General features: G+C 73.1%; 51 protein-coding genes, 1 tRNA gene, 1 pseudogene and 1 riboswitch (1 of these 54 only partly in view). Of the genes and pseudogenes, 31 read left to right on the top strand and 22 right to left on the bottom strand.

Annotation, left to right across the window (positions count from 1 at the left end; all coding sequences use genetic code 11):
• The 6 genes from AC069T_RS21505 to AC069T_RS21480 form a co-directional block, all read left to right on the top strand.
• Positions 1 to 435, top strand: partial view of a CarD family transcriptional regulator gene (locus AC069T_RS21505; RefSeq protein WP_003953493.1) — the 3' portion only. 48 nt of this gene lie to the left of the window's left edge; the window shows 435 of its 483 coding nt (coding positions 49-483); its start codon lies beyond the left edge, outside the window; the stop codon is at positions 433 to 435.
• Positions 436 to 877: 442 nt separating this feature from the next.
• Complete coding sequence (gene ispD / locus AC069T_RS21500) at positions 878 to 1627, top strand: 2-C-methyl-D-erythritol 4-phosphate cytidylyltransferase (RefSeq protein WP_478784275.1); 750 nt, start codon at positions 878 to 880, stop codon at positions 1625 to 1627.
• Positions 1617 to 2135: a 2-C-methyl-D-erythritol 2,4-cyclodiphosphate synthase gene (gene ispF / locus AC069T_RS21495; RefSeq protein ID WP_478784274.1), complete on the top strand. Its 519-nt coding sequence runs from the start codon at positions 1617 to 1619 to the stop codon at positions 2133 to 2135. Before ispD ends, ispF begins: the two co-directional genes overlap by 11 nt.
• 209 nt (positions 2136 to 2344) lie before the next feature.
• A complete protein-coding gene (gene cysS / locus AC069T_RS21490; protein WP_478784273.1) occupies positions 2345 to 3745 on the top strand; it encodes a cysteine--tRNA ligase in 1401 nt (466 codons plus the stop codon).
• A gap of 96 nt (positions 3746 to 3841) precedes the next feature.
• Complete coding sequence (gene rlmB / locus AC069T_RS21485; protein ID WP_478784272.1) at positions 3842 to 4783, top strand: 23S rRNA (guanosine(2251)-2'-O)-methyltransferase RlmB; 942 nt, start codon at positions 3842 to 3844, stop codon at positions 4781 to 4783.
• Between the two features lie 117 nt (positions 4784 to 4900).
• Positions 4901 to 6574 (top strand): DoxX family membrane protein, encoded by a 1674-nt coding sequence (locus AC069T_RS21480; protein WP_478784271.1) that lies wholly within the window; start codon positions 4901 to 4903, stop codon positions 6572 to 6574.
• A gap of 91 nt (positions 6575 to 6665) precedes the next feature.
• Here the strand turns inward: AC069T_RS21480 and AC069T_RS21475 are convergent, their stop codons facing one another.
• The 3 genes from AC069T_RS21475 to AC069T_RS21465 all read right to left on the bottom strand — a co-directional run bounded on the left by AC069T_RS21475 (position 6666) and on the right by AC069T_RS21465 (position 9298).
• A complete protein-coding gene (locus AC069T_RS21475; RefSeq protein ID WP_476754402.1) occupies positions 6666 to 7397 on the bottom strand; it encodes a nucleotidyltransferase family protein in 732 nt (243 codons plus the stop codon).
• A gap of 87 nt (positions 7398 to 7484) precedes the next feature.
• On the bottom strand, positions 7485 to 7940 hold the full coding sequence (locus tag AC069T_RS21470) for a hypothetical protein (protein ID WP_358855539.1): 456 nt from the start codon (positions 7938 to 7940) through the stop codon (positions 7485 to 7487).
• Positions 7941 to 8158: 218 nt separating this feature from the next.
• On the bottom strand, positions 8159 to 9298 hold the full coding sequence (locus tag AC069T_RS21465) for an ABC transporter ATP-binding protein (protein ID WP_478784270.1): 1140 nt from the start codon (positions 9296 to 9298) through the stop codon (positions 8159 to 8161).
• A 250-nt stretch (positions 9299 to 9548) separates the two neighbouring features.
• Here AC069T_RS21465 and AC069T_RS21460 point away from each other — a divergent pair.
• Together AC069T_RS21460 and AC069T_RS21455 are read left to right on the top strand one after the other, a co-directional pair.
• Positions 9549 to 9622, top strand: a tRNA-Thr gene (locus tag AC069T_RS21460).
• 97 nt (positions 9623 to 9719) lie between these two features.
• Positions 9720 to 10244: a DUF2867 domain-containing protein gene (locus tag AC069T_RS21455; protein ID WP_478784269.1), complete on the top strand. Its 525-nt coding sequence runs from the start codon at positions 9720 to 9722 to the stop codon at positions 10242 to 10244.
• A 68-nt stretch (positions 10245 to 10312) separates the two neighbouring features.
• On the opposite strand, the gene AC069T_RS21450 is transcribed toward AC069T_RS21455, so the two are convergent.
• The gene (locus AC069T_RS21450) at positions 10313 to 11737 is read right to left on the bottom strand and encodes an NAD(P)/FAD-dependent oxidoreductase (protein WP_478784268.1); all 1425 of its coding nucleotides are present in this window, start codon (positions 11735 to 11737) and stop codon (positions 10313 to 10315) included.
• Positions 11738 to 11870: 133 nt separating this feature from the next.
• Between AC069T_RS21450 and AC069T_RS21445 the strand changes: the two genes are divergently transcribed.
• Complete coding sequence (locus tag AC069T_RS21445) at positions 11871 to 12344, top strand: N-acetyltransferase family protein (protein ID WP_478784267.1); 474 nt, start codon at positions 11871 to 11873, stop codon at positions 12342 to 12344.
• A 32-nt stretch (positions 12345 to 12376) separates the two neighbouring features.
• Here the strand turns inward: AC069T_RS21445 and AC069T_RS21440 are convergent.
• A pseudogene (locus AC069T_RS21440) lies at positions 12377 to 12883 on the bottom strand (zinc-binding dehydrogenase); the annotation flags it as partial.
• A gap of 59 nt (positions 12884 to 12942) precedes the next feature.
• Between AC069T_RS21440 and AC069T_RS21435 the strand changes: the two are divergent.
• The gene (locus AC069T_RS21435; protein ID WP_478784266.1) at positions 12943 to 13647 is read left to right on the top strand and encodes a pentapeptide repeat-containing protein; all 705 of its coding nucleotides are present in this window, start codon (positions 12943 to 12945) and stop codon (positions 13645 to 13647) included.
• A 109-nt stretch (positions 13648 to 13756) separates the two neighbouring features.
• Here AC069T_RS21435 and AC069T_RS21430 read toward each other — a convergent pair whose 3' ends face one another.
• Complete coding sequence (locus AC069T_RS21430; RefSeq protein ID WP_476754744.1) at positions 13757 to 14257, bottom strand: hypothetical protein; 501 nt, start codon at positions 14255 to 14257, stop codon at positions 13757 to 13759.
• 7 nt (positions 14258 to 14264) lie between these two features.
• Between AC069T_RS21430 and AC069T_RS21425 the strand changes: the two genes are divergently transcribed.
• Positions 14265 to 15698 (top strand): M1 family metallopeptidase, encoded by a 1434-nt coding sequence (locus AC069T_RS21425; protein ID WP_478784265.1) that lies wholly within the window; start codon positions 14265 to 14267, stop codon positions 15696 to 15698.
• 54 nt (positions 15699 to 15752) lie between these two features.
• Here the strand turns inward: AC069T_RS21425 and AC069T_RS21420 are convergent, their stop codons facing one another.
• Complete coding sequence (locus AC069T_RS21420) at positions 15753 to 16304, bottom strand: GNAT family N-acetyltransferase (protein ID WP_478784264.1); 552 nt, start codon at positions 16302 to 16304, stop codon at positions 15753 to 15755.
• Between the two features lie 111 nt (positions 16305 to 16415).
• Positions 16416 to 16991: a TerD family protein gene (locus AC069T_RS21415; RefSeq protein ID WP_358855230.1), complete on the bottom strand. Its 576-nt coding sequence runs from the start codon at positions 16989 to 16991 to the stop codon at positions 16416 to 16418.
• Between the two features lie 193 nt (positions 16992 to 17184).
• Between AC069T_RS21415 and arfB the strand changes: the two genes are divergently transcribed.
• The 3 genes from arfB (at position 17185) to AC069T_RS21400 (ending at position 19131) form a co-directional block, all read left to right on the top strand.
• Positions 17185 to 17622 carry an alternative ribosome rescue aminoacyl-tRNA hydrolase ArfB gene (gene arfB / locus AC069T_RS21410; protein WP_358855231.1) on the top strand — a complete coding sequence of 146 codons (438 nt, stop codon included), beginning with the start codon at positions 17185 to 17187 and terminating at the stop codon, positions 17620 to 17622.
• The gene (locus tag AC069T_RS21405) at positions 17622 to 18536 is read left to right on the top strand and encodes a sigma-70 family RNA polymerase sigma factor (RefSeq protein WP_478784263.1); all 915 of its coding nucleotides are present in this window, start codon (positions 17622 to 17624) and stop codon (positions 18534 to 18536) included. Before arfB ends, AC069T_RS21405 begins: the two co-directional genes overlap by 1 nt.
• 319 nt (positions 18537 to 18855) lie before the next feature.
• On the top strand, positions 18856 to 19131 hold the full coding sequence (locus tag AC069T_RS21400; RefSeq protein WP_476754661.1) for a DUF1876 domain-containing protein: 276 nt from the start codon (positions 18856 to 18858) through the stop codon (positions 19129 to 19131).
• 385 nt (positions 19132 to 19516) lie between these two features.
• Here AC069T_RS21400 and AC069T_RS21395 read toward each other — a convergent pair whose 3' ends face one another.
• Positions 19517 to 20104: a flavin reductase family protein gene (locus tag AC069T_RS21395; protein ID WP_478784262.1), complete on the bottom strand. Its 588-nt coding sequence runs from the start codon at positions 20102 to 20104 to the stop codon at positions 19517 to 19519.
• A gap of 401 nt (positions 20105 to 20505) precedes the next feature.
• On the opposite strand from AC069T_RS21395, the gene cdgB reads away from it, so the two are divergent.
• On the top strand, positions 20506 to 22188 hold the full coding sequence (gene cdgB, locus AC069T_RS21390; RefSeq protein WP_478784261.1) for a diguanylate cyclase CdgB: 1683 nt from the start codon (positions 20506 to 20508) through the stop codon (positions 22186 to 22188).
• 106 nt (positions 22189 to 22294) lie between these two features.
• Positions 22295 to 23269, top strand: coding sequence for a carbohydrate-binding protein (locus AC069T_RS21385; RefSeq protein WP_478784260.1), 975 nt, complete (start codon positions 22295 to 22297; stop codon positions 23267 to 23269).
• A 249-nt stretch (positions 23270 to 23518) separates the two neighbouring features.
• On the opposite strand, the gene nagA is transcribed toward AC069T_RS21385, so the two are convergent.
• Together nagA and AC069T_RS21375 are read right to left on the bottom strand one after the other, a co-directional pair.
• Positions 23519 to 24691 carry an N-acetylglucosamine-6-phosphate deacetylase gene (gene nagA, locus AC069T_RS21380; protein WP_478784259.1) on the bottom strand — a complete coding sequence of 391 codons (1173 nt, stop codon included), beginning with the start codon at positions 24689 to 24691 and terminating at the stop codon, positions 23519 to 23521.
• Complete coding sequence (locus AC069T_RS21375; RefSeq protein WP_478784258.1) at positions 24691 to 25641, bottom strand: ROK family protein; 951 nt, start codon at positions 25639 to 25641, stop codon at positions 24691 to 24693. Before AC069T_RS21375 ends, nagA begins: the two co-directional genes overlap by 1 nt.
• Positions 25642 to 25753: 112 nt before the next feature.
• Between AC069T_RS21375 and AC069T_RS21370 the strand changes: the two genes are divergently transcribed.
• The 3 genes from AC069T_RS21370 to otsB all read left to right on the top strand — a co-directional run bounded on the left by AC069T_RS21370 (position 25754) and on the right by otsB (position 28224).
• Positions 25754 to 27019, top strand: a complete 1266-nt coding sequence (locus tag AC069T_RS21370) for an extracellular solute-binding protein (protein WP_478784257.1) — start codon at positions 25754 to 25756, stop codon at positions 27017 to 27019.
• A gap of 55 nt (positions 27020 to 27074) precedes the next feature.
• Positions 27075 to 27302: a DUF3263 domain-containing protein gene (locus AC069T_RS21365; protein ID WP_121404660.1), complete on the top strand. Its 228-nt coding sequence runs from the start codon at positions 27075 to 27077 to the stop codon at positions 27300 to 27302.
• Between the two features lie 67 nt (positions 27303 to 27369).
• Positions 27370 to 28224: a trehalose-phosphatase gene (otsB, locus tag AC069T_RS21360; protein WP_478784256.1), complete on the top strand. Its 855-nt coding sequence runs from the start codon at positions 27370 to 27372 to the stop codon at positions 28222 to 28224.
• 214 nt (positions 28225 to 28438) lie between these two features.
• Here otsB and AC069T_RS21355 read toward each other — a convergent pair whose 3' ends face one another.
• Positions 28439 to 29842, bottom strand: coding sequence for an alpha,alpha-trehalose-phosphate synthase (UDP-forming) (locus tag AC069T_RS21355; protein ID WP_478784255.1), 1404 nt, complete (start codon positions 29840 to 29842; stop codon positions 28439 to 28441).
• Between the two features lie 124 nt (positions 29843 to 29966).
• Complete coding sequence (locus AC069T_RS21350; RefSeq protein ID WP_478784254.1) at positions 29967 to 30938, bottom strand: glucosyl-3-phosphoglycerate synthase; 972 nt, start codon at positions 30936 to 30938, stop codon at positions 29967 to 29969.
• Positions 30939 to 31105: 167 nt separating this feature from the next.
• A riboswitch (SAM riboswitch) is annotated at positions 31106 to 31263 on the top strand.
• 17 nt (positions 31264 to 31280) lie between these two features.
• Between AC069T_RS21350 and thrC the strand changes: the two genes are divergently transcribed.
• The 5 genes from thrC (at position 31281) to AC069T_RS21325 (ending at position 36880) form a co-directional block, all read left to right on the top strand.
• Positions 31281 to 32585, top strand: a complete 1305-nt coding sequence (gene thrC / locus AC069T_RS21345) for a threonine synthase (protein WP_478784253.1) — start codon at positions 31281 to 31283, stop codon at positions 32583 to 32585.
• Entirely contained in the window at positions 32582 to 32860 is a 279-nt protein-coding gene (locus AC069T_RS21340; RefSeq protein WP_478784252.1) for a MoaD/ThiS family protein, read from the top strand. Before thrC ends, AC069T_RS21340 begins: the two co-directional genes overlap by 4 nt.
• Before the next feature lie 423 nt (positions 32861 to 33283).
• A complete protein-coding gene (locus AC069T_RS21335; protein WP_005315736.1) occupies positions 33284 to 33487 on the top strand; it encodes a cold-shock protein in 204 nt (67 codons plus the stop codon).
• Between the two features lie 414 nt (positions 33488 to 33901).
• Entirely contained in the window at positions 33902 to 35527 is a 1626-nt protein-coding gene (gene groL / locus AC069T_RS21330) for a chaperonin GroEL (RefSeq protein ID WP_355783845.1), read from the top strand.
• A gap of 231 nt (positions 35528 to 35758) precedes the next feature.
• Complete coding sequence (locus AC069T_RS21325) at positions 35759 to 36880, top strand: NADH:flavin oxidoreductase (protein ID WP_478784251.1); 1122 nt, start codon at positions 35759 to 35761, stop codon at positions 36878 to 36880.
• A 290-nt stretch (positions 36881 to 37170) separates the two neighbouring features.
• On the opposite strand, the gene AC069T_RS21320 is transcribed toward AC069T_RS21325, so the two are convergent.
• From AC069T_RS21320 to AC069T_RS21305, 4 genes are all read right to left on the bottom strand, one after another.
• Positions 37171 to 37758 (bottom strand): hypothetical protein, encoded by a 588-nt coding sequence (locus AC069T_RS21320; RefSeq protein WP_476754674.1) that lies wholly within the window; start codon positions 37756 to 37758, stop codon positions 37171 to 37173.
• 83 nt (positions 37759 to 37841) lie between these two features.
• Entirely contained in the window at positions 37842 to 39266 is a 1425-nt protein-coding gene (locus AC069T_RS21315) for a PTS transporter subunit EIIC (protein ID WP_478784250.1), read from the bottom strand.
• A 215-nt stretch (positions 39267 to 39481) separates the two neighbouring features.
• A complete protein-coding gene (gene murQ, locus AC069T_RS21310) occupies positions 39482 to 40477 on the bottom strand; it encodes an N-acetylmuramic acid 6-phosphate etherase (protein WP_478784249.1) in 996 nt (331 codons plus the stop codon).
• A 118-nt stretch (positions 40478 to 40595) separates the two neighbouring features.
• Complete coding sequence (locus AC069T_RS21305; protein WP_478784248.1) at positions 40596 to 41519, bottom strand: MurR/RpiR family transcriptional regulator; 924 nt, start codon at positions 41517 to 41519, stop codon at positions 40596 to 40598.
• 55 nt (positions 41520 to 41574) lie between these two features.
• On the opposite strand from AC069T_RS21305, the gene AC069T_RS21300 reads away from it, so the two are divergent.
• Together AC069T_RS21300 and AC069T_RS21295 are read left to right on the top strand one after the other, a co-directional pair.
• A complete protein-coding gene (locus tag AC069T_RS21300; RefSeq protein ID WP_478784247.1) occupies positions 41575 to 41958 on the top strand; it encodes a hypothetical protein in 384 nt (127 codons plus the stop codon).
• The gene (locus AC069T_RS21295; protein WP_478784246.1) at positions 41955 to 42227 is read left to right on the top strand and encodes a DUF4031 domain-containing protein; all 273 of its coding nucleotides are present in this window, start codon (positions 41955 to 41957) and stop codon (positions 42225 to 42227) included. Before AC069T_RS21300 ends, AC069T_RS21295 begins: the two co-directional genes overlap by 4 nt.
• A gap of 14 nt (positions 42228 to 42241) precedes the next feature.
• Here AC069T_RS21295 and AC069T_RS21290 read toward each other — a convergent pair whose 3' ends face one another.
• Both AC069T_RS21290 and AC069T_RS21285 read right to left on the bottom strand, forming a co-directional pair.
• The gene (locus AC069T_RS21290) at positions 42242 to 43450 is read right to left on the bottom strand and encodes a Cmx/CmrA family chloramphenicol efflux MFS transporter (protein ID WP_478784245.1); all 1209 of its coding nucleotides are present in this window, start codon (positions 43448 to 43450) and stop codon (positions 42242 to 42244) included.
• Positions 43451 to 43741: 291 nt separating this feature from the next.
• Positions 43742 to 44473, bottom strand: a complete 732-nt coding sequence (locus AC069T_RS21285) for an HD domain-containing protein (RefSeq protein ID WP_478784244.1) — start codon at positions 44471 to 44473, stop codon at positions 43742 to 43744.
• Between the two features lie 47 nt (positions 44474 to 44520).
• Between AC069T_RS21285 and AC069T_RS21280 the strand changes: the two genes are divergently transcribed.
• Entirely contained in the window at positions 44521 to 45213 is a 693-nt protein-coding gene (locus tag AC069T_RS21280; protein WP_478784243.1) for a maleylpyruvate isomerase family mycothiol-dependent enzyme, read from the top strand.
• Positions 45214 to 45343: 130 nt separating this feature from the next.
• Positions 45344 to 46042 (top strand): copper homeostasis protein CutC, encoded by a 699-nt coding sequence (locus AC069T_RS21275; RefSeq protein ID WP_478784242.1) that lies wholly within the window; start codon positions 45344 to 45346, stop codon positions 46040 to 46042.
• Positions 46043 to 46255: 213 nt separating this feature from the next.
• Here the strand turns inward: AC069T_RS21275 and AC069T_RS21270 are convergent, their stop codons facing one another.
• Positions 46256 to 48295 carry a HelD family protein gene (locus AC069T_RS21270; protein ID WP_478784241.1) on the bottom strand — a complete coding sequence of 680 codons (2040 nt, stop codon included), beginning with the start codon at positions 48293 to 48295 and terminating at the stop codon, positions 46256 to 46258.
• A 483-nt stretch (positions 48296 to 48778) separates the two neighbouring features.
• On the opposite strand from AC069T_RS21270, the gene AC069T_RS21265 reads away from it, so the two are divergent.
• The 3 genes from AC069T_RS21265 (at position 48779) to AC069T_RS21255 (ending at position 50929) form a co-directional block, all read left to right on the top strand.
• On the top strand, positions 48779 to 48961 hold the full coding sequence (locus AC069T_RS21265; protein WP_478784240.1) for a hypothetical protein: 183 nt from the start codon (positions 48779 to 48781) through the stop codon (positions 48959 to 48961).
• A gap of 389 nt (positions 48962 to 49350) precedes the next feature.
• A complete protein-coding gene (locus tag AC069T_RS21260) occupies positions 49351 to 50601 on the top strand; it encodes a glycosyltransferase 87 family protein (protein WP_478784352.1) in 1251 nt (416 codons plus the stop codon).
• Entirely contained in the window at positions 50534 to 50929 is a 396-nt protein-coding gene (locus AC069T_RS21255; protein WP_478784239.1) for a hypothetical protein, read from the top strand. The genes AC069T_RS21260 and AC069T_RS21255 overlap by 68 nt, the downstream gene beginning before the upstream one ends.
• A gap of 6 nt (positions 50930 to 50935) precedes the next feature.
• Here the strand turns inward: AC069T_RS21255 and AC069T_RS21250 are convergent, their stop codons facing one another.
• Both AC069T_RS21250 and AC069T_RS21245 read right to left on the bottom strand, forming a co-directional pair.
• Entirely contained in the window at positions 50936 to 52579 is a 1644-nt protein-coding gene (locus tag AC069T_RS21250; protein ID WP_358854293.1) for a DNA repair helicase XPB, read from the bottom strand.
• Positions 52580 to 52671: 92 nt separating this feature from the next.
• Positions 52672 to 55548, bottom strand: a complete 2877-nt coding sequence (locus tag AC069T_RS21245; protein WP_478784238.1) for a helicase-associated domain-containing protein — start codon at positions 55546 to 55548, stop codon at positions 52672 to 52674.
• Positions 55549 to 55788: the final 240 nt, after the last annotated feature.

Below are 55788 nucleotides of genomic sequence, written 5' to 3'. Positions count from 1 at the left end.
GCGCTGATCGAGGCTATCGAAACTCGCCAGATCAAAGGCGTGGACAAGACCTACTTGGTGCTGAAGGTCGCCCAGGGCGACCTGACGGTACGTGTGCCAGCGGACAATGCGGAGTTCGTCGGCGTGCGTGATGTGGTCGGTCAGGACGGGCTGGACCGGGTCTTCGAGGTGCTGCGCGCGCCGTACGCCGAGGAGCCCACGAACTGGTCGCGTCGGTACAAGGCAAATCTGGAGAAGCTCGCCTCGGGCGATGTCATCAAGGTCGCGGAAGTCGTGCGTGACCTGTGGCGTCGTGAGCGTGAGCGCGGACTCTCCGCAGGTGAGAAGCGCATGCTCGCCAAGGCCCGGCAGATCCTGGTGAGCGAGCTGGCCCTCGCGGAGAACACGAACGAGGACAAGGCGGAGGCCCTGCTCGACGAGGTCCTCGCGTCCTGACGACGGCGGTCGTCGAGCGACGGTCGTCCCGACGGCAGTGCCCGTCGAGACGACGGCCGGATTGACGCAGGCGCAAGCCTGTTCAGTGCAACGAAATGCCGCGGTGCCCGATGACGCAAGTGCTGTCGCCGGGCGCTGCGGCATGTTCGTACCCCGGGTGCCGCCGCGGTGCACGGCTCGCTGCCGCGCCTCGGCTCTTCCCGGTCACCGGCTGTTCGAAAGCACCGCCGGGTCGCGGATCATGATCCGGGCCGACCGCGCGACTTCCTCGACGGTCTCCTGCCCCGACAATCGCCACGCACCGGGTCCGGGCAGCCGACTCGACCGGATGTCACGGAAGGGGTCCGGTCAAGGCGTCGCGCCCGGCACTCCCCAACCGTCGGCCGGGGGTACGCCCAGCGCATACCCACCTCGGCCGAGCACACAAACCTGACAGGAACCGATGTCTGACGAATCGCGCCCTTCGCCTCCGGAACCCCGCACCGCGGCCGTGATTCCGGCCGCCGGCCGGGGCGTGCGCCTCGGTCCGGGCGCCCCCAAAGCACTCCGCGCGCTGAACGGCACGCCCATGCTCATCCACGCCGTGCGCGCGATGGCCGCCTCCCGCGCGGTCTCCCTCGTCGTCGTCGTGGCCCCGCCCGACGGTGCCGCCGAGGTCAGGACGCTGCTGGACGCGCACCCGCTGCCGGAGCGGACCGACTTCCTGGTCGTCCCCGGCGGGGCCAGCCGCCAGGAGTCCGTGAAGTGCGGACTCGACGCGCTGCCGGACGGCATCGACATCGTCCTCGTGCACGACGCGGCCCGGCCGCTGGTGCCCGTCGACACCGTGGACGCGGTCGTCGAGGCGGTACGGGACGGCGCTCCCGCCGTCGTACCGGCGCTCCCGCTCAGCGACACCGTCAAGCAGGTCGAACCGCGCACCGACGGCTCGCCCGAGCCGGTCGTCGCCACCCCCGAGCGGTCCCGGCTGCGGGCCGTGCAGACCCCGCAGGGATTCGACCGCGCCACCCTCGTACGCGCCCACGACAGTGCCACCGGCGAGGTGACCGACGACGCGAGCATGGTCGAGCAGCTCGGGACGCAGGTCGTGGTGGTGCCCGGGCACGAGGAGGCGTTCAAGGTGACACGCCCCCTGGACCTCGTACTCGCCGAGGCGGTCCTCGCGCGCAGGAGGCTCAACGATGGCTTCTGAGGCGCCCGGGGGACTGCCGGCGGGCGGGCCCGTGCTTCCGCGGGTGGGGATCGGCACGGACATCCACGCCTTCGAGGAGGGCCGCGAGCTGTGGTGCGCGGGGCTTCTCTGGGAGGGCGAGGGGCCCGGGCTCGCCGGGCACTCCGACGCGGACGTCGTCGCGCACGCCGCGTGCAACGCGCTGTTCTCCGCGGCGGGGCTCGGTGACCTCGGGGCGCACTTCGGGACCGGACGGCCCGAGTGGGCCGGCGCGTCCGGCGTCACGCTGCTCACGGAGGCCGCGCGCATCGTCCGGGCGGCCGGGTTCGCCGTCGGGAACGTCGCCGTGCAGGTCGTCGGGGCGCGCCCCAAGATCGGCAGGCGGCGGGACGAGGCGCAGAAGCTGTTGTCCGAGGCGGTGGGGGCGCCCGTCTCCGTGTCCGGGGCCACGACCGACGGGCTCGGCTTCCCCGGCCGGGACGAGGGGCTGATGGCGGTCGCCACCGCGCTGGTCGTACGGGTGGACTGACGCCGCGGGGCGGCGGGAGGACTCCCCCCCCTCCGCCCCGGCCCGCCCTGCCCGGCCCGTCCCGTGCCCCGGGGCTGCGCCCCCGGACCTTCCTCTCGCACTGTGCGCTCGTCCTCGAACGCCGGACGGGCCCGGCGGATGTCACGAATACGTGTGGCTCCAGGGGTAAGGGGCCCGGGGCACTGGCCGGGGACCACTACCCTGGAGGGGTGACTATTCGCCTGTACGACACCAGCGCCCGGCAGATCCGTGACTTCACCCCGCTCGTGCCGGGTTGTGTCTCGATCTACCTGTGTGGCGCCACCGTGCAGGCCGCACCGCACATCGGGCACATCCGGTCGGGTCTCAACTTCGACATCATGCGCCGCTGGTTCGAACACCGCGGCTACGACGTCACCTTCATCCGGAACGTGACCGACATCGACGACAAGATCATCGTCAAGTCGGCCGAGCAGAACCGCCCCTGGTGGTCCATCGGGTACGCCAACGAGCGTGCCTTCAACGACGGTTACGACGTGCTCGGCTGCCTGCCGCCCAGCTACGAGCCGCGCGCCACCGGGCACATCCCCGAGATGATCGAGATGATGCGCGCCCTCATCGAGCGCGGTCACGCGTACGAGGCCGACGGCAGCGTCTACTTCGACGTGCGTTCGTACCCGGAGTACCTGGCGCTGTCCAACCAGGACCTCGACGAGCTGCGCCAGCCCGCCGAGGAGGGCATCACCGGCAAGCGCGACCCACGCGACTTCGCCATGTGGAAGGCCTCCAAGCCGGGCGAGCCCGACTGGGAGACCCCGTGGGGCCGCGGGCGCCCCGGCTGGCACCTGGAGTGCTCGGCGATGGCCCACAAGTACCTGGGCAGCGCCTTCGACATCCACGGCGGCGGGATCGACCTGATCTTCCCGCACCACGAGAACGAGATCGCCCAGGCCAAGGCCTTCGGCGACGAGTTCGCGAAGTACTGGGTGCACAACGCCTGGGTCACCATGAGCGGCGAGAAGATGTCGAAGTCGCTCGGCAACTCGGTCCTGGTGAGCGAGATGGTCAAGCAGTGGCGCCCGATCGTGCTGCGCTACTACCTGGGCACCCCGCACTACCGCTCGATGATCGAGTACAGCGAAGAGGCCCTGCGCGAGGCCGAGTCGGCGTTCGCGCGCATCGAGGGCTTCGTGCAGCGCGTCGTCGAGAAGGCCGGGGGAGTCGTCGAGCCCGCCGCCGAGGTGCCGCCGGCCTTCGCCGAGGCGATGGACGACGACCTGGGCGTCCCGCAGGCGCTCGCCGTCGTGCACACCACCGTCCGCCAGGGCAACAGCGCCCTGGCCGCAGACGACAAGGAAGCCGCCGTCGCCCGCCTCGCCGAGGTCCGCGCGATGCTCGGCGTCCTCGGTCTCGACCCGCTCGACCCGCGGTGGGCCGGCGAGAGCGATAGGGGCGAGGACCTGCACGGCGTCGTCGACACCCTGGTCCGCCTCGTGCTCCAGCAGCGCGAGTCGGCGCGGGGGCGCAAGGACTGGGCGACCGCCGACGCCATCAGGGACCAGCTCAACCAGTCGGGTCTGGTCATCGAGGACGGTCCGCAGGGACCGCGCTGGACGCTCGGACCGCGCTGAGCGGCCCCGTCGACCTTGATCGATTGTGCCGCCCGGGCCTCCGGGCGGCACACTTCATATACGTACGTACGCACGCCTCACACAGACAGGTAGGTCATGGCCGCTAACAACCGCCGCATGTCCGGCAAGAAGGGCGCGCAGGTCGGCAGTGGCGGCCAGCGGCGCCGGGGCCTCGAAGGCAGGGGCCCGACCCCGCCCGCCGAGATGCGCAAGAAGCACAAGAAGAACCGCATCGCCAACGCCAAGGCGAAGCAGGACGTACGCCGGCCCGTGCAGCGCGGCCGTGGCGGCAAGGGCACGTCCGAGATGGTCGTCGGACGCAACCCCGTCGTGGAGGCGCTGCGCGAGGGTGTGCCCGCCGTCACGCTCTACGTCCAGCAGTTCATCGACAACGACGAGCGGGTGCGCGAGGCGCTCCAGCTCGCCGCGGAGCGCGGTGGCATCCACCTCATGGAGGCGCCCCGCCCCGAGCTGGACCGCATGACCAACGGGCTCAACCACCAGGGCCTCGTCCTCCAGGTCCCGCCGTACGAGTACGCGCACCCCGAGGACCTCGCCGCCGCCGCGTACGACCAGGGCGCGGACCCGCTGATCGTCGCCCTCGACGGGGTGACGGACCCGCGCAACCTCGGTGCCGTCGTCCGGTCCGTCTCCGCCTTCGGCGGCCACGGTGTCGTCGTGCCCGAGCGGCGCGCGGCCGGCATGACCGCCGGCGCCTGGAAGACGTCCGCCGGTGCCGCCGCCCGTACGCCCGTCGCCCGTGCCTCGAACCTGACGCGGGCCCTGGAGTCGTACAAGAAGGCGGGGCTCGTCGTGGTCGGCCTGGCCGCGGACGGCGAGGTCGAAGTCGGCGAACTGGAGGCCCTCGGCGGGCCGGTCGTCATCGTGGTCGGCAGCGAGGGCAAGGGCCTGTCCCGACTCGTCGGCGAGACCTGCGACTTCCGGGTGCGGATCCCCATGCCGGGCGGCACCGAATCGCTGAACGCCGGTGTGGCGGCGGGAGTCGTCCTGTACGAGGCCTCCCGACGACGCGCCTGAACAGATGTGCGCGTAACCACCCCCGTGGGGCAACCGGGATGTTCCGGATGACCTTGACGCGGTCCGGACAGATCGGCCGGGTCAAAGCAGTGTCCTAACCAGACGTCACTCGGTTAGATGAGTGTGGACACCAGAACACCCCGCACTCCCACGGGGGACCGCTCGTCGGGCTACGACGACGCTCCCGCGCTGAGCATGGTGAAGGTGCCGAGCGACCCGGCGCAGATCATCGTCAATCATGCGAGCTTCCGTGTGCAGCTCGGCGCGGCGACGCGGACCCGATCCCCACGCATCGCGCAGCACCCGGGCTCCGCCCGGGGCACGGCGCGCACCCCCGTCGTCGGTACGGCGGGTGCGGTCACGGGCGGCCAGGCCGCCGGCACGCGCCGCCGCGCCCCCGTCGTCTGGAGCGGGAAGTCCGCTCCCGACGACACCGGCGCCACCCGGCTGCTCCAGGCCGCCCGGAGCACGAGCGTGCGCCACGGCGACGACCCGACCGGCGACGCGGGCGCGACGCAGGTCATCCCCGCCGTCGGCCGCGGCCAACGGGGCGGCTACGACGCCGACATGACCGTCGAGACGGTCGAGACCCCGCTCGTGGGCAGCCAGCGGGCTCCCGCCGCCGGCGAGACGCGTCTCCTGCCGCACATGCGCCAGGTCGGCAGTGCCTATGACGAACCGGCGTACGCGGACGACCGGTTCGCGGACGCGGACCTCGACGACGAGCCCGGCCAGGACGAGGACGAGCCCCGCACCAAGCGGCACGGCGCGGACCCGGTGCGGCACGCCTACTACCCCGGCCGCCGGATGAACCTCGGCGTCGTCCTGCTCCCGCTGCGCGTCTTCCTCGGGTTCATCTCCGTCTACGCCGGCATGGGCAAGCTCTGCGACCCCGTCTACTTCGACGGCGGCAAGCGCGGCTCGATGGTCAAGTGGCTCAACTCCCTGCACCCGTGGGAAGCGGCCGAGCCGCTGCGCCAGTTCGCGCTCCAGCACCCCGTCGGCGCCGGTCTCGTCATCGCCTTTCTCCAGGTCGTCGTGGGCGTCCTCACGGTCCTGGGCCTCTGGCAGCGCGTCGCCGCCGTCGTCGGCGCCGGGCTGTCGGCCGCCCTGCTGCTCACCGTCAGCTGGAAGACGGTGCCGGCCTACGACGCGCCCGACATCATCTACCTCGCCGCCTGGTCCCCGCTCATCACCGCGGGGGCCCCGGTGTACTCCGTAGACGGACGGCTCGCGAGCGAGGCCTGGCGCAGGCTCGGGCCGCGCGCGGACATCTGGGAGCTGCGGCAGCGCGTGCTGCGCCGCGGCGCGCTCGTCACGACCGTCGTCGTCGGGCTCACCCTGCTCGTCGGCTCGCTCCTCGGCAGTGCAGTGCGTGACGCCGACCGTGTCGTCGTGCCGGGTCCCGGCGAGGCCCCGCGCAACGAGCTGCCCGGCACCCCGCTGCCGGGCGAGCCCGGCAGGCGTCACCACCGGGCCACCCCGTCCCCGTCGAAGACGCCGACCCGGGAAGCGTCCTCGACGCCCTCGGGCGTGGCGACGACGCCCGGTGCGGCGGCGACGCCCGGTACGACGGGCGGCGTCCCCAGCCAGACGCAGGGCACCAACCAGGCGCCGCCCCAGCGTTCGGCCCCGGCCCAGCAGGCACCGAGCACCAGCACGGGACCGACCTCGGGCGGCAGCACCTCCGGCGGGACCACCTCGGGCGGTACGACGGGCGGCAGTTCGGGCGGCAGCGGCTCCGGCGGCTCGGGTGGCTCCGACCGGCTGGTGGGCGGCCTTCTGGGGTGATCCTCCGGCACGTACGGCGATGGGCCCCGCACACCAGGTGTGCGGGGCCCATCGCCGTACAAGCATGGGGCCTGCGGCCGCCGCGTGCCGCTCAGCGGCCCAGGGCCGCGAGCTCCTTGGCCGCCTCCCGCAGGTCCTTAGCCGTGTCGATCGCACGCCAGTAGGCGCCCTGCGGGATGGGGAAGCCGGCCAGGCGGCGTTCGCGGGCCAGGCGCGGGAACGTGGTGCGTTCATGGTCGCCGCGCTCCGGGAGGAGGGAGGCGAACTCGGGGGAGAAGACGTAGACGCCCGCGTTGATCTCGTGCTGCGTCGGCGGTGACTCGATGAAGTCCGTGATGCGGCCGAAGCCGTCCGTCTTCACGGCGCCCCAGGGGATGCGGGGGCGGGCCAGCGCGAGGGTCGCCACCGCGTCGCGCTCGGTGTGGAAGTCCGCCATGTCGCGCAGGGAGAAGCGGGTCCAGATGTCGCCGTTCGTCGCGTACCAGGGCCGGTCCGGGTGCGGGAGGTGCGCGGCGGCGTACTTGAGGCCGCCGCCGCGGCCGAGGGGCTCCGTCTCGACGACCGTCTTGACGTTCACCGGGAGGTCGGCGGAGTCCAGCCACTGCTGCAGCACCTCGGCGAGGTGACCGCAGCTGACGACGACGTCCGTCACGCCCTCCTCGGCGAGCCAGACGAGCTGATGGCCGATGATCGGAGTCCCGGTGCCCGGGATCTCGACCATCGGCTTGGGCCGGTCGTCGGTGTAGGGACGCAGTCGCGACCCCTGTCCTCCGGCCAGGACAACGGCTTGAACGGGGCGCGACGCGGCGTTCGGATCGGTCATGCCCGAACTGTACGTGGCGCCCCGTCGGGGATTTCGATCGGCAGCCGCTCCGCGACCGGCCGTGCGGGAACGGTGCCCGGGGTGGTCCTACTGGGCCGCGAGGCCGCGGGCCACCCCCGATGCGAAGGAGGTGTCGCAGACGGGCCGGGAGAACGACTGGGCGCGCGTCGGCCCGTAGACACGGACGGCCGCCCGGCCGAGGGCGCGGGCGATGGACGAGCAGTGCTTCGCCAGCGACGGACGGCCGTTCACCGACTGTTGGAGGTGGGTGAGTGCGACGCCCGGGTCCTTCTCCTGGAGCTCCATCAGGAGTCTGTCGCGCAGGACGTCCTGCGGGGCACGGGGGGACTGACGCTTGGAGACGTCGGTCGAGGAGGCGGTGAGCACCGAGTCCGAGGAGTTCCCCGACCAGTTGACTCGGGTGACCGCGAGGGTCCCGGAGAGCACCAGGACGACAGGCAGAACGAGGGCGAGGGTGCGGCCGATCCGGCGAGCGGGGCCACGGCCACGCCGGGTCTGTTGGGTAGTGGTGGAGTGCTTCACGCGAGTGAGGGTAGCGCGGGGTGATGATTTGGCGACATTTAGTCACCGATTCGAGGGACGGGAAAGGAGAGGATTCCGGGTGCCGTGTTGACGTACAGGGATCGAAATGACCGCTCTGCCGGGGTATTTGTCGACAACGGAAAGGGCCCCGCAGCAGGCTGCGGGGCCCTTTCCGTCAACTCGGGTGAATTCACTCTTCCCGGGGGGTTGGAGCGGCCTCAGTCGGTGAGGCGCTCGCCCGTGGAGGTCGAGAACACGTGGGTCTCGCCCGGACGCGGGATCACGTGCAGCGTGGCGCCCTTGGCCGGGACGGCGCGGCCGCTCACGCGGACGACGAGGTCCGTGAGCTGGCCGTCGACCTCGGCGCTGCCGTAGACGTAGCCGTCGGCGCCGAGCTCCTCCACGACGTTCACGGAGACGGCCAGGCCGGCCGGGGCGTCCTCGGTGGCCTTGGACAGGGAGGCCGCCGCGTGGCCGCCGCCCTGCTCGACGATGTCGAAGTGCTCCGGGCGCACGCCGACGGTGACCGTGCGGTCGCCCTTGTCGGCGGCGGCCTTGAGGGCGTCGCGGTTCACCGGCACGACGCTGTTGCCGAACTTCACACCGCCGTCGGTGATCGGGACCTCGACGAGGTTCATGGCGGGGGAGCCGATGAACCCGGCGACGAACAGGTTCGCCGGACGGTCGTACATGTTGCGCGGGGAGTCGACCTGCTGGAGCAGACCGTCCTTGAGCACGGCCACGCGGTCGCCCATGGTCATGGCCTCGACCTGGTCGTGGGTGACGTACACGGTGGTGATGCCGAGGCGGCGCTGGAGGCTCGCGATCTGCGTACGCGTGGAGACGCGGAGCTTGGCGTCCAGGTTCGACAGCGGCTCGTCCATGAGGAAGACCTGGGGCTCGCGCACGATGGCGCGGCCCATGGCCACACGCTGGCGCTGACCGCCGGAGAGCGCCTTCGGCTTGCGGCCGAGGTACTCGGTGAGGTCGAGGATCTTCGCCGCGTCCTCGACCTTCTGGCGGATCTCGGTCTTGTTGACGCCGGCGATCTTGAGCGCGAAGCCCATGTTGTCGGCGACCGTCATGTGCGGGTACAGCGCGTAGTTCTGGAACACCATGGCGATGTCCCGGTCCTTGGGCGGCAGGTGCGTGACGTCGCGGTCGCCGATGCGGATGGCGCCGCCGTTCACGTCCTCGAGCCCCGCGAGCATGCGGAGCGAGGTGGACTTGCCGCAGCCGGAGGGACCGACGAGGACGAGGAACTCGCCGTCCTCGATGTCGATCTCCAGAGCATCGACGGCGGGCTTCGTGGAACCCGGGTAGATCCGGGTCGCCTTGTCGAACGAGACAGTGGCCATGGTGAGGGGCCCCCTTCACCGGCAGGAACGTGCCGGACGATCCGTTGTAAAGGTGGTGAACCGCTACGGAACGTTCCGTAGTGGTGTAGTCCACACGAGTGAACTGGGTCAGGACGCTACCTGGCGTTCACCGGATCTGTCAGTACTCCGGAGCCGATGAAGTTCGCGGAAATAGTCGACGGACCCCCGCGGTGACGTGGGTACACTGCACGGGCGTGCCCGCACGCACCACCGGCACGCACGCGTGCAGGCCTCCTTAGCTCAGCTGGTCAGAGCGCCGCTCTTGTAAAGCGAAGGTCGTCGGTTCGAATCCGACAGGGGGCTCCGGTTCGACAGGCCCCGGCCGGCAGCTGCCGGCCGGGGCCTTCGCGTGCGGGTGCGGGAGCCGCACGTCACGACGCCCGGGGAACGGAGCACGAGGATGCAGCGGGTCGCGGTACGCAGGAACGCGGAGCCGGTCGTGGAGGCCGCGCGGGCCGGCCTGGGCGGTTGTGACCACGTCGACGCCGTGGCGGTGGACATCGCACCCGGCGTCACCGCGGTCGACTTCACCCGGCGCATGCTGGGCTCGTCCCCGCGCTGGGTGCGGTGGCTGCTCGCGGTCCGGGACGTGGCCGTGGCGCCGTTCGGTCTCAAGCGGCGGGAACGGAGTGCGTCCGCGGCCTTCACGGTCGGCGCCAGAATCGGTCCGATGCGCCTGATCAGCGTCACCGACGACGAGGTCCTGGCGGGCGACGACGACAAGCACCTGAGCTTCCGCTGCTCCTTCGCCGTCCGGCGGGGACCGCACGGTCCCGAGGCCGTGTGCACGACTGTCGTCCGTTACCACCGCCGGGCTGGCCGCCTGTACTTCCGGGCGATCGAGCCCTTCCACCACGCCGTCGTCGCGGGACTCGTCAGGCGAGGAGCGCGGGGCGGGACACGGGACGGCTCGGCCGCGGGCTGACCGTACGGCGGAGCGGCGGCCGTGCGCCCCCCCCCGCCGTGTCGGCGCCGCCGGGGGGTGAGGCGCCGTCAGTGGCGGCCGGCCACCCGGTCCGCCAGCCGCGCCAGCCGGGACGACTCGGCGCTGTGCGTGGTCAGTTCGCGACGGTCCGCCGTCCGGTAGGTCGCGTACATGCCGTGGACGCCGACGAACCGGAACGGCTCCGGCTCCCACTTGCGGACCCGGTGGCCGACCCAGGGCAGGGCGGTGAGGCCGGTGGGGCCCGCCTGGCCGGAGTCGTGCTGGACGAGGTCGCGCAGGGTGCGGGCGGCGAGGTTGGCGGTGGCGACGCCCGAGCCGACGTAGCCGCCCGCCCAGCCGAGGCCGGTGGAGCGGTCAAGGGTGACCGTGGCGCACCAGTCGCGCGGGACGCCGAGGACCCCCGACCACGCGTGCTCCACCCGCACCGCGGCCAGCGACGGGAAGAAGCGGACGAGGATCTCGTGCAGGGCCTCGACGGTCGCCCGCTGCGTCCGGCCGTCGTTGTCGGTGCGTGAGCCGAAGCGGTACGGGACGCCGCGCCCGCCGAGGGCGATGCGGCCGTCCGCGGTGCGCTGGGCGTACATGTACGCGTGCGCCATGTCGCCGAGCGTCTCGCGGCCCGCCCAGCCGATGGACTCCCACTGGGCGTCGGTCAGCGGCTCGGTCGCGATCATCGAGGAGTTCATGGGGAGCCAGGTCCGCCGCTGGCCCTTCAGGGACGCGGTGAAGCCCTCCGTGCAGCGCAGGACGTAGGGCGCGCGGACCGTACCGTACGGGGTCACCGCGTGCTGGGGGCGGATCTCGGTGACCGGTGTCTGCTCGTAAATGGTGACGCCGAGCGCCTCGACCGCGGCGGCCAGCCCCTTGAGCAGCTTCACCGGGTGCAGCCGCGCCCCGTGCGGGGTCCAGGTGGAGCCGACGGCGTCCGCGACCCGGACGCGTCCGGCGGTCTCCCGGGCGCCGTACAGCTCGCGGTCCTTCTCGCCGTAGGACAGCTCGGTGGCGTGGAAGGCCTTCAGGCGGGCCAACTGGGCGGGGGTGTAAGCCACTTCGAGGACGCCGCCCTGATGGATGTCGGCGTCGATGCCCTCCTCGGCGGCCACCCGGACGACCTCGCCGACGGTCTCGTTCATCGCCTGCTGGAGGTGTACGGCCGCGTCGTGGCCGTGGAGCTTCGCGTACCGGTCGCGGCCCGCGATGCCGTTGTAGAGCCAGCCGCCGTTGCGCCCCGAGGCGCCGTAGCCGCAGAACTTCTGCTCCAGGACGGTGATGCGCAGGAAGGGCGCCGCCTTCTTCAGGTAGTACGCGGTCCACAGGCCCGTGTAGCCGCCGCCGACGATCACCACGTCGGCCGACGCGTCCCCGGGCAGCGGCTCGCGCGGGGCGGGGAGACCGTCCTGCGCGTACCAGAACGAGATGCCGCCGTTCACGGTGGCTGCGGTGCTTGCGCTGCTCGCGGGCCTGCTGCTCATGGCCGGGACGTTAACCCCTGCGGACCGCCGGTGTCTCCTTCGGATTTCGTGCTCTTTCGCAGCTCCGCGGCCGTCCGGACGCCTTCGCGGCGCCCGGGCGACCGCCCGGCGGGGCCTGACGTAGCCTGCCCGCATGATTCGTACCGCGACCCCCTCCGACGTCCCCGTCATCCACGCGATGATCCTTGAACTGGCCGAGTACGAGAAGGCGGTGCACGAGGTCCGGGCGACCGAACGGCAGCTGCACGAGGCGCTGTTCGGGGAGCGGCCCGCCGCGTTCGCGCACATCGCCGAGGAGGCGGGCGAGGCGGCCGGGTTCGCGCTGTGGTTCCTGAACTTCTCCACCTGGCGCGGGGTGCACGGGATCTACCTTGAGGACCTGTACGTGCGGCCCGCCGCGCGCCGCGGCGGCCACGGCAGGGCGCTGCTCACCGAACTGGCGCGGATCTGCGTGGAGCGCGGCTACGAGCGGCTGGAGTGGTCGGTGCTGAACTGGAACCGTCCGGCCGTCGAGTTCTACGAGTCGCTGGGCGCCCGGCCGCAGGACGAGTGGACGGTGTACCGGCTGACGGACGACTCGCTCGCGAAGCTCGGCGCGCGGGACTGACCCCGACGCCGCCACCGGCGGGCCGGGGCCGGTCAGGGTTCCAGCACCACCTTGCCGACGGTGCCCCGGTTCTCCAGGGCGCGATGGGCGGCGGCCGCCTCCGCGAGCGGGAAGCGCTGCACGGCGGGGGTCAGACGCCCGGCGGCGGCCTCGGCGAGGGCGCGCAGCTCCAGTGTGCGCAGCGGATCGGGACCGCCCGCCCTGCGCAGCATGACCGGGCCGAGCACCTGCTCCGACACCCCGTCGACGAGGTACGGGCCGCCGTTCTTCACGCCCTCGCCGGACCAGCCGAAGACGAGGTGCCGGCCGCCGGGACCCAGCAGGCCGACGGCGGCCCGGGCGACGTCGCCGCCGACCCCGTCCAGGACGAGGGTGGCCGTGCGGTCCTCCAGGCCGGCGCGGACCCGCTCCGGCCAGTCCGCGTCCCGGTAGTCCACGGCCAGGTCGGCGCCGTTGGCCAGGACCCGGGCCACCTTCCCGGGGCCGCCCGCCAGGCCGACGACGGTGGCGCCCGCGTTCTTCGCGTACTGCATGGGGAGACCGAGAGGTGCGCGGGGAGCCCGGGGCCGCTGTCAGTGGCGGGGTGCAGCATGGGGGCATGGTGCGGAGAGCGGCGGGTGCGGCGGGCAGGGCGAGCGGGCGCGGCAAGGGGGCGCGGCGGCCCGAGGTGCGGCTGCCGCCGCTCGACGCGTACGCGGGCGGGGGGCTGGAGCGCGACGGGGACTACGACGGGCTGGAGTTCCGGGAGGCGGACTTCGCCGGACAGGACGGCGGGGGAGCCCGCTTCATGGACTGCGCGCTGACGGACTGCGCGCTGGACGAGACGCGGCTGGCGCACGTGCGCGTGCTGGACTCCGTCCTCACCGGCGTGCGGGGGGTGGGCACGGATCTCGCCGAGGCGACGCTGCGTGACGTCGAGGTGCTGGACGCCCGGATGGGCGGAGTGCAGCTGCACGGCTCGGTGCTGGAGCGGGTGCTGGTGCGCGGGGGCAAGATCGACTACCTGAATCTGCGCCGGGCCCGGCTCCGGGACGTGGTCTTCGAGGGGTGCGTCCTGGTCGAGCCCGACTTCGGCGGCGCCACACTGGAGCGCGTGGAGTTCGCCGGCTGTGTGCTGAAGGGGGCCGACTTCAGCGCGGCGACCCTGAAGGACGTCGACCTGCGGGGGGCGGCGGAGCTGGACATCGCGCGCGGGGTGGACCAGCTGGCGGGCGCGGTCGTCAGCCCGGCCCAGCTGATGGACCTGGCACCGCTGCTTGCGGCCGAGCTGGGGCTCAGGGTGGCGGGCATCGGCCAGGAGTGAGAGCGGGCGCGGTCCGGGTGTCCCGTCACCGTCACCGTCACTGTCCCGGGAAGGGCGTACGCGGTCTCGGGTGCGGCCGGGCGTCCGTCACGGACGGGCGTACGCGGTGTCAGCCGACCCGGGGGAAGCGGGCCTGGAGCGTCCAGACCGCCGGGTTGTCGGCCAGGCCCTCGTGCAGGTCGGTGAGGTCGGCGAGCAGGTCGTGCAGGAAGTCGCGGGCCTCGCGGCGCAGTTCGGCGTGGGAGAAGGTCAGCGGCGCCTCCTCGACGTGCATCCAGTCGGCCTCGATGTCGACCCAGCCGAAGCGCCGCTCGAAGAGCATCCGGTCCGTGGACTCGGTGAAGTCGAGCTCGGCGTGCTGCGGGCGGGAGGCGCGGCTGCCGCGCGGGTCCCGGTCGAGCTGCTCCACGATGTCGCACAGCGCCCAGGCGAAGTCGAGCACCGGCACCCATCCCCAGGCTGTGGACAGCTCGCGGTCCGCCTCGGTGTCGGCGAGGTAGACGTCACCGCAGAACAGGTCGTGCCGCAGCGCGCGGACGTCCGCGCGGCGGTAGTCGGTCTGCGGGGGGTCGGGGAAGCGGTTGGAGAGGGCGTAGCCGATGTCGAGCACGTAGGTGATGGTGTCACGCCCTCGTAGGATCACGGACGTGCCCCGATCTTCCGCCCGCGCACCCTTCGCCCTGGCCGCGGCCCTGTTCCTCACCGCGTGCGGCGGCGGTGTCCAGGGCACCCCCGGGGCGCCGGGCGTCCGCGACCCGTACTTCCCGAAGGCGGGAAACGGCGGCTACGACGTCACGCACTACGGCCTGGCCCTCTCGTACGACCCCGGGAGCCGTGAGCTCACCGGCAGGGCCGAGATCACGGCGCGCGCGACGCAGGACCTCAGTGCGTTCAACCTGGACCTGAAGGGGCTGGACGTCGGGAGCGTCAGCGTCGAGGGGCGCGGCGCCCGCTGGAGCCGCACCGGCCAGGAGCTGACGGTGCGCCCGCCCGACGACCTGGACCGGGGCGAGACGTTCCACGTGCGGGTCGGCTACTCGGGCACACCGGAGACGATCACCGACCCGGACGGCTCGGAGGAGGGCTGGCTGCGGACGGCCGACGGTGCCCTGGCCCTCGGCGAGCCCACCGGGTCGGCGGCCTGGTTCCCGGGCAGCCACCACCCCTGCGACAAGGCGTCGTACGACATCGCGGTCACCGTCCCGGCGGGGCTGCGGGCGGTCTCCAACGGCGAGCTGAGGAGCGAGACGTCCGGGAAGGGCCGCAGCACGTTCCGCTGGCACACGGCGGAGCCGATGGCGAGCTACCTGGCCATGGTCGCGATCGGCAGGTACGACATCCGGCGGTCGACGACGAAGAGCGGACTGCCGCTGTACGTCGCGGTCGACCCCGCCGAGGCGAAGGCGAGCGCGAAGGTGCTGGCGCGGCTGCCGGAGATCCTCGCCTGGGAGGAGGACGCCTTCGGCCCGTACCCCTTCTCCTCCGCGGGCGCGGTCGTCGACGACGCGGACGGCGTGGGCTACGCCCTGGAGACCCAGACCCGCCCCGTCTTCCCCGGCGCCCCCGACACCGGGACCCTCGTCCACGAGCTGGCCCACCAGTGGTTCGGCGACTCGGTCACCCCCGAGTCCTGGCGGGACATGTGGCTCAACGAGGGGTTCGCGACCTACGCGGAGTGGCTCTGGGAGGAGGAGCACGGCGGCGACACGGCGGACGAGACCTTCGACGCCCTCTACCGGGGCGACTACTACGACGACCCCGCGGCCGGCGAGGCGGTCTGGGCCTTCCCGCCCGCGCGGCCGTCCGGCGCCGCCCACATCTCCGACAGCCCGGTCTACGAGCGCGGCGCCATGGTCCTCCACAAGATCCGCGAGACCGTCGGCGACACCGCCTTCCGCGGCATCGTCCGGGGCTGGGCCGCCGCCCACCGGCACGGCAACGCCGGCACCGCGGACTTCACGGCCTACGTCGAGAAGAAGGCGCCGGGCCGGGACTTCGACGTGATCTGGCGGGACTGGCTGTACGGGGACGGCAGACCGAGCCGCCGGTGAGCACGGCTGAGCCTTCGGCCACCGGACCGCGTGAGCACCCTCCGGGACGTGGCGTCAGCGCGGCTGCAGCGCACCGGCGTGGTCGGGGGAGTGGTCGAGGACCTTGCGCAACACCGCGCAGGGGCGGCCCTGTTGCAGATCCCTGCGGTGGTCGATGACCTCGTAGCCGAGGGCGGTCCAGAAGGCGAGCGCCCGCGGGTTGTTGTCGAGGACGGCCAGGCGCACGGCCCTGCGGCCCGACGCGCGCACGCGCTCCTCGACGAGCGAGGCCAGCTGCCGTCCGTGTCCTCGGCGCTGTTCGCGGGCGTCCACCAGAAGCAGGCCGATCCACGGATCGGGGTCGGCCGGGTCGGGGTGGTGCGCGAGGGTGATCGCGACGCCGAGGAGCCGTCCGGCGCCGCGGGCGAGCAGCACCTCCACGTCCGGGTGGGCCAGCTCGTCGGCGAGCGCCTGCGCGACCTGCTCCACGCGGATGTCGTCGGCGTCCGGGAAGTCCCCGCTCAGGGCGTAGAAGTCACGGTTGGAGGCGTAGAGAGCGGTCAGTTCCGTGAGGAGCGGGGCGGGGAGGTCGCGGTCGGGTGTGAGGCGAAGGGATTCGAGGATCACGGGGGCAAACTACCGCCGCGCGGCGGGCGCGGCGGGGATGCGCGGGCGGGCCGGGCACGCGGAAGCCCCCGGCCGGACGGCCGGGGGCTTCCGCGATCACACACGGGCGGGTCAGACGCTCACGCCGAAGTCCTGGGCGATGCCGGCCAGACCCGACGCGTAGCCCTGGCCGACCGCGCGGAACTTCCACTCGGCGCCGTTGCGGTAGAGCTCGCCGAAGACCATGGCCGTCTCCGTCGCCGCGTCCTCGGACAGGTCGTAGCGGGCGATCTCCGCGCCGCCTGCCTGGTTCACGATGCGGATGTAGGCGTTGCGGACCTGGCCGAAGTTCTGCGAGCGGGTCTCGGCGTCGTAGATCGAGACCGGGAAGACGATCTTCTCGACGTCGGCCGGGAGACCGGCCAGATTGACGTTGATCGCCTCGTCGTCGCCCGCGCCCTCACCCGTGCGGTTGTCACCGGTGTGGACGATGGTCTGGTCCGGGGTCTGCTTGTTGTTGAAGAAGACGAAGTGGCCGTCCGAGTAGACCTTGCCCTGCGGGTTGACCGCGATGGCCGAGGCGTCGAGGTCGAAGTCGGTGCCGGTGGTGCTGCGGACGTCCCAGCCGAGGCCCACGGTGACGGCGGTCAGGCCCGGAGCCTCCTTGGTGAGCGAGACGTTGCCACCCTTGGACAGGCTTACAGCCATTGTTGGGAGTCCCTTCCCTCGTTACGTACGTGCTCGGTGCCCGTACGCATGGGCTTCGTACGGGCACGAAGCTACAGCTACCCCTATGAACGTCGAGGGGGGCGCCCGAGGTTCCAGGTGTCTTTGCTTTCTTTACCCGAAGGGCCGTACGGCTCCGAAAAACGGGTGACGCGGACCGGACGGGCAAGCGACCATGGACCCCATGTCCGGTCCCTACGTCGTCCGCGGCTCCGTCTCCCTTCCCGAGGCCGAGCTCATGTGGCGTTTCTCGCGCTCCTCCGGACCCGGTGGGCAGCACGTCAACACCAGCGACTCCCAGGTGGAGCTCCGGTTCGACCTCGCGAAGACCGAGGCGCTGCCGCCGGTGTGGAAGGAGCGCGCCCTGGACAGGCTGGCCGGGCGCCTCGTCGACGGGGTCATCAGCGTGCGGGCCTCCGAGCACCGGTCGCAGTGGCGCAACCGCGAGACCGCGGCCGTACGGCTCGCCTCGCTGCTCGCCGAGGCGAGCGCGCCCCCGCCCAAGCCCCGCCGGGCGACCCGTATCCCGCGGGGCATCAACGAACGCCGGCTGCGCGAGAAGAAGCAGCGCTCCGACACCAAGCGGGGCCGTACGGGGCGGGACTGGGGCTGATGAGCGGGGGCGCCGTTCCCGGGAGCGTTCCGGCGGGGAGCGCCGGCCGGGAGAGCGACCTCCTCGCCGAGCGGTTCCAGTCGCACCGCGGACGGCTGCGCGCCGTCGCCTACCGCATGCTCGGTTCACTCACCGAGGCCGAGGACGCCGTCCAGGAGACCTGGTTCAAGCTCAGCCGCACCGACGCCGCCGCGCTCGACAACCTCGGCGGGTGGCTGACGACCGTCGTGGGCCGGGTCTGCCTCGACATGCTGCGCGCGCGCCGGAGCCGCGCCGAGGAACTCACCGAGGAGCCCGGCCTGCGCATGCCGGAGCCGGTGCTCAGCCCGGTGGGCGGGGCCGACCCCGAGCAGCAGGCGCTGCTCGCCGACTCGCTCGGCCTCGCCCTGCTCGTCGTCCTGGAGAACCTGGCGCCCGCCGAGCGGCTCGCGTTCGTGCTGCACGACCTGTTCGCCGTGCCCTTCGAGGAGATCGCGCCCCTCGTCGGCCGTACGCCGGCGGCGGCCCGGCAGCTCGCCAGCCGTGCCCGGCGCCGGGTCCGGGGCGGGGCACCGGTCCCCGACGCCGACCTGAGCCGGCAGCGCGCGGCCGTCGACGCCTTCCTGGCCGCCGCGCGCGACGGGGACCTCGACGCGCTGGTCGCCGTGCTCGACCCCGACGTGGTCGCCCGCTCCGAGGCGGGCGTGCGCAGCGGTGCGAAGGCGGTGTCCGCGGGGGCGAGCGGTTTCGCCCACCTCGCCCGCATCGCGCGGCCCGCCCTGGTCAACGGGGTCGCGGGGGCCGTCGTGATCACCGAGGGGCGCGCGGTCGCCGTGCTGGCGTTCACCGTCACGAAGGGGCGGATCGCCGCGATCGACATCCTCCGGGGCCCGGAGCGGCTCGCGGGTCTCGACGTGACGGCCTTCGGCGGCTAGGGCCTGTCGTTTGGATCAGGCTGGCTGTGACCGACGGTTCGTCCTGACCGACCCGAGCGGGGTCTGTCGCGTGCAGCTGCAAGGCGGAGGAGGGAGTCGACGCGGAGCGTCGGCGACCGACGACAACGCCGCAGATGTGCGTGCCAGACCCCGCGACGCCGGCATGATCCAAACGACAGGCCCTAGGGGTGTGACCCGGCAGACCTTTCCGGTCACAGCACTGGGCGGTGCCGGCCCGGCAGAGGCCCACTGAGCGCAGGCCGTGCGCGGGCGGGCTGCCGGGCTCATCCTGGAAGCAGGGATTCCGGAGGTGATCGTGATGGCGCAGACCGCTGTCGGATGGCACGTCGAGCTGGAATTCGAGGAGGACTCCCACCGCACCCGCGCCGCCGCGCTGGTACGGCTCGCCGACGGGAGCGAGGTGCGGGCGCACGGGTACTCCAGCCGCCACCCCTCCGACGCCGACCAGCCGAGGGTGGGCGAGGAGGTGGCGGGCGCCAGGGCACTCAACGAACTGGCGATGAAGCTGCTGACCAAGGCGCACGACGAGATCGACGAGGCGTCGGGCCGCACGTCACACCCGCTGACGCCGTGACGCCGTGACGCCGTGACGCCGTGACGCCGTGACGCCGTGACGCCGTGAGGCGTTGGCCGGCGTGAGCCGACATGCGGTGACGCCATGAGCTGTTGGCCGTTGGCCGTTGGCCGTGACGGCGCGAGCCGAGATGCGTGACGCCGTGACGTCACGAGCCGTGAGCCGTGACGCCGTGACGCCGTGATGCCGTGTCATGAGCCGTTGGCCGTGACGGCGTGAGCCGTGATGCCGTGTCACGAGCCGTGAGCCGTGAGTCGTGACGCCGTGTCGCCGTGTCCGTCACGCCCACGTCCACGCCCCACGTCCATGCTCTGACGGACACGGACCGCCGTGCGGATCCCGCCGGGGGCCGGTTCCCCGGCGGGCCGTGGGGTGCCCCGCGGCCCTAACCCAGCTGCCGGTACCGGCCCTTGAAGTACGTCAGGGGGGCGCCGTCCGCGCTCGGGACCGACGCCGTCAGGACGCGGCCGATGACCAGCGTGTGGTCGCCCGCCGTCACTCGCTGCTCCGTGCGGCACTCCAGGGTCGCCAGGGCGCCGCCGACCAGCGGTGCTCCGGACTCCTTGCCGCGGAGGTACGGGAGGTCCTCGAAGAGCAGGCGGTCGCTGATCCGCCCCTTCATGGCGAAGCGGCCCGCGATCTGACGCTGGCTGTCGGAGAGCACGGAGACCGCCCAGTGCGGCTGCTCGGCGAGCAGGTCGTCCATGCGGGAGCCCTCCCGCAGGCCCACCATCACCAGCGGCGGGTCCAGGGAGACGGACATGAAGGAGGTCGCCGTCATGCCGACGTCCTCGCCGCCGGGCCCGTCCGGATCCAGCGCGGGCTCGTGGGCGGTCACCAGGACCACGCCCGCGGCCAGCCGGGACATGACGGCGCGGAACTCGTCGTTGCTCACCCCATCAGCATGCCCGTCGGCGTGCGGCGCGGCGGACGGGGGAGACACGGTGGTTACGGCAGCGGGAGTCTTCAGCACGGGAAAACGCTAGTCCCCGCCTCCGGCCCGCCGCATCGGACCCGGGGCCGACCCTGGGCCGACCCGGGTCCTAGGACCACCGGCCGACCCCGCCGCGCGCACCGGGGCGGACGACGGACCGCCGTCGCCGGTCGCATACGCTCACAGCCTGTACACAGATCTCGGATATGCGCGCAGTAAACGCACAGTGAAAATGCAGAAACCCCACTCAATTGCTCATGTTCTGCTGTGACTTGAGTCACAGGAGCCATATTTTGTTGACCCTGTGTACCGAGTGGGCAGCGCGCTGTGATTCAGTGGCGGGAACGATGTACGAAGCCACGGCTGAAGCTACCAAGCAGTAAGCCGAGTCACGCCGAAGAGAACCCTGGAGTTGCTGCGAGGTCTCGGGGGGAGGGCGCATGGAGACCGAGTCGGAGCCGTACGTCCGCCTTACGACCCTGCGGCAGCTGCACCAGGTGATGGCGGACATGAACACCGCCCGCAGCCTGGCCGACACGCTGCAGACCGTCGCCGACGGCGTGGTCAACGGCCTCGGCTACGAGCTGGCCTGCGTCAACCTGGTCCAGCCGGACGGCGACCTCGTGGTGGCCGCGCTCGCGGGCAACTCCGCCGCCGAGGCGCTCATCACCGGCAGGGTCGGCTCCCGCACCTCCTGGGACCGCCGGCTGAGCATGGGCGAGGCCTGGGGCGACCTGCGGTTCATACCCCACACCGAGGGCTGGGTCCTCGACGAGGACGACGTGCCGCAGTGGTACACGGACGGCCCGGCGCCCCGCTTCGAGGACGAGTGGCACCCCTCCGACCGCCTCTTCGCGCCGATGTACACCCCCGGCATCTCCGGCTCCCGCTGCGGCGAACTGATCGGCGTCCTGTCCGTGGACCGGCCGCGCAACGGCCGCCGGCCCGGCGCCTGGGGCCGCGAGGCCCTCCAGATGTACGCCTTCCAGGCCGCGATCGCGATCAGCAACGCCCGGCTGCGCGCCAACATGCAGCGCGCCCTGGTCCGCCTGGAGCGCGAGCAGCAGGCCCTGCGCGCCAGCGAGGAGAGCTTCCGCCAGGCCTTCGAGTACGCACCCTCCGGCATGGCCATCGCCGAGATGGGCGGCGACCAGCACGGCCGGATCCTGCGCACGAACGACGCCCTGTGCAGGCTCCTCGGCCGGCCCGCCTCCGCGATGCGCCGCTACTCCTTCTCCGACCTCGTCCACCCCGAGGACATCGGCACGCTGCTCAGGACCTCCGCCGAGGGCGGCCGGGCCGAGCTGCGCCTCGGCCGCCGCGACGGCACCTACGTGTGGGTCAGTCTGCGCAACTCCGTCGTCGCGGACGCCGCCGACGGCCCGCGCTTCCTGCTCACCCACGTCGAGGACATCGAGGAGCGCAAGCGCCGCGAGCTCCAGCTCGCCCACCGCGCCTCGCACGACTCGCTCACCGGCCTGCCGAACTCCGCAGAGCTGCGCTCCCGGCTCGGTTCCCGTCTCTGCCAGCGCCCGCAGTCCCTGCCGCCCGGCGCGGTCGCCTCGCTGGACGCGGCGTACGGGGCGTACCCGCCGGAGCACCCGGCCGCCTTCGACCAGGAGGCGCACGGCCACGGATTCGACTTCCGGCCGGAGCCGGGGCCCTACGACGGCTTCGACCACCACGTCCACACCATCGCGCCCGAGGGCGAGACCGACGACGGCACGAAGGGCCTCGCCGTGCTCTTCTGCGATCTCGACGGCTTCAAGTCGATCAACGACCGCTTCGGGCACAACGCGGGCGACGCGGTGCTCGTGGAGGTCGCCCGCCGGCTGACCAGCGTCGTGCGGGACGGGGACACGGTCGCCCGGCTCGGCGGTGACGAGTTCGTGGTCCTCGCCGACGGCCTCGGCCGGGCCGACGCCCAGGACCTCGCCGTACGGCTGCGGAACGCGATCATTCCGCCCATCAGGGTCGACGGCAGGGCCGTGCGGGTGGGTGCCAGCTTCGGCATCGGTTGGGCACACTGCGGCATGACGGCGGACGAGGTCTTGAAATCCGCTGACGAACGGATGTACGTAGAGAAACGGTCTCGTCCCAAACAGCATCGGCGTGCGGGATAACACGCAGGTCAGTGGATCGATGAGAACTGAGTCACCCGTTCGGGTCCCTCGGAGCGGGTAGGCTCGCCATTCACCCACGTACCGCACCCGCTGAGGAGACCAAGGGATGACGCCCGGCAACAACGGCGCGAGCACACCCGAGGACGACGACCCGTTCGGCTACCTGTACGCCGACGGCCAGGCCGCAGGCGCACAGCCGCCGAGCGGTGGCTACGGCTATCCAGGCTCCGTCAACAGGGTGCGCGCGGTGGGCGAGCGGCAGTACGGGCAGCAGCAGACCACGTACGGCCAGCAGGCCACGTACGGGCAGCAGGCGCCGACCGCGCAGTACGGCCGGCAGGTCCCGCAGCAGCAGGCGTACGGCCGGCCCGCCCCGCAGCACGGAGCACCCGAGACCGCCCCCGGCACCGTCACCACCAGCCGGACGCCCATGGTCGGCGGCGGCGGGGGCGGGCGGGGCCGGGGTCCCAACACCAGGGGCCTGCTGATCGGCGCGATCGCCGTGGTCGCCGCGGTCGTCGTCGGTATCGGTGTCGTGATGCTGGGTGGTGACTCGGACGACGACAAGGGCGACAACGCCGGCGGCGCGACCCCCACGGCCGCGCAGAGCGCCGAGCCCAGCAAGTCGGCCGGCCGGCCCGCGGAGGCCGAGGACGACCTGCCCGCGATCGACGCCAAGGCCCTCCACCTCGACGGCGCCACCACGGCGTCCGACGTCAAGGGCGCGAAGGCGGCCGGCGGCGTCTACGTCGCGAACTTCAACCAGGTCGGCGCCGCCGTCACGTGGAACGTGAGCGGCATCCCGAAGTCCGGCAAGTACACCGTCTACACCGGTTACAGCGTGCCGGGCAAGGACGCCACCGCCACCCTCACGATCAACGCCAAACCCCTGACCGCCCCGCTCGCCCTCAAGAACTGGGCACAGGCCCCGGCGGGGGACTACGAGAAGGGCTGGACGAAGACCTACAACTACGTCGAGCTCAACAAGGGCACCAACACCATCAAGATCTCCTGCGAGCAGGGCAACCAGTGCGACGCCCTCCTCGACCAGATGTGGCTGGCCGAGGGCTGGAAGAGCTAGGGCCTGTCGTTCGGATCAGGCTGGCTGTGACCGACGGTTCGTCCTGACCGACCCGAGCGGGGTCTGGCGCGTGCAGCTGCAAGGCGGAGGAGGGAGTCGACGCGGAGCGTCGGCGACCGACGACAACGCCGCAGATGTGCGTGCCAGACCCCGCGACGCCGGCATGATCCAAACGACAGACCCTAGGTCCTGCCGCGGCGCGGGTCGACACACCCGGGCCCGGCCTCCCGGGTCACGACCGGGCCGGGCTCACCCCAGCCGGGGACGAACCACCCATTCACCCCGGCGCAGCACGCCCCGCACCTCGAACTCCGCGTCCAGCACCACCAGGTCGGCGTCCTTGCCCGCCTCCAGGGAGCCCACCCTGTCGGCCACGCCGAGGAGCCTCGCGGGGTTGGCGGACAGGGCGGCGACGACGTCCTCGACGGGCAGCCGGTCCACGGTGACCGCCCGCTTGAAGGCGCGGTCCAGCGTGAGCGTGGAGCCCGCGATCGAGCCGCCCTCCACCAGGCGGGCGACGCCGTCCGCCACCTCCACCTCCAGCGGGCCGAGCATGTAGCGGCCGTCGCCGAAGCCGGCGGCGTCCATCGCGTCGGTGATGAACGCCACCCGGTCGGCGCCCGCGTGACGGAACGCCAGTTCCAAGGCGGCCGGGTGCAGATGGGTGCCGTCGTTGATCAGCTCGACGGTGATCCGCTCGTCCTCCAGGAGGGCGGCGATCGGCCCGGGGGAGCGGTGTCCGAGCGCGGGCATCGCGTTGAACAGGTGCGTCGCCACGGTGGCACCCGCGTCGATGGCCTCCCGGGTCTGCTCGTACGTCGCGTCGGTGTGGCCGATGGCCGCGATCACGCCGTGCTCGGCCAGCAGCCGTACGGAGTCGATGCCGCCGGGCAGTTCGGTGGCGAGCGTGACCATCCGGGCCCGGCCGCGCGCCGCGTCGAGCAGCTTGCGGACCTCGGCCGGGTCGGGGTCGCGCAGCAGTTCCTCGGAGTGGGCGCCCTTGCGGCAGGGGGAGATGAAGGGGCCCTCGAAGTGGATGCCCGCGATGTCGCCCTGTTCGGCCAGTTCGGAGAGCAGTCCGGCGCGCTGGGCGAGGCCGTCCATGTCGCCGGTGACGGTGGAGGCGACGAGGGTGGTCGTGCCGTGCAGCCGGTGGGTGTGGACGCCCTTGAGGACGTCCTCGACGGTTCCCGAGGTGAAGGACGCGCCGCCGCCGCCGTGGTTGTGCATGTCGACGAAGCCGGGGACCAGCCAGTGGCCCGTGAGGTCGAGCCGCTCCGCGTCCCCGGGGACGCCGGTCGGCTCCGTCCCGGGGGGACCCCCGCCGGCGATCCGTGCGCCGTCGACGACCAGGTGGCCGCCGTCCACGATCCCGGTGGGCAGGACCACCCGGGCGCCGGCGAGAACCTTGCTAGGGGCCATCAGGTGGTTACCTCCGAGCGGACGGTGATGTCGGTTTCGAGTAGATCCCAGGCCAGCAGTCCGGCGCCCAGACATCCGGCCGTGTCGCCGAGAGCCGCGGGGACGAGGGACGGCAGCTGCTGGAAGGTGACGCGCTCCGCGACGGCGGCGCGCAGCGGGGCGAACAGGGTGTCCCCGGCCTCGGCGAGCCCGCCTCCGATGATCACGGTGCGCGGGTCCAGCAGGGTCAGCGCGGTGACGAGCCCGTCGGCGAGCGCGTCGACGGCGTCGCGCCAGACGCGTACGGCCCGCTCGTCCCCGTCCTGAACGGCCCGCGCGCAGTCCGCCGCGTCGGCGTCCGGGTCGCCGGACGCGAGGGCCCAGGCCTCGCTGACGGCCGCCGCGGAGGCGTAGCGCTCCAGGCAGCCGCGCTGTCCGCACGGGCACGGGGTTCCCCCCGGCCGTACGACGATGTGGCCGATCTCCCCGGCGAAGCCGTGCGCGCCCGCCTCGACCGTGCCGTCGATGCCGATCGCGCCGGCGATGCCGGTGCCGAGCGGTACGAACAGGAAACGGTCGGCGCCCCGGCCCGCGCCGATCCGGCCCTCGGCGAGTCCGCCTGTGCGCACGTCGTGGCCGAGGGCGACCGGTGTCCCGGCCAGCCGTTCGCCGAGCATCCGGCGCAGCGGGAGGTCGCGCCAGCCGAGGTTGGCCGAGTAGACCGCGACGCCCCGCGCGGAGTCGACGATGCCGGGGACGGCGACGCCGGCCGCCGCGGCGGCTTCGCCGAACTGCCGCTCACCGTAGGCCAGCAGCTCGGCGGCGAAGTCGAGGATCGTCCCGACGACGGCGTCGCTGCCGCGCTCGCGGCCGGTCGCCCGGCGGGCCTGGTGGAGCAGCTCGCCGCCGGCCCCCACGAGGGCGGCCTTCATCCCGGTGCCGCCCACGTCGAGGGCGATGACATGTCTCACGGGGGACAGTGTCGCCCCTTACCCCAGGAGAGGTCTAGTCCACTCACGTGGTGTAGACCTTGTATCCGAACTTTGGGACAACAGGACTAGACAACAGGGTTGGGGACGAGCGGTGCAGCGGCGTAGGACAGGACTGATCGCGGTGGTGTCCGCACTGGGCATGACAGCGGCGCTCACGGGCTGCGGCGGCTCGGCCGGCTCCGACGACGTGACCCTGCGACTGGTCGCAGCTGACTACGGCGACTCCGCGGCCACCAGCTCCAAGAAGTACTGGGACGATCTGGCCGCGAGCTTCGAGGCCGAGCACCCCGGCATCCACGTCGAGGTCGACGTCTACTCCTGGAACGACGTCGACCGCAAGGTCAGGGACCTGGTCGACGCCGGCCAGGCCCCCGACCTCGCCCAGATCGGCGCGTACGCCGACTACGCGGCCGAGGGCGAGCTGTACGAGGCCGACGACCTGCTGTCCATAACCACCCAGGCCGACTTCGTCTCCCGGCTCAGCGACGCGGGCGAGATGCGGCGGGTGCAGTACGGCATGCCGTTCGCCGCCTCCACGCGGCTCCTTTTCTACAACAAGACGCTGTTCTCCGAGGCGGGCCTCACCCCGCCGAAGACCTGGAGTGAGCTCGCGGCCGACGCCAGGGTGCTCAAGTCCAAGGGCGTCGAGATCCCCTACGCGCTGCCGCTCGGCCCCGAGGAGGCGCAGGCGGAGACCATGCAGTGGCTGCTGAGCGGGGGCGGCGGCTACACCCAGGACGTCGGCACGTACTCCCTCGACTCGGCGGAGAACGTCAGGACCTTCGACTGGCTGAAGAACGAACTGGTCGGCAAGGGGCTCACCGGACCGACCGCGCCCGCGAAACTCAACCGCGCCGACGCCTTCGCCGCCTTCGCCCGCGGCGAGGTCGGCATGCTCAACGGGCACCCGACGCTGATGAAGACCGCCGCCGCGAAGGGCGTCAAGTTCGGCATGGTGCCCATGCCCGGCGCCGAGGGCAGGAGCCGGACCACGATGGGCGTCGCCGACTGGATGATGGCCTTCAAGAAGAACGGCCACCGCGAGCAGGCCGGCGAGTTCCTCGACTACGTCTACAGCACGAAGAACGTGCTGGCCTTCTCCCGCCGGTACGACCTGCTGCCGGTGACCACCTCCGCGTCCGCGGTGATGGCCGAGGACCCGGAGGACAAGGATCTCGCGCCCTTCCTGGAGGAACTCCCCTCCGCGGAGCTCTACCCGGTCGGCGAGACCAGCTGGGCCGGCGTCAGCGCCTCCGTCAAGCAGGACATCGGCAAGGCCGTCGGCCCCACCGGCCGCCCGTCCGCCGTCCTGGGCGAACTCCAGCGCCGGGCCGTCATCGCGGAGAGCGCGGAGTAGCGGAGCGGGGCCGGGCGGACGGGCGCTGTCGGTGGTGGGGGTTACCGTGGCCGGCATGGAGCAGCTCACCCCCCAGGAGCGGGCCGTCCTCGCCACCGAGCGCAGGAACTGGCCCGGTCCCGGCGCCAAGGAGCGGGCGATACGCGAACAGCTCGGTCTCGTGCCGGTCAGGTACTACCAGCTGCTCAACGCCCTGCTCGACGACCCGCGGGCGCTCGCCCACGACCCGGTGACGGTCAACCGGCTCCGCCGTGTCCGCGAGGCCCGCCGCGCGGAACGCTGAGTCCGCCCGGGGCACCCGGCGCAAAGTGACAGGCGTGCGTCCCGCCCCGCGCGGATAGGGTCGTCCCATGGGCAGCAACGCGGACTTCACGGACTCCTTGCCGACCCCGGCGACCACGGCCGGGCGCGAGGGACTCGACGCCATCCTGCGACGGCCCGGCCGGGCCGTGATCGCACTCGACTTCGACGGGACGCTCGCCCCGATCGTCCCCGACCCCGAACAGGCCCGGGCCCACCCCGGCGCCGTCCCCGCCCTCGCGGCCCTCGCGCCCGAGGTGGCGTCGGTGGCGGTCGTCACCGGCCGCCCGGCGGGCGTCGCGGTCCGCCACGGCGGCTTCGCGGGCGTCCCCGGCCTGGAGCACCTGGTGGTCCTCGGGCACTACGGCGCCGAGCGCTGGGACGCGGTGAGCGGCACGGTCAGCGCGCCCGCGCCGCACCCCGGAGTGGCCGCCGTCCGGGCCGAACTGCCCGGCTTCCTGGACGAGATCGGCGCCTGGCAGGGCACCTGGATCGAGGAGAAGGGCCGCGCCGTCGCCGTGCACACGCGCCGCGCGGCGGACCCGCAGGCCGCCTTCGAGACCCTGCGCGGCCCCCTCGGGGAGCTCGCCGCCCGGCACGGCCTGATCGTCGAACCGGGCCGGATGGTCCTGGAGCTGCGGCCACCGGGCGTGGACAAGGGCGTCGCCCTCACGGAGTACGTGCGCGAGAGCGGCGCCGAGGCCGTCCTCTACGCCGGCGACGACCTGGGCGACCTGCCCGCGTTCGCCGCCGTCGACAAGCTCCGCTCCGACGGGGTGCCGGGCCTGCTCGTGTTCAGCGGCAACGCGGAGGTCGCCGAACTCGCCGAACGCGCCGACCTGGTCGTCGACGGCCCGGCCGGGGTCGTCCACCTCCTCACGACCCTGGCGAACCGACTCACTTGAACGCACACCGGCACCGGTTCCGGTGTCGGTACGGGTACCGGTACCCGTACCGACACCGGAGGGGGGGGGGGGGGGGGGGGGGGGGGGGGGGGGGGGGGGGGGGGGGGGGGGGGGGGGGGGGGGGGGGGGGGGAGGGGGGGGGGCAAGAGCGAACCCCCCCCCCCCCCCCCCCCCCCCCCCCCCCCCCCCCCCCCCCCCCCCCCCCCACGCCGGGTCAGGCCTGGAGGGCGTGCAACTGGTCCAGGAACCACCGGGCCGGCGGCAGCGCGGTCGCCGCGGCGGCCAGCCGCTTCGAGCGCGTGGCGCGCTCGTCGGCCGGCATCGTCAGCGCCTCGTGCAGCGCGCGTGCGGTGCCCACCACGTCGTACGGGTTCACCGTGATCGCGTCCTCGCCGAGCTCCTCGTGCGCCCCCGCCTCCCGGGAGAGCACCAGGACGCACCCACCGTCGGAGACGACCGGCACCTCCTTGGCCACCAGGTTCATACCGTCCCGGATCGGGTTGACCAGCGCCACGTCCGCCAGCCGGTACGCGGCCAGGGAGCGGGCGAAGTCGTCCTGGACGTGCAGCACGACCGGGGTCCAGCCGGGCGTCCCGTACCGCGAGTTGATCGTGTCGGCGACGCGCTGCACCTCGGCCGTGTAGTCCCGGTAGACGGCCAGGTCCTGGCGGGACGGGTAGGCGAAGGCGACGTGCACCACCCGCTCGCGCCACTCGGGGCGCTCCTCCAGCAGCTGCTCGTACGCCCGCAGGCCCCGCACGATGTTCTTCGACAGCTCGGTGCGGTCGACCCGTACGACCGTCCGGCGCGGGCCGCCCTCGGGGGACGTGCCGATCTGCTCCCGCAGCGCCGCCATCCGGTCGTCGACGTCCGCCTCGTGCGAGCGCGCGCGCAGGAAGTCCGCGTCCGCGCCCAGGCCGTGCACCCCGACCCGGGTGCCGCCGAGACCGCCGGCCAGGTCCTCGCAGCACGCGGTGAACGCGTCCGCCCAGCGACGGGTGAGGAAGCCCAGCCGGTCCGCGCCGAGCATCCCGCGCAGCACCTGCTGCGCGATGTCGTCGGGCAGCATCCGGAAGTAGTCGACCGGCGCCCACGGCGTGTGCGAGAAGTGCCCGATGCGCAGGTCGGGCCGCAGCTCACGGAGCATCCCGGGCACCAGCGTCAGGTGGTAGTCCTGCACGAGGACCGAGGCCCCCGTCGCCGCCGCCGAGGCCAGCGCGTCGGCGAAGGCCCGGTTGTACGTCTCGTACGACGCCCACTGGCGCCGGAACTCCGCGTCGAAGGCCGGCTCGAGCGGGGTCTGGTACAGCATGTGGTGGACGAACCACAGCACCGAGTTCGCGATGCCGTTGTACGCGTCCGTGTGCACCTGGGCGTCGATGTCGAGCATCCGCACGCCGTCCTCGCCGACGCCCCGCCGCACCGCCTCGCGGTCCCCGTCGCCGAGGGCCGCGCACACCCACAGGGCGCCCGCGTCCGGCCCGATCGCCGACAGTCCCGAGACCAGCCCGCCCCCGCCGCGCCGGGCGTGGAGCGAGCCGTCCTCGCGCAGCTCGTAGGAGACCGGGCCGCGGTTGGACGCGACAAGGATCTGGTGGTCACCGTGCGTGGAAGCCATAGACCTCAACCTAGCCCGGCTCGGAAACGCTCAAACGTACGGGCGGGCACCGCCTCGCCCTCGGCCGCCGGAGCACGTCATCCGGCGGCACTCGGCGGCACGCGGCGGTACCCGGTGTCCGGGCTCAGGCCACTCTGCGTGAGCGGTACTCGGCCAGCTCCGCCATCGGGGGCCGCTCCTGCGTGTCCACGGAGTGGGTGCGCGGCACGAAGCCGTCCTCGCCCCGCTCGAACTGGGTGAGGGCCGGGCGGACGAGGTGCCCGCGGGCGAGCCGGAGCTGGGCGGTGCGGTAGATCGCCGCCGCCATCCGGCCGAGTGCCTGCCCGTCCTGGTGGCGGTGCCTGCGCACCCCGACGTCGACCTGGGCGAGCGCGTCGAGACCCACCAGGTGCAGCGCGTCCACCAGCATGCCCAGCTCCACCCCGTACCCGACGGGGAACGGCAGCCGCTCCAGCAGGGACCGGCGCGCCGCGTACTCGCCGCCCAGCGGCTGGACGAAGCCCGCGAGCTGCGGCCAGTGCATGTTCAGGAGCGGACGCGCCATGAGCTCGGTCACCCGGCCGCCCTGGCCCGCGGCGGTTCTGCCGGAGGCGGACCCGTCGGACACGGTCAGCGGCCGGTCGTACATGGCCTTGACGAGGGCCACGCCCGGGTCGGTGAGCAGCGGGCCCACGATCCCCGTGACGAAGTCGGAGGAGAACTCGCGCAGGTCCGCGTCGACGAAGCAGACGATGTCCCCGCTCGTCACCAGCAGGGACCGCCACAGGACCTCGCCCTTGCCGGGGACGGGCGGGAGCCGCGGCAGGATGTCGTCCCGGTGCACCACGCGGGCGCCCGCCGCGGCGGCCACCTCGGAGGTGCGGTCGGACGAGCCCGAGTCGACGACGACGATCTCGTCGACGAGCGGGACCCGCAGCATCAGGTCGCGGCGGACGGCCGCGACTATCGCGCCGACGGTCTCCTCCTCGTTCAGGGCGGGCAGCACGACGCTGACCGTCGACCCCGTGGCGCGTTTGGCGGCCGTCAGCTGGTGGAGCGGACGGTCGGTCACGGACCAGGAGCGGGTGCTCAGCCAGCGCTCGACTTCTTCCAGCACGGTCCGGGCTCCTCACTGTCCGACCACACGCCCCGCCGGGGTGTGATCCATCTCGCGGTTCGGACGACTATCTCAACTGTCCTGGCCTTCGGTTACAGTCTTGAACAACGCGGATGACCATCGCATGTCCTGGCTCGGTCCCCGCGTCGCGACCAACAACTGAACACCGCTCATCCAGAGGGGCAGAGGGATACGGCCCGTTGAAGCCCCGGCAACCCTCCAGCCGGTCTCGTCCTGATCATCGCCGATCAGCGTCGCGAGGCTCCCGGCTAGGGAAGGTGCCAAATCCGTCTCACGGCGAAGTGCGCCGTGAGGAAGATGAGGAGAAAGGGCCTCGCCTCCATGGCTGCGCAGACAGTTGCAAGCACCACCGATTCTTCCACCGCCGCGGACTCCGTCGATCTCGGCCCCGCCGCGGCCCTCTCCTGCCGCGAATGCGGACACCGCGTGCCGCTCGGCCCGGTCTTCGCCTGCGAGGAGTGTTTCGGCCCGCTGGAGATCGCCTACGACTTCTCGGCGTACGACACCGAGGAACTCCGCAAGCGCATCGAAGCGGGCCCCGCGAACATCTGGCGCTACGCGCCGCTGCTGCCCGTCCCCGCGGACGTCGCCGACAAGCCGAACATCAACCCGGGCTGGACCAAGCTCGTGCGGGCCGACAACCTCGCGCGCGAACTGGGCGTCGACCCCGGCAAGCTCTTCGTCAAGGACGACTCGGGCAACCCGACGCACTCCTTCAAGGACCGCGTCGTCGCGCAGGCCCTGGAGGCCGCCCGCGCCTTCGGCTTCACCACGCTCTCCTGCTCCTCCACCGGCAACCTGGCGGGTGCCGTCGGCGCCGCCGCCGCCCGCGCCGGCTTCCGCTCCTGCGTGTTCATCCCGCACGACCTGGAGCAGGGCAAGATCGTCATGGCCGCGATCTACGGCGGCGAGCTCGTCGGCATCGAGGGCAACTACGACGACGTCAACCGCTTCTGCTCCGAGCTCATCGGCGACCCGGCAGGCGAGGGCTGGGGCTTCGTCAACGTCAACCTGCGGCCGTACTACGCGGAGGGCTCGAAGACCCTCGCGTACGAGATCTGCGAGCAGCTCGGCTGGCGGCTGCCGGACCAGCTGGTCGTGCCGATCGCCTCGGGCTCCCAGCTCACGAAGATCGACAAGGGGCTGCAGGAGCTGATCAGGCTCGGCCTCGTCGAGGACCGGCCGTACAGGATCTTCGGCGCCCAGGCCGAGGGCTGCTCGCCGGTGTCCGTGGCCTACAAGGCGGGACACGACGTCGTACGGCCGCAGAAGCCGAACACGATCGCCAAGTCCCTCGCCATCGGCAACCCGGCCGACGGGCCGTACGTCCTCGACATCGCGCGCCGGACCGGCGGTGCGGTGGAGGATGTCGACGACGAGCAGGTCGTCGACGCGATCAAGCTGCTGGCGCGGACGGAGGGCATCTTCGCCGAGACGGCGGGCGGCGTGACCGTGGGGGTCACGAAGAAGCTGATCGAGAGCGGCGTCCTGGACCCGACCCTGACGACGGTCGTCCTCAACACCGGTGACGGCCTCAAGACCCTCGACGCGGTGGCCGGCACCGGTCTGACCGCGACCATCCGCCCGAACCTGGACTCCTTCCGAGAGGCTGGCCTCGCATCATGAGCGTCAACGTTCGCATCCCCACCATCCTGCGCACCTACACGGGTGGCAAGGCCGAGGTCCCGGCGGAGGGCGCGACCCTCGCCGAGGTCATCTCGGACCTGGAGAAGAACCACACGGGCATCGCCGCGCGCGTCCTGGACGACCAGGGCAAGCTGCGCCGCTTCGTCAACGTGTACGTGGACGACGACGACGTGCGTTTCGAGCAGGGCCTCCAGACGGCGACGCCGGACGGCGCGGGCGTCTCGATCATCCCGGCCGTGGCCGGCGGCTGCTGACAACCAGGCTTCGAAAACCGGCTGTTCCCCCGGATTGCCCTCTCCGCAAGAGAAACGGAGGGGGCAATTCTGCATGGTTGAGCACGGTACAGTTGGGGAAGCTGCCGCGCTTTCCATGCCGGGCGCATATGAACGTTGATCCGGTGTCGGACAAGAAGCAGCCAATGTGCCCGGCTATTTCAAGCCTTTCATGGCGCTTACGTGGCCCGACTTGCCCTGAACGTGTGCGAGTCCTCCACATATTGCCGATCATGCGTGCCCGGATTTCTCGTCCGACTGACCTGTTGCAGACGGCAGTTGGACAGATACATTCAGCCGCGGTCGACGCGTTCCGGCGCACACCCCCAACCGTTGGGGGGTGAGGTCTGACCCGGATCCGCGAAGTGCGGATCTGTGCAAGGGCCAGTAATAGGGGAGTTAGGCATGGCTCAGGGCACCGTCAAGTGGTTCAACGCGGAGAAGGGGTACGGCTTCATCGCGGTCGACGGTGGTGCGGACGTCTTCGTGCACTACAGCGCGATTCAGATGGACGGCTACCGCACCCTTGAAGAGGGTCAGCGAGTGGAGTTCGAGATCTCGCAGGGCCAGAAGGGTCCGCAGGCGGACATGGTCAAACTCGCCGTCTGATCTCGGCGCGATCGGCCACCGACGCACGTATTCACTCACGTCGAGGGGCCCGTATCCCATCAGGGGTACGGGCCCCTCGGGCGTTCCCCGGCCCGGCCGGGGCGAGGTCCGCGGCGGGGCCTGCGGGAGGCCGGGACGGGTGCCGCGGCGGGGCGTGCGGGCGCGTGGGAGTGCTTCCGTCGGGGTCCGCGCGCCCCCTGGAAGGGGCTCACTGCGGGGGAGCGTCTTGCACTCTCGGGGGTCGAGTGCTAATCATTGGCGTTAGCACTCTGAAGGTGAGAGTGACAACGAAGGACCGGGTCGGCGAGGCCCGCAGGCCATGTGGGGCAAGGAACCACGAGGCAGGCAGGCCGTCCGTCGCGGGCGCCAGCGCGGTCCGGAGCAATCCACCCCAGTCCGGGAGGACCACTTCACATGGCCAAGATCATCGCGTTCGACGAGGAGGCACGGCGCGGTCTCGAGCGCGGGATGAACCAGCTCGCCGACGCCGTCAAGGTCACCCTTGGTCCCAAGGGTCGCAACGTCGTCCTCGAGAAGAAGTGGGGCGCCCCCACGATCACCAACGATGGTGTTTCCATCGCCAAGGAGATCGAGCTCGAGGACCCGTACGAAAAGATCGGCGCCGAGCTGGTCAAGGAAGTCGCGAAGAAGACGGACGACGTGGCCGGTGACGGCACGACGACCGCGACCGTCCTGGCCCAGGCGCTGGTCCGCGAGGGCCTGCGCAACGTCGCCGCCGGCGCCAACCCGATGGCTCTGAAGCGCGGTATCGAGAAGGCCGTCGAGGCCGTCTCCGGTGCCCTGCTGGAGCAGGCGAAGGATGTCGAGACCAAGGAGCAGATCGCTTCGACGGCCTCCATCTCCGCCGCCGACACCCAGATCGGCGAGCTCATCGCCGAGGCGATGGACAAGGTCGGCAAGGAAGGCGTCATCACGGTCGAGGAGTCCCAGACCTTCGGTCTGGAGCTCGAGCTCACCGAGGGCATGCGCTTCGACAAGGGCTACATCTCGGCGTACTTCGCCACCGACATGGAGCGTATGGAGGCCGTCCTCGACGACCCGTACATCCTGATCGCCAACTCGAAGATCAGCAACGTCAAGGACCTGCTGCCGCTCCTCGAGAAGGTCATGCAGTCGGGCAAGCCGCTGCTGATCATCGCCGAGGACGTCGAGGGCGAGGCCCTGTCGACCCTGGTCGTCAACAAGATCCGTGGCACCTTCAAGTCCGTCGCCGTCAAGGCCCCGGGCTTCGGTGACCGCCGCAAGGCCATGCTCGGCGACATCGCCATCCTCACGGGCGGCGAGGTCATCTCCGAGGAGGTCGGCCTCAAGCTGGAGAACGCGGGCATCGACCTGCTCGGCCGTGCCCGCAAGGTCGTCATCACCAAGGACGAGACCACGATCGTCGACGGCGCCGGCTCCGCCGACCAGGTCGCCGGCCGGGTCAACCAGATCCGCGCCGAGATCGAGAACTCCGACTCGGACTACGACCGCGAGAAGCTCCAGGAGCGTCTGGCGAAGCTGGCCGGCGGCGTGGCCGTCATCAAGGCCGGTGCCGCCACCGAGGTCGAGCTCAAGGAGCGCAAGCACCGCATCGAGGACGCCGTTCGCAACGCGAAGGCGGCCGTCGAGGAGGGCATCGTCGCCGGTGGTGGCGTGGCCCTGCTGCAGGCCTCCTCGGTCTTCGAGAAGCTGGAGCTGACGGGTGACGAGGCGACCGGCGCGAACGCCGTGAAGCTCGCCCTGGAGGCCCCGCTCAAGCAGATCGCCGTCAACGGCGGTCTCGAGGGCGGCGTCATCGTCGAGAAGGTCCGCAACCTGCCCGTCGGCCACGGCCTGAACGCCGCGACCGGTGAGTACGTGGACATGATCGCCGAGGGCATCATCGACCCGGCGAAGGTCACGCGCTCTGCCCTGCAGAACGCCGCGTCCATCGCCGCGCTGTTCCTCACCACCGAGGCCGTCATCGCCGACAAGCCCGAGAAGGCCGCCGCAGGCGGCGCCCCGGGTGGCATGCCGGGCGGTGACATGGACTTCTGATCCTCGCGGATCAGGCTCGTCCTTTCCGAGGGCGGCACCCCTTTTACGGGGGTGCCGCCCTCGGGCGTTTTCGGGGTCGGAGGCCGTTCCGTGGCCGGGATCACACCGAGGTGGGCCAGGGACCCGGAATGCCATGACGGGCGGGGCCGTTACCGGGAGGGTGGGTCGATGCACGTGCACATACCCACCGGAATGCCCCCGTCCTGACCTGCCGTCCAGAGGAGCCCCCACGTGAGCGCCGATTCCGCGTCCCGCGCAGCCGAGATCCTGTCCCGTCCCGTGTCCCTGAACGGTCTGACCGTCCCGAACCGGATCGTGATGGCACCGATGACCCGGCAGTTCTCGCCGGGCGGCGTCCCGGGGGAGGACGTGGTGGGCTACTACTCCCGGCGCGCCGCCGCGGGCGTGGGCCTCATCGTGACCGAGGGCACGTACGTCGGCCACGAGTCCGCGGGTCAGAGCGACAGCGTGCCGCGGTTCCACGGCGAGGAGCAGCTGGCCGGCTGGACGAAGGTCGCCGACGCCGTGCACGCGGCGGGCGGCACGATCGTGCCGCAGCTGTGGCACATCGGCATGGTGCGCCGGGCCGGTGAGCCGCCGTTCGCGGACGCCCCGCCGATGGGTCCCTCCGGCATCCACGCCGAGGGCGCCGAGCCCAAGGGCCGGGCCATGACCCAGCAGGACATCGACGACGTCGTCGAGGCGTTCGCGAAGGCCGCCGCGGAGGCGGAGCGCATCGGCTTCGACGGCGTGGAACTCCACGGCGCCCACGGTTACCTGCTCGACCAGTTCCTGTGGGCCGGCACCAACCGGCGCACCGACGCGTACGGCGGGGACCCGGTGGCCCGCGCGAAGTTCTCCGCGGAGATCGTGGCCGCGGTCCGCGCCGCCGTCTCGCCCGAGTTCCCGGTCCTCTTCCGCTACTCGCAGTGGAAGCAGCAGGACTACGACGCCCGGCTCGCCGAGACCCCGGAGGAGCTGGAGGCGATCCTCGCCCCGCTCGCGGCGGCCGGAGTCGACGCCTTCCACGCCTCCACGCGCCGCTACTGGGTGCCCGAGTTCGACGGCTCCGACCTCAACCTCGCCGGCTGGACGAAGAAGCTCACCGGCAGGCCCGCCATCACCGTCGGCTCGGTCGGCCTGGACGGCGAGTTCCTCAAGGCCTTCCAGGGCGAGGGCTCCTCCGTCCGGGGCATCGACGACCTGCTCGACCGGCTGGAGCGCGACGAGTTCGACCTCGTCGCGATCGGCCGCGCGCTGCTCCAGGACCCGGAGTGGGCGGCGAAGGTCCTGGCCGGCCGCTTCGACGAGCTGAAGGCGTACGACGCGGCGGCGCTGGGCACCCTCAGCTGAGCCGGCGCCGGGCGCCCTCAGCTTTCCGGGGCTAGGGCCTGTCGTTTGGATCAGGCTGGCTGTGACCGACGCTTTGTCCTGACCGACCCGAGCGGGGTCTGGCGCGTGCAGCTGCAAGGCGGAGGAGGGAGTCGACGCGGAGCGTCGGCGACCGACGACAACGCCGCAGATGTGCGTGCCAGACCCCGCGACGCCGGCATGATCCAAACGACAGGCCCTAGTGCCCGGGTCGGCTTTCCGGGTCTTGCGCCCGGGTCGGCTGAGCCCGGGCTAGCGCCCGGGCACCCCGGTCACAGGTTTCCCATCGGCTCGATGTCGATCTTGACCGGGGTGCCCCAGATGCGCAGCACCTCGTAGTCGGTGAACTCGTGGACCAGGCGGTAGGCCATGCCGGGCCGGGGGGACCTGCGCTCGGCGGCGAGGTAGCGCTCGGCCTCGTGCCGGTCGCGGCGGGGAGTGCCGCAGAGCTGCCACGCCTGGCCGTTCCACACCTCGGGCAACCAGCGCTGCTGCGGCTCGGGCCGGTCGGCGCGGACGCCGTAGCGGGACTGCGTGCGGTCGGGGGACTCGCCGGGGCCGGTGGGGCGGCCGTGGGCGTAGGCGCCGTTGACCTCGGAGCGGCGGGCGGCGCGGCGCCGGGTCTCGCACAGCAGGCACAGGTCGACGGCGCCCTTGTCGACGGGGCCGGTCGGGTGCTCGGCGCAGCGCGTCGTCGGCACCGCCGTCGTGACCGTGTCCTCGAGCAGGTCCAGGGCCCGCTTCAGATCGGCCTTGACCTCGTGCAGCTTCGCGTCGGGACTGTCGGCGCCGAGGGCGTCGCCGTGCTCGCCGAGCAGGCGCAGGGCGCGGCCGAGAGCGGTCAGCTGTGCGTGGTTCATGGGCGTGCGGTGTCCCTCCCCGGGCGGAGTGCTGTCCTACGCAGAATCGCACACGCCGCCGAACCGGTGGTCCGGCCCGCGGCTCACCGCGGGGAGGCGGCCGCGGTCACCGCGGCGTCGTCGGGCCGCTCGACGGCGCCGAGCCCGAAGAAGTAGGTCGCGCCGAAGCCGACCAGATAGCCGGTGAGGAGGCCGCCCGCGTAGATCGCGGCGGTCAGGGTCAGGCTCCGGTTGCCGGACAGGAGCGGGAACAGGGCCCAGCCGGAGGGGCCGATGGCCGTCGAGCCGACCCGGTCGCCGAGCATCGAGAAGAACCCGACGAAGGCGCCGCCGGCCGCGCCGCCCGCGCAGGCGGTCACGAACGGCCGGCCGAGGGGCAGCGAGACGCCGTAGACGAGCGGCTCGCCCACGCCCAGCAGGCCCGCCGGGAGCGCCGACCTGATCGTGGTGCGCAGCGTCCGGTCATGGCGCAGCCGGACGTAGACCGCGAGGGCCGCGCCGACCTGGCCCGCGCCCGCCATCGCGAGGATGGGCAGCAGGACGGTGTAGCCCTGCTGGTCGATGAGGGTGGTGTGGATGGGGATCAGCGCCTGGTGCAGGCCGAGCATGACCAGCGGCAGGAACAGGCCGCCCAGGACCAGCCCGGCGAAGGCGCCGGTGCGGCCGAGCAGCCAGTCGGCCGCGGTGCCGATCGCCGAGGAGACCTCTCCGGCCGCGTACATCAGGCCGTAGATCGTGACCAGGCCGGCCACGAGCACGGTGACGGTCGGGGTCAGCAGGACATCGAGGGCGTCCGGGACCCGGCCGCGGCACCACTTCTCGACGTACGTCGCGAGCAGGGCCGCGGCCAGCGCTCCGAGGACGCCGCCCTGGCCCGGGGAGAGCGTCGTGCCGAAGACCGTCACCTTCGCGACTCCCGCGTGGACGACGATCGCGGCGGCCGCGCCGCCGAGGACCGGGGTGCCGCCGAACTCCTTCGCGGTGTTGAGGCCGACGAAGACGGCGAGCAGCGCCATGAAGCCGGAGGCGACGGCGGTGAGGGCGGGCGTGAGGGAGGCGAGCAGTCCCAGGTTCACCAGCAGGCCGTTGAGGCCCGCGATGATGCCGCAGCCGATCAGGGCCGGGATCAGCGGGACGAAGATGTTCGCGACGCGGCGCAGCAGGAGCCTGAGCGGAGTCGCGTTGCGCTCCCGCCGGGCGGCCCGCAGTGCCGCGCCCCGGCTCTCCAGGGTGCCGGCGGCCGTGACGCTCGCGGCGACGAGTGACTCGAACTCCGGGGTGACGCGGGCGACCGCGCCCGGGCCGAGCACGATCTGGTACGTGTCGTCGTCCACGACGCCCAGGACGGCGGGCAGTGCCCGCAGCGCGTCCTCCCGCACCAGGGTCCGGTCCCGCAGACCGAGACGCAGACGGGTCATGCAGTGGGCCACGGACGTGACGTTCGCCGCGCCCCCGACAAGGGGGAGGAGCGCGGCGGCGGTGGCGCGGGCGGTGGCTTCAGAGCTCATGCGGGGCCTTGCTGTGCGGGGGTGCGACGCCTGGCGCCCATGGTGCCGCCCGCACGGGGGCCCGCCGCCGCGGCGCGCGGACGGCGGGAGGAGGACTCCGGAGCCTTCTGGGGCTGCGCGCCGGGCACTCCGCCCCGGACCGGGGTCCGGGAGCGCGCCCTCCGGTGGCTCCGGGGTGCCGTCCGGGCGCGTGGCGTCCCGGAGCGGGACAGCCCTTAGGTGCGGGTGGCGGTGAGGGCCGTGCGCAGGTGGCCGTCGGCTGTTTCCAGGAGACGGGCCGCCGTCGGGGCGTCGACGCCGCCCAGGATCGTGAGGATGGCGGGCTTGACCTCGCCGTCCGTGGCGGCGAGGGCCGACTCGATCTCCTCGTCCGAGGCGCCGGTCGCCAGCGCGACGATGCGGCGGGAGCGGGCCCGCAGCTTCTCGTTCGAGGCGCGTACGTCGACCATCAGGTTCCCGTACGTCTTGCCGAGGCGGATCATCGTGATCGTCGAGAGCATGTTGAGGACGAGCTTCTGGGCGGTGCCCGCCTTCAGGCGGGTGGAGCCGGTCAGCAGCTCGGGGCCCACCACGACCTCGATGCCGTGGTCCGCGGCGGCCGCGAGGGCGCTGTGCGCGTTGCAGGACAGCCCCACCGTCAGCGCACCGCGCGCACGGGCGTGCTCGACCGCGCCGACGGCGTACGGGGTGCGGCCGGACGCCGAGACGCCGACCACCGTGTCGTCGGCGGTCAGGGCCAGCGCCTCCAGATCGGCCGCGGCCAGCTCCCGGGAGTCCTCCGCTCCCTCGACCGAGGTGACCATCGCGCCCGGGCCGCCCGCGATCAGGCCGACGACCTGGGCGGGGTCGGTGTTGAACGTGGGCGGGCACTCGGAGGCGTCCAGCACGCCGAGCCGTCCCGCCGTGCCCGCGCCCGCGTAGATCAGCCGGCCGCCGCGGGACATCCGCTCCGCGATGGCGTCGATCGCGGCGGCGATGAGCGGCAGCCGGGCGGCGACCGCGGCCGGCACGGAGGCGTCCTCACCGTTCATCAGCCGGGCGATCTCGGCCGTCGGCAGCCGGTCGATCTCGGACAGCTCGGGGCGGAACGCCTCGGTGGTCAGGATCTCCAACTCCGCGACCAGATCGCGGTGGTTGTCGTCGTCCGGGTCGCGGCCGTCGGCGTCGCGCAGGTCGCGGTGGTGGGAGGAGGCGTCGGCGGTGGAGGTCATGTGGAGCGGCTCTTTCCGGTGCTTTCCGTACGTACGGGCTGGGCGTACGCACGTTCCGTGGATGCGTCGTCGGAGCTACGGCGGGCGGGCAGGGGCGGGAGGCGCACTGGTCAGTGTGTCAGCGGTGGGAGCCGCGCGCGCTGTGGCGGTGCGCCAGCGCCTCGTACGAGGCGGACAGCGCGGGTGCCGCCGTCTCGTACGTCCGCTGGGCGACCCCCACGAACAGGCAGTCCACGACGAGCAGTTGACTCGTGCGGGACGACATCGCCGCGGGCCGCAGCTCGCTCTCCCGGGCCGTCGACGTGGTGAGGATGTGGTCCGCGTACTGCGTGACGGGTCCGTCCGGGCGGCCGGTGATCGCGACCGTCGTCGCCCCGCGCTCGAAGGCGACCCGGAGGGGTTCGATGACGTCGCCGGTCGAGCCCGAGTGCGTGATGGCTATCGCCACGTCCTTGGCGCGCAGCTGCACCGCGTTGGTGACGGCGAGGTGCGGATCGCTGTGCGGGTGGGCTATGAGCCCGATGCGCAGCAGCTTCTGGGCGAGGTCCTGGGCGACCAGGCCGGACGCGCCCACGCCGTAGATGTCGACGCGGCGGGCGGCGGCGAGTGCGGTGACGGCGGCGCCGAGCTGGACCGTGTCGAGGCCGGCCGCGGTGTCGGCGAGGGTCTGCTGCTCGTCGTAGGCGAGTTTGGCGACGACGTCGGCGATCGGGTCGTCCACCGCGATGTCCGCGGTGACGGCGGGGGCCCGGCCGGACTGCTGCTGGGCGGCCAGGCCGGCGAGGGCGAGGCGCAGGTCCCGGTACCCCGGGTAGCCGAGGAGGCGGGCGGTGCGGACCACCGTCGCCTCGCTGGTGCCGGTGAGTTCGGCGAGGCCGGTGACCGTGAGGGCCGCGCAGCCCGCCGGGTCGCCGGCGACGGCCTCGGCGACGCGCTGCATGGAGCGGGTCATCGACGGGGCGAGCGTGCGCACCTTGGCCGCGAGGGCGGCGGGGGCGGGCGGCGCCTCCCCGGAGAAAATTTCCTTCACGTCATGGGTCACCTTTGAAAGATATTTTCCGTTGGGGTATGCGGTCAAGGGTGCGCACAATGGGTGCATGGACCCCATCAGCCCCCTGGAACAGGCGCTGCACGCGGCGCGCGCGCTCGTGCTGGCCGACCTGGTCGCGGGCGAGGTCGCCGAGGCGGACGTCGTCTCCCTCGTCGAGGAGTCGGTCGCCCGGCGCCGCTGGTGGGTCGAGCAGTGGCCGGAGGGCGCGGGCTATGTGGCGGGCCTGGTCGCCCAGGACGTCCAGGACGCCCTGCTGGAGCGGTACGGCCGGTGGCCGCTGTGCCCGGCCTGCGGTTCGGGTGACCCGCACGCCCTCGACGTGGAGCCCGAGTTGGGGCCGGACCCGCACTGGGTGTGCCACAAGGCCGGGGTGAAGGTGGCGCCGGTGGGCTCGCTGGGCCCCGCCGTCGGCGGGAACCCCTCGCCGTGACGGTGTACATCGATCCGCCCGCCTGGCCCGGTCACGGGCGGATGTGGTCCCACCTGGTGAGCGACGAGTCGTACGACGAACTGCACGTGTTCGCCGAGCGGTTGGGTGTCCCGCGGCGCGCCTTCGAGCGTGACCACTACGACATTCCCTCGCACCGGTACTCCGACGCGGTGCGGGCCGGCGCGGTGGAGGTCGGCAGCCGCGAGGTGGTGCGGCTGCTGCGCGGTTCCGGGCTGCGCAGGCCCAAGAGGTGGGCGGGCCGCGGCTGAGGCGCCCCGGGGCGTCAGGCTTCGGTGCGGACCGGACGGGGGGCCGCGCCCGCCCCGGCGACCACGCGGGAGGTCCGGGTGCGCCGGTGCAGGCGCAGTGAGACGAGCACCACGGCGAGCCCGGCCAGTGTCAGCGCCGCGCCCGCCCACGCCGTCGACGCGTAGCCGTGGCCCGCGTCGATGACCGTGCCGCCGAGCCAGGGCCCGCCGGTGTTGCCCAGGTTGAAGGCGGCCGTGACCGTGGCGCCGGCCAGGGTGGGGGCGGCGCTCGCGACGTTGAACATCCGGGCGTTCAGCGCCGGGGCCGTGTAGAAGCAGGTGACGCCGAGGACGAAGGAGAGGACGGTCGCGGCGACCGCGTACCGGCCGAACAGCGCGAGGGCGACGAGCACGGCGGTCGACGCGGTGATGCCGCTGACCAGCACCCCGAAGAGGTGCGCGTCGGCGAAGCGGCCGCCGATCGTCGTACCGATCAACGCGCCGACGCCGAACAGCGCCAGCACGGTCGGGACCCAGCCGGCGTCCAGGCCCGCCACGTCCGTGAGGAGCGGGGAGAGATAGCTGAACGCGCAGAAGACACCGCCCGCGGCGAGCGCGGTGACGGTGACCGACAGCAGGACCTGACGGTCGCGGTAGATGCGCAGTTCCCGCTTGAGCTGCGGCTTCTCGTCCGGCACCGGGATGCGGGGGATGAGGGTGGCCACCCCGGCCAGCGCGACCGCCGAGGCCGCGCCGACGGCCCAGAACGCCGACCGCCAGCCCAGGTGCTCCCCGAGGAAGGCGCCGGCCGGGACACCGAGGACGTTCGCGATCGACAGACCGCCGATCATCACGGCGAGGGCGCGGGCCCGCGCGGTCACCGGCACCATCGCCACGGCCACCGCGGCGCCCACCGCCCAGAAACCGGCGCAGGCCAGCGCGCTCACCACACGGGACGCGAAGAGCACGCCGTACGTCGGGGCGAGCGCGCCCGCGACCTGGCCGAGGCCGAAGACGGTGATCAGCGCGAGGAGGGTGGTACGGCGCGGCAGCCGCAGTGTCGCCACGGCGAGCAGGGGCGCGCCCACGACCATGCCGATCGCGAACGCGGAGATCAGCAGCCCCGCCTGCGGAATCGTGACGCCCATGTCGTCGGCGATGGGCGGGAGCAGCCCGGACAGCATGAACTCGCTCGTGCCGAGGGCGAACACGGAGAGCCCGAGGATGTAGACGGCCAGGGGCATGCGGGGACGATCGGCGGGTGCGGGCACATCAGGGTGCAACCGAGGCGGACCGGAGCGCATTCCCGCCCGGGACGGTGGCCCCGCCCGGGACGGTGGCCCTGCCCGGGACGGTGGCCCTGCCCGGGACGGTGGCCCTGCCCGGGACGGTGGCCCCGCCCGGGGCCTGCGCCGAGCCGCGAGCAGGCCTTGCGGCACGCGGTCCGGGTTGCCTGCCCCGGCCCGGCCCCCCGGTCGGGCCGTCGGTGGGGAAGTGGGCCGCGCGTGTGGCCGTCGCCGTGGGGCGGGCCGGGGCTACGGAGCGAGTGTCTCCAGTTCTCGGCGGAGGTTCTCGCGGGCCCGCGTCTGCCACTCGCGCTGTCCGTGCGGCGTGCGGAACAGGCGGGGCAGGGCGAGGAGTTGGCGCAGGACGGCCGCCCGGCCGGTGCGGAAGGCGTCCGGCGGGACGAAGGCGTACTCCTCGCGGACGGCGGCCGTGTAGGCGGCGTACGCGTCCGGGGGCGCGGCCAGGATCGCGAGGTCGGCGTCGCAGAGCACGGCGCCGTTCGCGTCGTCGGCGCGGGGGTCGTGGGTGACCGTGAGCCGCACCAGCCTGGCGACCTCGGCGGTGCGGGCCTCCTCGACGCCCAGCTCGGGCAGGGCACGTTCGGCGAGCCGGGCGGAGCGTTCCTCGTTCGTCGACCGGTCCGGCAGATAGACCGCGTCGTGGAACCACGCGGCCAGCCGCACCGCGGCCGGATCGGCGGCGTACTCCTCCAGGACGTCGATGCGGTCGAGGACCGCGACGAGGTGATCGGTGGTGTGGTACCGCCGCCGGGGCTCGGCCCACCGGCGGAGCAGGTTCTCCGCGTAGGGGCGGGGATCGTGCGCCTGCCCGCCCGCGAGAGCCGCGTCCGGCGTCCGGGCCGCCGTGACGGCCGCCGTCCAGCGCCGCGCCAGGTCCTCGTACGCGGGATGCCGGTCAGCCGGTGCCGCCGCGCCCGTCGCCGGTCCCGCCCCTGTCTCTTCCTCAGCCATGGCGTTCATTGTCCTCGGCGCCCCCGGTGGCCGTCCCCACGGCCTAATTTGGGGCCATGACTTCAGCGGATGTGACAGATGTGCCAGAGGTGCCGGACGTACGGGACCCGGAACTCCCCGGGCGGCTGCTCCGTACCGAACGCGACGTGCTGATCCCCCTGCTCCGGGCCCGACCCGAGCGGGACTTCGCGCTGCGCACCGCCTGTCCGGGGTGGACCGTGCGGGACGTGCTCGCGCACTGCGGGGCCGCGCTGACGCGGGTGGTGGAGAGCCGTTTCGAGAAGGGGGTGTTCGAGCCGGCGGCGAACGACCGGGACATCGCCGAGCGGGACGGCTGGCCGAAGGCCCGGATCGTGGACGAGCTGGAGCGGGGGATGACCGAGGCGGGGCCGGTGATCGCCGAGGCCGGCGGGATCCTGGACGCGGTCGGGCTCGGCGAGTGGGTGCACGCCGGTGACGTACGGGAGGCCTTCGGGGAGCCGGAGGCCTACGCCGGTGCGGGTCTGCCGTACGCCCTCACGCTGCTCGCGCGGATCACCCGCGAGCGGGGCCACCTCCCGCTGCACGCCGACCTGGACGACCGGGACGAGCCGCTGCGGCTCGGCGCGCCCTCGGGCACCCGGCCGCCGGCCCGCTACCTCGGGGACGCGCCCACGCTCGTACGGCTGTACGCGGGGCGCCCGGTCGTCGGCACGCGGTACGAGCTGGCGGGCGCGGCCGAGGCGGAGCTGAACATCTTCGGCGGCTGAGGCCCGTACCGGCGGCGCGCAGGGACGTCGCGGCGTCCCCGCCACTCGCGCGATCTTCTCGCGGGCGCACACCCTCCGGGCGTAGTCTTGGATTGGACTAGACCTGTAGCCGGCCAAGGGAAGAGGTCCTATGAGCAAGCGTGCGGTCCTGGAGGTGATCGCCCTCGATGTCGAGGACGCCGTCGCCGCCCAGGCTGGAGGCGCCGACCGCCTCGAACTGGTCACCGACATGGCCGCCGACGGGCTCACCCCCGCGGTGGAGACGTTCGCCGGGATCCGCGCCGCCGTCGACCTCTCGCTGCGCGTGATGCTGCGGCTGGCGGACGGGTTCGCGGCGGGCGGCGCCGACGGGACCGCCGCGCTCGTACGGACCGCCCGCGACCTGCGGGCCGCGGGCGCCGAGGAGTTCGTGCTCGGGTTCCTCGACGAGCACGGCGGCCCCGACCTGCCCGTCGTCGAGCGGCTGGCGGCGGAGCTGGACGGCTGCCGGTGGACGTTCCACCGCGCGATCGACCGGGCGGCCGACCGTGACGCCCTGCGCAAGCAGCTGGCGGACCTGCCGGGCCTCGACGCCTACCTGACGGCGGGCTCGGCCGGCGGGGTCGACGACGGGCTGCCCACGCTGGTCGCGGAGGCCGCCCGGCGCGGCGAGCCCGGCTACGAGCCGCGGATCCTCGTCGGCGGCGGCCTCCGCCTGGACCACGTCCCCCGGCTGCGCGCCGCGGGCGTCGACGCCTTCCACATCGGCGGCGCGGCCCGCCCCGCCGGCTGGACCGCCCCGGTCGCCGCGGAGGCGGTACGGGAGTGGCGGACGGCACTGGACGCCTAGGGCCTGTCGTTTGGATCAGGCTGGCTATGACCGACGACAACGCCGCAGATGTGCGTGCCAGACCCCGCGACGCCGGCGTGATCCAAACGACAGGCCCTAGCGCGCCCCACGGCGGGCCCCCACGGGCCCGGACGTACCCGGCGGTCAGGCCGGGCCGGGCCGCGGGTCCCGGCGGCGGCAGGGGCCGACAACCGCCCGCCGGGTGCCGTCGGTTCAGGCGAGCTGGGGCGGCAGCGGGGCCGTGTGCGTCACCGTGAGGCCCGAGACCGCTCGGGTCAGCGCCACGTACAGGCGGCGCAGGCCGGTGCGTTCGTCCGGCTCGCCGTCGACCACGGCCCGCGGCTCGTCCAGGACCACGTAGTCGTACTCCAGACCCTTGGCGAGCGAGGCCGGCACGAGGGTGAGCCGGGTGTCCGGGGTGGTCTCCTCGCCCGGCCCCAGGAAGGTGATGCCGGCCGCCGTCAGCGCCTCCGCCAGCGCCGGGATCCGGGCGTCGGCGGCGATCAGCCCGATCGACCCCTCGTTGCCCAGCGACTCGGCGCAGGCGGCGACCACGTCACCGTCGCCCGTGACGGCCCGCACCTCGAAGGACCCCGGGTTCTCCCGCACCGACGCCACGGGCGCGAGCCCCGGCGCGATGTACGGCAGCAAGCGGGACGCGTACGTGATGACGTCCGCGGGGACACGGAAACCCGCCGTCAGCTCCTCGACGACCGCCTCGCTCTTGCCCAGGTGCGCCAGCGCCTCCTGCCAGCTCCGCGTCGCCCACGGCGTCGTCCCCTGCGCCAGGTCGCCGAGCACGGTCGCCGACCCGGTGGAGCAGCGCCGCCCCACCGCCCGGTACTGCATCGGCGACAGGTCCTGCGCCTCGTCGAGCACCACGTGCCCCAGTGAGTGCGTGCGCCGGACGAGGTCGGTCGCCTCGTCGATCAGCACCGCGTCCGCGGCCGACCACCGGGCCGCCTTCACGCTCCGCGCCGGCTTCGTCCAGAGGACCGCCTTCTGCTCGTCCTCGTCGAGGAGCCCCTCGGCGTGCGCGGCGAGGAACTCCGGGTCGGACAGCAGCCGCAGCACGAGCCTGGCGGGATCGACGGGCGGCCAGATCGCCTTGACCGCGGCCTTCACGGCGCTGTTGCGGGCGACGGCGTCCTGCACCCGGTCGTCCGGCGCCTCGCCCGCCCGCTCCATCTGGACGAGCACGGCATGCGCGATGCGCTGCGGAAGCGCCTCGCCCGCGGCGCCGTAGCGGATGTCGCGTTCCGTCAACTGCCGCACGATCTCCTCGAGTTCGTACACCGGTACGCGCCAGCGCCGGGAGCCGCGCACCACCACGACCGGCTCGGTGGGCGGCGTGATGTGCGAGCGGACCGCCCTGCGCAGCACCTCGGCCATCCGCGCGTCGCCCTTGACCACGGCGGCCGTGGCGTCGTCCGTGCCCCGCACCTCCACGTGCGCCACCAGGTCGTCGACCGTGGCCTGCTTGACCTCAAGCTCGCCCAGCGCCGGGAGGACCTGCTCGATGTAGTGCAGGAAGGACCGGTTCGGGCCGATGACCAGTGTGCCGGTGCGGGCGAGCCGGTCCCGGTGCGCGTACAGCAGATACGCGACCCGGTGCAGGCCCACGGCGGTCTTTCCGGTGCCGGGGCCGCCCTGCACGCACACCGAGCCGGACAGGCCCGCCCGGACGATCTCGTCCTGCTCGGGCTGGATGGTCGCCACGATGTCGCGCATCGGGCCGACGCGGGGCCGCTCGATCTCCTGCTGGAGCAGCTTGCTGGTGCCCGCCGCCTCGGCCGGGTCCAGGAGGTGCTCGTCCTCGTACGCCGTGAGGTCGCCGCCGGTGTAGCCGAAGCGGCGGCGCAGGGCGACGTCCATCGGGTCCTTCCTGGAGGCCCGGTAGAACGGCTGGGACACCGGGGCACGCCAGTCGATGACCATCGGGTCCCCGTCGGCGTCGTGCACGTGCCGCCGCCCGATGTAGAAACGCTCACCCGCCGCGCCCTCGGCCCGCTCGGCACCGGGAGCGTGCAGGTAGTCGAGGCGGCCGAAGAACAGGGGGGTGTGGCTGAGGTCGGCGAGGGCCTTGATGCGCTCGTCGATCTGGTTCTGCAGGACGACCGCGTTCACCCAGTTCGCGGTGACGTCCTTGATGTCGAGTGACTCCACGTCCTCCCGCATGGCGCGCAGAGCGGCACGGGAGTCGGCGAGGTGCGTCCGCTCACGGACGAGCGGGTCGTCAAAACCTTCGGGCATGGGGGACACGGGTGTTGCCTCCGGGGAACGGGCTGCGTCGCTGACGGTCTGCCGGCCGGTTTCCGTCCGGACGGCGGCACTCCGTGAAGGGAGGCGGGCAAGAGCGGAGATCTTAGGCGAGGGAAGGGGGCGGGTGCCAGCGAATTGTCGCGGACCTCGGGGTGGTGACGCCGAGGTCCTAGGCCGTGTCCGCAAAGTCCCGCCTGTTCCGCGACGCCTGGCACGCACTCTCGCCGCACCGGGCGAAGCCCCAAGTACGTCCAGTACGAGGGTCTCCGCCCGGCACGCCGAGAGCACGCACCAGACGCCGCGGAACCCGCCCTCCGGGCGGACGACGAGACTTTGCGGACACGACCTAGGGGGCACCGGGCGCGGGGTCCCTCCCGGGGTGGAGACGGCGCGCCCGCCAGGCGTACGGGAGGGGCGCCGAGGTTACATCGGAAGACCGACGTATCCGCTGTGTCCCGATTCCATGATGGAAGCATGAGTGCAGCGACCTTCACACCTCACCACCCGTCGCCGAGCGGGGCCACCGCCCTCGACAGCGGCCACCAGCGGCACCTTCTCGGCGACGCCCTGCGCGCCCTCAAGGTCTTCGCGACCGCGGCCGTCGGCGTCGTCCTCCTCGGCGAGTACGGCGAGGAAGCGGGCGTCCACCGCAGGTGAGCGCCGGCCGGCCCCGCGCCTCACCACCGGTGAGCGCGCACCGGCGCCCGCGCGCCCGCCGCCGGTGACCGGATGCCGCCCATCGCGCGTCCGCCGCCGGTGACCCGATGCCCGCGCCGCACGCCTGCGGTCGGTGACCGGATGCCCGCCCATCGCGCCCGCCGCCGGTGACCCGACGCCCGCGCCGCACGCCTGCGGTCGGTGACCGGATGCCCGCGCCGACCGCCCGTGCGCGCCCGTCCCGTGAGCCGTGTCGCAGGCCGGACCCGCGCGGACACTAGGGTCCCTGCGTGACCCGACGGAACGTAACCCTCCGCACACCCAACGCTTCCACCGTATCCACCGCACCCACCGGATCCGCCGTACCCGCCGTCGCGACCGCGAGCGCCCTGCTGGTCGTCTCCCTCGCCGCCTTCGTCGCGCTGTGCGTCCTCCAGCGCGCGCCCATGGCCGACGCGTTCGTCTACCGCGCCGAGGGCGCGGCCGTCGTCGCCGGCGGCGACCTGTACGGCTTCACGGTCACCGAGTGGCACCTGCCCGCCACCTACCCGCCGTTCGCGGCGATCCTGTTCGTGCCGACCGCCTGGCTCCCGCCGCTGGCGCTCAAGGCGGCGTTCGTCGCCGGCAACACCGCGCTGCTGGCCCTGCTCGTCCGGCTCTCCTGCCGCCTCGCCGGACTGCCCGCGGGCGTCCCCCTGGTGTGCACCGCCACCGCCGGGGCCCTCTGGCTCGAACCCGTGTTCCAGACCGTGCTGTTCGGGCAGATCAACCTCGCGCTCGCCTGCCTCGTCCTGTGGGACCTCACCCGCCCGCCGGGCGCCCCCGGCAGAGGCCTCGCCGTGGGGATCGCGGCCGGTGTGAAACTGACCCCCGCCCTCTTCGTCGCGTACCTCCTGCTCAACCGGCGCACCCCGGTACGGCCACGGGTACGCACCCGGGAGGGGCTCACCGCGCTGGCCTCCTTCCTCGGCACCGTCCTGGCCGGCGCGCTCCTGCTGCCCGCCGCGAGCGTCGACTTCTGGACCCGCCGCCTCTTCGAGACCGACCGGGTCGGCAAGGTGTGGATCGTCGACAACCAGTCGGTGCAGGGGCTCGTCGCGCGGGCCCTGGGCGATCCCTCGCCGGGGCCCGCCTGGGCCCTCGTGGCCGTGCCGGCCGGCTGCGCGGGCCTCGCACTCGCGTGCCGCGCCGCCGACGCCCGCCTCGGCGTCCTCCTCACGGCCTTCACCGCGCTGCTCGTCTCACCGGTCAGCTGGTCCCACCACTGGGTGTGGTGCGTACCGCTGCTCGCGGTCCTGCACGCCCGGGGCCGCACCGGCCTCGCCGTGCTGAGCGCCGCCGTCTTCACCGCCCGCACCCAGTGGCTGGTCCCGCACCGGGGCGACCTGGACCTGCGCCTGCCCTGGTGGCAGCAGCCGCTCGCCTCCCCCTACCCCCTGCTGGCGGCGGCCCTCCTGACGGCGGCCTGGCTCACCCTGCGCAGGAACCCGGCACCGGATGAGTACGCCGACCCGCCCCCGGTGAGTATCCGCACCGGTGTGCCGACACCGCGCGCGACGATGAACTGTCCGAATGACGACACCGCACCTCGAGTCCCCGCCCGCCGCGGCACGGCCGACGAACCCGTCCACGGCGGATGAACCGCACCGCAGGGCCTGGATCGCGCCGCTCGTGGCGTCGCTGCTCCTGCTGCTCCTCGGCCCGGCCGCCCTCTTCCTCGGCGGCCTGTCCGCCATGGCCACGGACAGCTGCGGCCCCGACCACTGCTCCCCGGCCCTGATGGACAGCCTGTCCTGGATCTACGGGATCCTCTCCTACGGCGGCCCGGTCACCACCGTGTTCCTGGTCGTCGCCTGGGCGCTGCCCTGGAAGCGGCGCTGGGCGGGCACCCGCGCCTGGGCCGCCTGCGCGGCCCTGCTGCCGCCCGTGACGGTCCTCTTCCTGGTGCTCGCCCTGCCCGCGCCCTGAACCGGGTCAGCTGCCCGCCAGCAGCTCGTCCGCGTCGACGATCCGGTACGCGTACCCCTGCTCCGCCAGGAAGCGCTGGCGGTGCGCCGCGAAGTCCTGGTCGATGGTGTCGCGGGCTACGACCGAATAGAAGTGCGCCTGGTGGCCGTCGGCCTTCGGACGCAGGACGCGGCCGAGGCGCTGCGCCTCCTCCTGCCGCGAACCGAAGGTGCCCGACACCTGGATGGCGACCGTGGCCTCCGGCAGGTCGATCGAGAAGTTCGCCACCTTCGACACCACGAGCACGCTGATCTCGCCCTGCCGGAACGACTCGAAGAGCTTCTCCCGCTGCGCGTTCGACGTCTCGCCCTTGATGACGGGCGCGTCCAGGTGCTCGCCCAGCTCGTCGAGCTGGTCGATGTACTGGCCGATGACGAGGATCTGCTGCCCGGCGAACTTGCGCACCAGCGCCTCCGTGACCTTCCGCTTGGTCGCGGTGGTCGCACAGAACCGGTACTTCTCCTCGGTCTCCGCGGTGGCGTACGCGAGCCGCTCGGAGTCGGTCAGATTGACCCGCACCTCCACGCAGTCGGCGGGCGCGATGTACCCTTGCGCCTCGATCTCCTTCCACGGCGCGTCGAACCGCTTGGGCCCGATGAGGGAGAAGACGTCCGACTCCCGGCCGTCCTCCCGGACCAGCGTCGCCGTCAGCCCGAGCCGGCGGCGCGCCTGGAGGTCGGCGGTGAACTTGAAGACGGGCGCGGGCAGCAGATGCACCTCGTCGTAGACGATGAGCCCCCAGTCACGGGAGTCGAACAGCTCCAGGTGCGGGTAGACGCCCTTCCGCCGGGTCGTCAGCACCTGGTACGTGGCGATGGTGACCGGCCGGATCTCCTTCCGCGTACCGCTGTACTCGCCGATCTCCTCCTCGGTCAGCGACGTCCGTTTCACCAGCTCGTGCTTCCACTGCCGGGCCGAGACGGTGTTCGTGACCAGGATCAGGGTGGTGGCCTTCGCCTGGGCCATGGACCCGGCGCCGACCAGGGTCTTGCCCGCGCCGCAGGGCAGCACGACCACGCCCGAGCCGCCGTGCCAGAAGTTCTCCACGGCCTGCTTCTGGTACGGGCGAAGCGCCCAGCCGTCCTCGGCCAGCTCGATCGGGTGCGCCTCCCCGTCGACGTACCCGGCGAGGTCCTCGGCCGGCCAGCCCAGCTTCAGCAGCGTCTGCTTGATCTGCCCGCGCTCGGAGGGGTGCACGGCGACCGTGTCGGCGTCGAGACGGGCGCCGACCAGCGGCGCGACCCGCTTCGACCGCAGGATCTCCTCCAGCACCGGCCGGTCCGTGGTCGTCAGGACGAGCCCGTGCGCCGGATGCTTGCTGAGCGTCAGCCGCCCGTAGCGGTCCATCGTCTCGGCGATGTCCACGAGCAGCGCGTGCGGCACGGGATAGCGGCTGTACTGCACGAGCGCGTCCACGACCTGCTCGGCGTCATGGCCCGCGGCGCGCGCGTTCCACAGCCCGAGCGGAGTCAGCCGGTAGGTGTGGATGTGCTCGGGGGCCCGCTCCAGCTCCGCGAACGGCGCGATCGCCCGACGGCACTCGTCCGCCCGCTCGTGGTCGACCTCGAGGAGCAGGGTCTTGTCCGACTGGACGATGAGGGGTCCGTTCACGCGAGTGCCCTTTCCGGTCCCGGCCCGCATCCGACGCGTGCGGCCAAACGTCCAGTGTGCCGTACCGGCGGGCGATCACGTCGAGGTCGGCCTCAGGGCTGGTCGTCCGCCAGTTCCGCGACGCCGGTGACGCGGTGCAGGGGATAGGTGCGGACCTCGTCCGCCGTGTGGTCGTACGCCGTCACGAAACCGCCCTCGACCCGGACGGGCGCGATGACGCGCTGGCTGGCGGCGCCCTCGGCGTTGACGTAGCCGATCCACAGGGACTCGCCGGTCAGGACGGCGGCCTGCATCGTGGCGAGGGTCTCCGCGGCGCTCGTGCGGGGCAGCTCGCCGGCCGTGGCGGGGGCGGCGTCCGGGGCCGTCCTGCGCGGGGCCGTGGCGGCCAGGTCACCGGCGCGGACCGCGCGGATCGCGGCACCCAGCAACGTGGCGTCGGGGACCGGCGGGCCCTCCGGGACCGGCTGGGGGGCCGTGCGCGGCGGCGTGCGGCGGGCATGGGCGCGGGTGATCAGGACGTCACCCTCGGCGGACTCGGCGGCGGGCGCGAAGCCCATCGCGCGCAGGCCGTCGAGGAGCGCCGCCGGATCCGCCTGGGCGGCGAGGACGGTCGGCGCGAGACGGCGCAGCCGCAGCCCGGCCGAGCGCTTGTCGGCGAGGATCTCGTTCAGCACCGCGTCGTCGTCGCAGCGGACGTACGCCGAGGCCGCGCCGATGCGCAGATGACCGTGGCGGCGCGCCACGTCGTCGATCAGATAGGTGAGCGGCTGCGGCACGGGTGTACGCGCGTGCTCGGCCAGGAAGGCGTGCAGGTCCGACGCCGCCCGGCCCGCGTCCAGGGCCCGCCGCACCGACCCCGGCGTGAACCGGTACACCGTCGCGCCGCCCTTCGACTCCACGTCCGCGAGCACCCCGAGCATGTCGGCCAGCGGACGCCGCAGCGGCCCGGGCGCGACCGCGGTCAGGTCGGCCTGGAGCAGGACGTGGTCCAGCGGCTCCGGCAGGAGCGGCGCGAGGAGCCGGGCCGCGTGGGCGGCGTCCGCGGCCTGCTCGGCGGGCGTGCGGACGGGCCGCGGGGCGGGGGCCGGGGGGTGGTGCGGACGGGCGGGGAGCCCGTCACCGGGACCGGACGGCCCGGCCTCCGAGGCGGCGTCCGCCCTTCCTGCGGTCCCGGCGGTCCCAGAGGTCCTGGCCGCCCCTGCGGCGTTCGCGGTGCCCGAGGCGTTCGCCCTCCCAGGGATCCCAGAGGTCCCAGAGGTCCCAGAGGTCCCAGAGGTCCCAGAGGTCCCAGAGGTCCCTGGGGTCCCTGGGGTCCCTGCGGCGTTCTCGGTGCCTGGGGCGTTCGCGACCCCGGCGACCCCGGCGACCCCGGCGACCCCGGCGACCCCAGCGGCCCCGGCGCCCTCAGCCGGCCCAGCCGCTTCAGCCGCCCCTGCGGCGTTCGCGCCCCCCGCCGCGGGCAGCCCGAGCAGCGCCCGCCCGTGAGAGGACAGCGCCCCGCGCCCCGTCACGCCCAGGGACTCGGCCTCGGACAGCGTCCACCGGGCCAGCCGCGTGCGCAGGTCGTCGTCCTGCGCCGACTGGGCGCCACGCAGCGGACGCTCCCAGTGAAGCCGGGACAGGAGGGAGTCCGCGGAGGGCGACGCGCCCTCGGGCAGCGTGCCGAGGAGCGCGAGGACACGGTGCCGGACCTCCGGAGCCGCGGAGCGGTCAAGACCGGGGCCGAGCGCCGAGAGCGTACGGTCCTTGGCGTCCCGTCCGCCGACCAGACCCGGCGTGCGGGTCGCCGCCAGCCAGGCCCCGGCCAGCCGCGCCCAGCGCTCCGCGGAGGGCAGTTCCAGCCATTCGTCGTAGGCGGGCGTGGCCGCGTACCGCTCGTCGGCATCACCGTCCGACGCCAGCAGCCCGGCCGCGTAGGCCAGTTCGACCCAGAACGCGGCCACCGGCTCCGGCACGTCCAGCGCGACCGCCGTCCGCTTCAGGTCGCGCACGCTCAGCCCACCCGCGCGCAACACCGCCGGACCGCCCTCGTCCCAGTCCTTCAGCAGCTCCTCGACGGTCGCGAGCGCGGTGTACGCCTGGCCCGCCGCCGTCGCGTCCACCATCGCCGGACGGTGCGCCGCACCCGGCTCCACGGCCGGCGGCACCGGCTGCGTCTCGCGGTGCGCGCGGCCCGCCCGCAGATGCAGGGCGACCTCCCGCGGCAGGACGACCGTGCCCGGCGCGGTCGGCAGCAACAGCCCCCGGTCCAGAAGCAGCCGCAGCCGGGGCGCCGGATCGGCGGTCACCTGGCCGTACGGCGGACCCCAGACCAGCCGGGACAGCACCTCCAGCGAGTCCGCCGGAATCCCGTCCAGCAGCACGGACATCCGCGTACGGTCCGTGAACAGCTCCGTCAGCGCCGCGACGGCCGACACCGAGTCGTGCGTGGTCGCAAGACCCGCCGCCGTCACGATCTCCTGGATCCGGCCGGGCGACATACCCGACGCGGCCTCCGCCACCGTCGGCCCGAGCCCCGTCGGGGACGGATGCTGCGCGGACGGCGCGAGCAGCTCACGCGCCGTACGGACCAGACGGAGACGGTCGTCCGCACCCCACACCAGCGCCTGCTCGCGCAGCGTGCCCAGAGCATGGGGGAGCGCCTCCGCGACCACCGGATCACGGTCGTCGCCCGCCATCAGCCCGAGCAGTTCGCCGTACACCGCCGGTTCCGGCGCCACCGCCAGCGCCTCCGCCGTCTGCAGCGCGAAACGGTCCAGCCGCTCCAGCGCGCGCACGACGGACGCGCGGGTGCCGGCCCGCGTCGCCAGCTGGGTGAGATCGGTGGGGACGGGCGTGATGAGGTCCGGGCGGGCACGCAGCAGCGCGGCCAGGGAGGCGTCGTCCCGCGCGCGGAGGGCTTCCGCCAGGGAGCGCGGTGCGTTCCCCGCGGGTGCGGACTCCGTCGTGGGCTGCTCCTCGGTGCTCATCCGGCCAACGGTAGCGGTTCCGCTTACCCGAGGGCTCCGCCCCCGGACCCCCGGACAGCACCGGTACGCCCGTCCTCACCCGCCGGACGGGCCGGGACCTCCAGCCGGCGAAGACCCCTCCGGCGGGCGGGCAACCGGGTCCGGGGCCTAGGGCCTGTCGTTTGGATCACGCCGGCGTCGCGGGGTCCGGCACGCACATCTGCGGCGTTGTCGTCGGTCGCCGACGCTCCGCGTCGACTC

The sequence above is a fragment of the Streptomyces sp. NPDC043867 genome, from assembly GCF_056435845.1.
Note: the sequence above shows the minus strand (reverse complement) of the source record. Positions and strands in the feature narration are given on the sequence as shown.

Bases quoted from the DNA above. Each gene is read 5' to 3' on its own strand.
- AC069T_RS21475 (WP_476754402.1), bottom strand. From the start codon at position 7,397: ATGACCGATCCGAACGCCGCGTCGCGCCCCGTTCAAGCCGTTGTCCTG.
- AC069T_RS21275 (WP_478784242.1), top strand. From the start codon at position 45,344: ATGAGCAAGCGTGCGGTCCTGGAGGTGATCGCCCTCGATGTCGAGGAC.
- AC069T_RS21335 (WP_005315736.1), top strand. From the start codon at position 33,284: ATGGCTCAGGGCACCGTCAAGTGGTTCAACGCGGAGAAGGGGTACGGC.
- AC069T_RS21255 (WP_478784239.1), top strand. From the start codon at position 50,534: ATGACGACACCGCACCTCGAGTCCCCGCCCGCCGCGGCACGGCCGACG.
- AC069T_RS21400 (WP_476754661.1), top strand. From the start codon at position 18,856: ATGGCGCAGACCGCTGTCGGATGGCACGTCGAGCTGGAATTCGAGGAG.
- rlmB (WP_478784272.1), top strand. From the start codon at position 3,842: ATGGCCGCTAACAACCGCCGCATGTCCGGCAAGAAGGGCGCGCAGGTC.
- AC069T_RS21270 (WP_478784241.1), bottom strand. From the start codon at position 48,295: ATGCCCGAAGGTTTTGACGACCCGCTCGTCCGTGAGCGGACGCACCTC.
- AC069T_RS21300 (WP_478784247.1), top strand. From the start codon at position 41,575: ATGGACCCCATCAGCCCCCTGGAACAGGCGCTGCACGCGGCGCGCGCG.
- AC069T_RS21290 (WP_478784245.1), bottom strand. From the start codon at position 43,450: ATGCCCCTGGCCGTCTACATCCTCGGGCTCTCCGTGTTCGCCCTCGGC.
- AC069T_RS21320 (WP_476754674.1), bottom strand. From the start codon at position 37,758: ATGAACCACGCACAGCTGACCGCTCTCGGCCGCGCCCTGCGCCTGCTC.
- ispD (WP_478784275.1), top strand. From the start codon at position 878: ATGTCTGACGAATCGCGCCCTTCGCCTCCGGAACCCCGCACCGCGGCC.
- AC069T_RS21450 (WP_478784268.1), bottom strand. From the start codon at position 11,737: ATGAGCAGCAGGCCCGCGAGCAGCGCAAGCACCGCAGCCACCGTGAAC.
- arfB (WP_358855231.1), top strand. From the start codon at position 17,185: ATGGACCCCATGTCCGGTCCCTACGTCGTCCGCGGCTCCGTCTCCCTT.
- AC069T_RS21435 (WP_478784266.1), top strand. From the start codon at position 12,943: ATGGTGCGGAGAGCGGCGGGTGCGGCGGGCAGGGCGAGCGGGCGCGGC.
- AC069T_RS21265 (WP_478784240.1), top strand. From the start codon at position 48,779: ATGAGTGCAGCGACCTTCACACCTCACCACCCGTCGCCGAGCGGGGCC.
- AC069T_RS21385 (WP_478784260.1), top strand. From the start codon at position 22,295: ATGACGCCCGGCAACAACGGCGCGAGCACACCCGAGGACGACGACCCG.
- AC069T_RS21415 (WP_358855230.1), bottom strand. From the start codon at position 16,991: ATGGCTGTAAGCCTGTCCAAGGGTGGCAACGTCTCGCTCACCAAGGAG.
- AC069T_RS21355 (WP_478784255.1), bottom strand. From the start codon at position 29,842: ATGGCTTCCACGCACGGTGACCACCAGATCCTTGTCGCGTCCAACCGC.
- nagA (WP_478784259.1), bottom strand. From the start codon at position 24,691: ATGGCCCCTAGCAAGGTTCTCGCCGGCGCCCGGGTGGTCCTGCCCACC.
- AC069T_RS21425 (WP_478784265.1), top strand. From the start codon at position 14,265: ATGGTGTCACGCCCTCGTAGGATCACGGACGTGCCCCGATCTTCCGCC.
- AC069T_RS21465 (WP_478784270.1), bottom strand. From the start codon at position 9,298: ATGGCCACTGTCTCGTTCGACAAGGCGACCCGGATCTACCCGGGTTCC.
- AC069T_RS21455 (WP_478784269.1), top strand. From the start codon at position 9,720: ATGCAGCGGGTCGCGGTACGCAGGAACGCGGAGCCGGTCGTGGAGGCC.
- AC069T_RS21245 (WP_478784238.1), bottom strand. From the start codon at position 55,548: ATGAGCACCGAGGAGCAGCCCACGACGGAGTCCGCACCCGCGGGGAAC.
- groL (WP_355783845.1), top strand. From the start codon at position 33,902: ATGGCCAAGATCATCGCGTTCGACGAGGAGGCACGGCGCGGTCTCGAG.
- thrC (WP_478784253.1), top strand. From the start codon at position 31,281: ATGGCTGCGCAGACAGTTGCAAGCACCACCGATTCTTCCACCGCCGCG.
- AC069T_RS21445 (WP_478784267.1), top strand. From the start codon at position 11,871: ATGATTCGTACCGCGACCCCCTCCGACGTCCCCGTCATCCACGCGATG.
- cdgB (WP_478784261.1), top strand. From the start codon at position 20,506: ATGGAGACCGAGTCGGAGCCGTACGTCCGCCTTACGACCCTGCGGCAG.
- otsB (WP_478784256.1), top strand. From the start codon at position 27,370: ATGGGCAGCAACGCGGACTTCACGGACTCCTTGCCGACCCCGGCGACC.
- AC069T_RS21315 (WP_478784250.1), bottom strand. From the start codon at position 39,266: ATGAGCTCTGAAGCCACCGCCCGCGCCACCGCCGCCGCGCTCCTCCCC.
- AC069T_RS21365 (WP_121404660.1), top strand. From the start codon at position 27,075: ATGGAGCAGCTCACCCCCCAGGAGCGGGCCGTCCTCGCCACCGAGCGC.
- AC069T_RS21480 (WP_478784271.1), top strand. From the start codon at position 4,901: ATGAGTGTGGACACCAGAACACCCCGCACTCCCACGGGGGACCGCTCG.
- murQ (WP_478784249.1), bottom strand. From the start codon at position 40,477: ATGACCTCCACCGCCGACGCCTCCTCCCACCACCGCGACCTGCGCGAC.
- ispF (WP_478784274.1), top strand. From the start codon at position 1,617: ATGGCTTCTGAGGCGCCCGGGGGACTGCCGGCGGGCGGGCCCGTGCTT.
- AC069T_RS21405 (WP_478784263.1), top strand. From the start codon at position 17,622: ATGAGCGGGGGCGCCGTTCCCGGGAGCGTTCCGGCGGGGAGCGCCGGC.
- AC069T_RS21340 (WP_478784252.1), top strand. From the start codon at position 32,582: ATGAGCGTCAACGTTCGCATCCCCACCATCCTGCGCACCTACACGGGT.
- AC069T_RS21280 (WP_478784243.1), top strand. From the start codon at position 44,521: ATGACTTCAGCGGATGTGACAGATGTGCCAGAGGTGCCGGACGTACGG.
- AC069T_RS21285 (WP_478784244.1), bottom strand. From the start codon at position 44,473: ATGAACGCCATGGCTGAGGAAGAGACAGGGGCGGGACCGGCGACGGGC.